Raw genomic sequence first — 57,671 nt, forward strand, 5'->3', positions numbered from 1 at the left:
ATTATATATTAAAAGCTAATGAATTAGCAGCAAGTGTTAATATAGAGGAATAGTATTTAATTGTAAGATTTTTATAAATTTTAAAAATTATTAAAATACTTTAAAAATAAAATTTAGTTATAGCAGAGCTGTGGGGCAAGCTCTGCTAAATAGTAAATTTTATAAGAAAAAATTAGGGGGATAATAAAGTGAATTTTGATTTTAGTTTTGTACCACCATATATACCTTATTCTTTAGAAGGTGTTAAGTATACGTTATTAATTTCTTTAATTACGGTACTTTTTGGAGCATTATTTGGTTCCTTATTGTTTTTTATGAAAAGTTCAAATTTTCATATTTGGAAGGTGAAGCCTTTAAAAATAATTGCTGTAATTTATATTGAAATTATTAGAGGAACACCAATGTTATTACAAATATTAATTATGTATGCTGGTTCTAAAATGTTTTTTGGGATAGATTTAAGTCCATTTACATCAGCTGTAATAGCAATTGCATTAAACTCAGCAGCATATGTATCTGAAATAGTAAGAGCAGGTATAGAAGCAGTTGATAAGGGACAAATGGAAGCTGCAAGAAGTTTAGGAATGAAAAAGGGTACAGCAATGAGATTAATTGTAATACCACAAGCGATTAAAAATATATTACCTGCAATAGGTAATGAATTTGTTGCTATAATTAAAGAGTCATCAATGGCTTCAATAATTGGTGTTAATGAATTGATGTTTGCATCAAAGGTTGTAGTAGGTTCGACTTATAGAGGATTAGAGCCTTATATAGTGGCTGCAGGATTTTATTTTATTATTACATTTACGTTAGGTAGAATTATATCTCTTATAGAAAGGAGAATGAAAAAAAGTGATTCGCGTTAGTAATCTTCATAAAAGCTTTGGAAAAAATAATGTTTTAAAAGGAATAGACGAGCATATAGAAAAAGGTGAGGTTGTAGTTGTTATAGGGCCATCGGGTTCTGGTAAGAGTACTTTTTTAAGATGTTTAAATTTATTAGAAAGTCCTACATCAGGCAAAATAGTATTTGAAGGTAATGATATTACTGACAAGGGAACAGATATAAATAAAATTAGAGAAAAGATGGGAATGGTTTTTCAGCAGTTTAATCTTTTTCCACATAAAACTGTATTACAAAACTTAACAATAGCTCCTATTAAAGTTAAGGGGCTTAGCAAGCAAGAAGCATAAAAAAAGGCAATGGAACTTTTAAATAGGGTTGGTTTAGCTGATAAAGCCGAGGCATATCCTTCATCACTTTCAGGTGGTCAAAAACAAAGGATTGCAATAGCAAGGGCATTAGCTATGGAACCAGATGTTATGTTATTTGATGAACCAACTTCTGCATTAGACCCAGAAATGGTTGGAGAAGTTTTAAGTGTTATGAATGATCTTGCAAAGGAAGGAATGACGATGGTAGTTGTTACTCATGAAATGGGCTTTGCAAGAGAAGTTGGAGATAGAATTTTATTTATGGATAATGGAGGTATTGTGGAAGAAGGAAGTCCTGAAGAAATATTTACAAATCCTAAAAATCCAAGAACAATAGATTTCTTATCAAAGGTTTTATAGAATTTATAGTATTTTTTATTGATTTAAACGACTCTAATATCGGTACAATTAAATTAACTAGTGATATTACTGTCGCTAATAAGGGTACAAATGTTAACGGCATTAATCGTCCACAACCACTAGTTAACTCTGGAAAGATGAACTTAACTGGTTCTAATATTTCTGGAGGATTAGATATTGATGGTCAAGGTCACGCTATTAATTTTGGAGCTAATTATCTGAGCTTTGATACTAATAATCAAAAGAATAGTAATCCTTGGGACATTGCTTTCAAGAATTTAACTATTAATGCTGATGGCTATGATAATTCATGGTCTACTCTTGGTGGTGCGTTTAGCCCAATTTATATGGGTGGAGACGACATAAGGACTGATCTTTTAACTAACAACAAAGTTACATTTGAAAACGTAACTGCCGATGTTAAAAATGGTGCCTTCTACAACACTACAATGGCGCAACAAACCACTGATAACCCATACACTACGGTAACCTTTAAGGGTAATAACAACATTACTTGTGAGGCCGTAAACGTTAAGGGAAATCAGCTTTATAACTATTCAAGTGCTGTATCAGCATCACACATTATTTTTGCCCAAGGTACTAATACCGTCATTAACGTAAGCAGTGCGAAAACCAACAACGATCAAAACTCTGGTGGCAACATTTTGCGGGCCAAAGTTGAAGATGAAACAAATGATACTGCTCCAGCAATTGATATTCAACAAGGTGCAACCGTAACCTTAAATGGTCAATCTAAAGATGTTAAAGGGATGCTTGTCAACAGCGCTATTACTGGTACTGTTCAAGTAGATGGTAACTTAATTGCTAACATGGCTGATGGTCACTCAATGGCTATTTGGGCTGGTAACTTAAACATTGGTAAAACTGGCGTTGTTAATATTAATACTAAACAAAGTAATGATGGTAGTGGTGCCAATGGTGTAACTAATTATGATGGTTATCACTTTGCTCCTATTTCATTAGGTGTTGGTTTTGCTGCTAATATTACTAATGCTGATTCCAATGTTTTAGATAATCAAGGTAAGTTAACAATTGTTCGTACTGGTGATAATAATCAATCTACTACACCATTAATCTCATTTGGTTCAGGTAGTGGTTTAGGTGCTAAGTGGGATTTGAATGTTCATGAAGGTGCTACGCTTGACTTACAAGATAGTGCTCAACAATCTCAATCGGCTACGAAAGGGTTCTTCACTAATACCCCTAAATATGGATTGGTAACTATGTGGGGCGGTGGAACTGGTACAAATAATAGTTATAACCATGTTACTATTACCAATCCTAAGTATGTAAACTTCCAACGTACAGGAAACCAAACAGGTACTTTACTTCGTCTTGAAAATCAAAATAATAATGTAACTGTTTCTAGTGCGGGTGGTAAATTGCCATTTGCTCAATGGGACGAAGGAAATAAAGGAACAGGTGCATCTGATTACTGGTATCTCAAAAATATTCAAACTCAGAACAACTGGGGTGATAACGCTATTTCTGGCTTTACTCAAGCTGGGAACGCTCGAGGACAAAATAAGAATGGTGAGATTAAGTTTTTACACTCAAACGGTCAAGTAAATCTTGCTCAAAACCAAGCTGGACTTAATAGTTATCAATTTATTGATGGAACGGTTACTCAAGGACAACCAGCTGACGGTGTAAAATATGAAACTCCATACTTAAACCGGCTCTTGAATAACTTCAACTGGTGGACTCCACAAAGAGTTTCGATGGGTACTTCTTTGGCAGAAGTTGCAAAGCCAACTGATTCTGATCAATATCAACCAGTAGTTAAGACCATTGATGGTAATACTAAGCAAACTTTAAATGATTTAACTGCTAAGGATGGTATTTCTGGTTTACGTACTAGTGATGGTACTGTAACTAATGATCTTTCACCTATTAAATCTGTAACTTGGTACGATGCAGCTACTGATGCAACTCAATGGAGTGAATTGATGAGTGGCCAAGAAGCACCAACTAACCCAACTGGTAATCTTAAGACTACTGATACTTCAGCTTGGGCTAAAGTAACTTATACAGATGGCAGCGTTGACTTTGCTAATATTCCATTGAATATTACTGCACCAATGGCAGATACTTATACTCCATCATATAATCCAGTAAATGTTGAACAAGGTAAGACTGCTACTGATGATCCAACCTTCACTGGTACTGATGGCAAGAGCGCTACAGTTCCAGATGGCACCAAGTTTACAACTGATGAAGGTACTCCAGACTGGGCTACTATTGATCCATCAACTGGTACTGTAACTGTAGCACCAGGTACTGATGTAACTCCAGGTGCTTACAATGTTCCAGTAACTGTAACTTACCCAGATAAGAGCAACGACAACACTACTGTTCCAGTTGTTGTAACTAAGACTGGTCAAACAGTAATTTGGGGCGATAACGGTGCTGTAGTTGTTAGCGTTGATTCTTCAAAGCTTAACGCTCACGAAACTACTGACAATTCACAAGTTCTTAACCCTGCAAATGCTGTAACTAGTGTTCAAGGTTACAAGCTTGTTGATGGTAAATTAGTAACTACCCCAACTGACATTACAGTTGATCCTTCAAATGTATCTTGGACTACTACTCCAAATACTAATGTAGACACTGCTACTGCTAAAGGTAAGCTAATTCAAAACAACACTATTAAGGTAGATCTTACTAATAATACTGCTGCACAAGATCTTCTTGGTTCTAAGAATGGCACTGTAACTACTAAGCCATTTGACATTATTGCAAATGGTGCAGGTGCTAAGAATGTAGCTACTCCAGTTAAGGTAGATCTTGGTTCTGACTTAACTAGCGAACAATTTAGTCAATTAGTAGATAACAACATCCCAACCGATGAAATTGCTTCTACTACTTGGGCAACTAAGCCTGATGCAAAGGGTCAAGGCGGCGTAATCAAGATTACCTTTACTGATAAAGATGCTAATGGTAACCCAACTTACTTGAACGTTGATGTTCCTGCAAGTTCACTTGATATTGTGACTGATGCTGATACACACACTCCACAAGGTCAAGATGTTTCAACTAAAGTAGGCGAAACTCCAGAAGCTCCAGAAGGTATTAAGAATAAGACTGACTTGCCAGATGGTACTAAGTACACTTGGGAAACTACTCCAGATACAACTACTCCAGGTAAGAAGCCAGCTGTAGTCGTAGTAACTTACCCAGATGGTTCAAAGGATAATGTTCCAGTTAATGTGATCGTTGACGCTAAGCCAGAAGTTAAACCAATCACTACTACTGTTGGTGGCGATCCAGCTGCTAGTGAAGGTATTGCCAACTTGAACAATGGCGGTACTACTCCAGTTGATGGCTACCCATCAGGTGCAACTTGGGTAACTAAGCCTGATACTACTAAACCAGGTGCAACTACTGGTACTGCAACTGTAACTTATCCAGATGGTACTAAAGAAACTGTAACTATCCCTGTAGCTGTAAACGGACAAGGCGATATTACAGTTATCGATGATAAGGGTCATGTATTCAGCCTTCACGCTAATGATGTTGTAACTCATAAGACTTCTGATAAGAATATTATTGGCGCCCCAGTAATTGAAAGCTTTAAGTTAAGCTATTACCAAGGTGGTCAAAACTACAGCAAGCCATATATTTACACTTTGAACGACGATAAGACTGCTTATGTTCTTACTCAAACTGGTGATAATCCAGCCGGTGTAACTGTCAATGCTCAACAAAGCATTAATGTTAGTGACATTAAGATTAGTTGGACTGCTGATGGTACTCCTTTGTTCAATAATGCATTGGGCGAAATCAAGGGTAATGGTCAACCATCAAGTTTAGCAACCGAAGCTAATGGTGGTACTAAGACAATCGAATACACTAACTGGCTTAATAATCAATTCGGTTATCCTAAGTATTCAGCTGTTGTTGACACTTCAAACGTAGATTGGCCAATTTATGGAAATGGTCCAGTATCAACTTACCCATTCCCATCAGTTTACATTTATGGTGCAGAAGCTAACGGAACTATTCCAAGTGTTAACTCCGATACTACTGACTTGAAGGCTGCTTTAGGAGATGCTGCAAAACTCTTGAATACTAGCGATTTAACTGCAGCACATAACTCAACTATTTCTACAGTTGAATGGCAAACTTTACCAAGTCTTGAAACTGCTAATGCTAAAGCTCCAGCAGAAGTTCGTATTCACTTTACAGACGGAAGCTATCTTGATGTTCCAGTTGCAGTTAACGTAATCAAGGTTGATCAAGGTGTAGATAACAAGGATAATCACGATATTTACCGTGATATTACTCGGACAATTAATGTTGAAGGACAAGCTAGTCCAGTTGTTCAACACGTAATTTACAGCCGTGCTAAGATTACTAACTTAGCTAAACCAGAAGGCCAACAAGTAACTTATACTGACTGGGTAGCTGCTAAGAACAGTGATGGCCAAGAAGTAACTAACTTCCCACGCTTTGAAGTAACTAAACCTGGTTACACTGCTACTGCAACTGGTGCCACTATTGAAACCACTGACGGCAAGCAATATGTTCCAGCTTCAGATAAAATTACTCCAGAATCACAAAATGAAGTTGTTAATGTAAGCTACACTGCTAGCGAACATACTTTGGTAATCACTTATGTTGATTCTCAAACTGGTCAACAAGTTGGTAATGCTTACGATGTACCTGGTAAGACTGGTGAACAAGTAAACGTTGATGTAGAAGGTCACGTTCCAACTAACTGGAAATTAGTTCCAGGTCAAGAAATTGTAAGTTCATACACATTTGGTTCAAATGATCCACAACCTGTAACTTACAAGGTTGAACACGGAACCCAGAATGTTCCAGTAGATAAGAACAATCACGATACTTACCGTGAAGTAACTCAAACTATTTACGAAATTCCAGCAGGTAAGACTGAAGCTGATAAGATTACTGTTAGAACTGTTACTGTTCCATTCCAACGTACTGGAGTTAAAGACTTAGTAACTAATAAGACTGCTTGGAATGCATGGGAAGGGCCAAAGGGATCTAAGGTAGTAAATAATGTAACTACTTATGAAATTGGATCTTACTCAGTACCTCAAGTTAAGGGCTACGACAGTTACGTAAATGGTACTAAGTCCACTGAAGTAGCACCGGTAACAGTAAATCCAGATTCTACTAACATTACTGATACCATTACTTATGTAAAACAAGGCTCAACTCCACTTCCATATGATCCAGCAAGAGATGATATGTCAGTAACTCGTACTATTAACTACGACGTACCAGCAGGTCATGAAGCAATTGCGTCAGTACCACAAACCATTGAATATACACGTGATGTTAACGGCGTTGCAGGATACACAGATCCATTAACTGGTAAGCCTACTTGGAATCCATGGCATGTTAAGAGCGGCAAAGCAGAATTTCCTTCTGCAGCTGTACAACAAATCTCAGGTTACGATTCATATGTTGACGGTGTAAAGGCAACTGAAGTTCCACCAGCTCAAGTAGTTGAAAAAGACGGTACTCCACAAAATGGCGCAACTGTTACTGTAACTTACAAGAAGTCTGGTTCAGAAACTCCAACTGAAGAAAACTTCAAGCAAAGCATTGTTTACCAAGATAAAAATGGCAATACAATTGGTACAGCTAAAGATGTAATCACAGGAACATTTACTTCTCAAACTTCAGCGACTGTAACTGCTAATGAATTGAAGACTAAGATTGATGCTAATGTTCCAACTAACTGGAAGATTGCTACTAGCTACACTTACCCAGCAGCTGAAACTATTAAGACTAAGACTCCTGCTAATATCGTAGTTCTTGTTGAACACGAAACTAAGAACATCACTCCAACTGATCCAGGCGTTGATCCAAAGGATCCTAAGTACAAGGATATGTTCACTACTGTAAGTCGTGACATTTACCAAACTAAACCAGGTGAAGCTGAAACTAAGATTGATACTCAATACGTTGACTTCGGACGTAACGGTATTGAAGACTTGGTAACTGGTGAAGTAACTGGTACTGGCGACTGGCAAGTTGGTAAGATTGAAAACAACAAGTTCGTTGAAGGTGGCAAGGCAGAATTTGCTTCTGAAAATGCTCCACAAATTAAGGGTTACGACTCATATGTTAACGGTGCTAAGGCAACTGAAGTTCCAGCAGTATCAGCTCTTAAAGATGGTCAACCAGCAAATGGTGCAGCTGTTCATATTACTTATGTAAAACAAGGCTCAACTCCAGTACCATACAAACCTGGTAAAGATGGCGTAAACGATGACATGAATAAGTACGTAACTCGTACTATCGTTGTTCACGAACCAGGTCAACATCCAGAAAATCACTACCAAACTGTTCACTTCACTAATGAAGATAATGATGGTAATAGTGGCTACATAGATCCTGTAACTGGCGAGACTACTTATAACACTGTATGGCATGTAGCAGGTGACTTGAACGCAACAACTGGTAGTTGGGCAGAATTTACTGCACCAACAGTTAAGGGTTACACTGCAAGTCCAGCTAAGGTTGATGCTAAGAATGACATTACTGCAGAAACTAAGAATGTCACTGTTGATATTACTTACGCTCCAGTAGCTCCAGAAGGCCAAGATGTCAACACAAAGACTGGCGTTGTACCAGATCCAGCAGAAGGCATCAAGAACAAGGGCAACTTACCAGATGGCACTAAGTACACTTGGAAAGACACACCAGATGTAACTACCCCAGGTGACAAGCCAGCTGTAGTTATCGTAACTTATCCAGATGGTTCAAAAGACGAAGTACCAGTAACAGTACACGTAACTAACCCAGTAACTCCAACTCCAGGTAACCCAACAGATGCAGATACTTACAACCCACAAGGTAAAGATGTTCACACAACTGTTGGTCATGTGCCAGATCCATCACAAGGTATTGCTAACAAAGGTGATTTACCTTCAGGCACTACTTACACTTGGGAAAAGACTCCAGATGTATCTAAACCAGGAACTGTCCCAGCAGTAATTGTTGTTCACTACCCAGATGGCTCAAGTGAAACTGTTCCAGTTAATGTTGTTGTTACTAACCCAATTCCAGAAGGCCAAGACATTCACACTAAGCCAGGTCAAACTCCAGATCCATCAGAAGGTATCAAGAATAAGGATGACATGCCAGATGGTACTAAGTACACTTGGAAAGATCAACCAGATGTAACTACCCCAGGCTCTCACCCAGCAGTAATTATTGTTACCTTCCCTAATGGAGAAACTGTTGAAGTACCAGTAACTGTGATTGTTGATGGCAACGATGATTCCGGCGACAACAACACTGGCGACCACAACGGCAACACTGGAAATAATAATACTGGCAATGGCGGTCAAAGTGAAGTTTCTGGCAATCGTCAAGAAACTAACTTCGCTAAGTCAGAAACTGGTAAGAAGAATGTTTCTGCTAATGACAAGAAGACTCTTCCACAAACTGGTGCTGATCAAAACGCTGCCGGTATCCTCGGTTTAGCAATCGCTGCTGTAGGTAGCTTGCTTGGATTAGGTGCTGGTAAGAAGCGTAGGGACAAGTAATAGATATTTTTGATAACATTTACATTTTTCCAAATTCCAACAAATAATGAAAAAGCAGAAGGGCTGAATTGCTCTCCTGCTTTTTTATGAGCTTGGTTTTATGAAACTATAAAAATAATGCTATAGTAGATGTATACTCACCAAATTTAAGAAAGTGTCAAATAGATGTTAGCTAAAAATAATTTCAAGAAAGAATCTCATACAATCAGGAAAATCTCTTTCACAGCAGCGGGTGCAGTAATTGGTTTATTATTCATGGGGATGAATGATAACTCGCAAGTAAAAGCCGATACATTGCCTGCTAATAATGAAGAAAGTAAGCAAGATAGTAACCAAGACTCTCAAAATAACCAGCAAACTTTAGATGTGAAGCAGCCTGATCAGACTTCAGATTCATCAAATAATGCTGATAAGACGAACTTAGAAGCTAAAGATGGTACTGACCAAAATTCAGCTACATCTGCTGTGAGCGCCGATAATAACCAGCCAGCTGATGATAGTGATGATAGCAGTTCAATTGATCAAAGCAGTGATAACACAGATGATTTGGTTTATCCCGTGGCTAAGACAGTTGAAATTAAGCAAAATGGCACCTTACCAAGCGCAAGGAGCGTTATTGAAAATGCTGATCAAATGCCCCATAACACCACTTATCAGTGGGTTAAGACGCCTAATTTGGCACAAACCGGTGCTCAAAGCGGACAAGTTCGCGTAACTTTCTTTGATGACAGTTACTTAGATATTGATGTCCCATTTTATGTTGGCGTTCATGCTCAAAGCGCTAATCAGCTTACTCAGACTAGTCAATATCACAGTGGCAATCCTTCAAATGAAACTGCGGCCGACACGAGCTTAGTTGATAGAAATGATGGGCGCGATCAATTGCCGCAAACTGGCGCAAGTGATAATTCTCTGTCATTTGTTGGTGTAGCGGTCGTTAGTGCGGGAATGCTAATTGGCTTAGCGGGAAGAGTTAAACGTAAAAAATAATTAATAAACTGTATTTAACAAGATAAAGAGCGATTGTAGTATGCAAAAATTTGCTACAGTCGCTCTTTTTGTATAATGATAATTGCTGATAAAAGCTGTGGTTGAGCAAAAATATGCTGGTTTGTATATTAACAATCAGGAGGTATCGTGGTAAGATGATTACTGAACTGAGGATAAATATCTCTATATAGCTTATAATAGCGGGCCCGTGATAAAAAATGGGCCCAAAAGTCAACCTTATAAAGGGAGTTCTGAAAAACAGGCTCCCTTTATTTGTATTCTCAAGTTTTTTTCGATGTAAACGTTTGAGAACCTATCATCTTCGCGGTTTTTCTGATAAAATACTAAAAAATAAAATTTTGAGGAGAGACGAGTTTGAAGAATTCTAAACCTAAAAAATTATCTACTAAACAATACTTAGTAGTTGCTTCAATGATTTTTGCCTTGTTCTTTGGGGCAGGAAACTTAATTTTTCCACTTCATTTAGGTCAGCTAGCTGGAAGTAATTGGCCAGCAGCTGCGACTGGATTTTTAGTGACAGGGGTTGTTTTGCCACTTTTGTCATTATTAGCAGTTGCTATTACTCGAAGTGATGGAGTTTATCAGGTTGGATTACCAGTAGGCAGCGCCTTTGCGATCGTCTTTATGACGCTCATTCACTTAACAATTGGGCCTTTATTTGGAACGCCAAGAACGGCCACCGTTTCTTACACAGTCGGTGTAGCGCCACTTCTTCCTAAACATTTACAAGGTATTGGGCTGACGATTTTTACTATCATCTTTTTTGCAATTGTATTTGCAATTTCTTACAACCAAAGTGATATCTTGTCTTCATTAGGTAAGATTTTGAACCCGATTTTCTTAGTTCTTTTATTTGTGGTCTTTGTAATTGCTTTTGCACGTCCTTTAGGAAATCCTTCAGCAGCGCACGTAACACAAGAATATGTCCATGGTGCTTTGATTAACGGCTTCTTAGAAGGTTATAACACGATGGACGCCTTAGCAGGACTTGCCTTTGGTGTTACGGTGGTTACCGCAATTAAGGCGATGGTCAATAATGATGAAAGTCAGACTGCTAAAGTTACTGCTAAGTCAGGGATGATTGCGGTAGCGGCAATTGGTGTGATTTATTGTTTATTAATCGTGATTGGTGCGATGTCACTAGGTCACTTTAAGATTTCTGCCGATGGTGGGGTTGCTTTCTCACAGATTGTTACTTACTATGCCGGAATTTTGGGTCAGGCTTTGTTAGCTGTTTTAATAGTTTTAACGTGTTTGACTACTGCAGTAGGACTAGTTGCCGCATTTGCACAAGATTTCCACGCACATTTTCCAAAGCTAAGCTACAGAGCATGGCTTGCTATTTCATGTTTAGCTTCCCTTGCAACTGCTAACTTAGGATTAGAACAAATTATTAAATGGTCCTTGCCAGTATTGATGTTCTTATATCCACTAGCAATGGTGCTAATTGTTTTATCGGTATTTTCACCATTATTTAAGAGCGATCATGTAGTTTATAAGATCACGATGGTTTTGACTTTGATTCCAGCAATCTTTGACTTACTGATTAATTTACCTCAGCCAATTGCTTCAACAAGTTTTGTGGTCGGTTTAGCTAAATGGCGCCTAGCTTACTTACCATTAGCTAATGTCGGTTTATCTTGGCTTGTACCAGCATTATTTGGAGTATTTTTAGGTGTGATCTTACACCTTTGGCGCCGTAAGACAGAAAGAATTTAATAAGCTAAATTAGCACTCATTCGTGGGTGCTTTTTTATTTTGAGAGAATAGGTGAAAAAATATCAGTTAAATAACATCAATCACTCTTTAAAATAAAATTACAAGTGTTATTATTATAATTGAAAGAGATAAGGAAGACCTAATTAATCGATAAGCATTAAAAAATAAAGATATAGATTCTAGAAAGTGTGTCAAAAATGTCAGAACATAAGCAACATTTTTCAATTAGAAAATTAAGTATCGGAGCAGCCTCAGTTTTAATCGGGATGTCCTTTATGACTACGAATTCAAACAAAGTTCATGCTGATGTAAATAATGATAACAAGCAGTCTGATAAAAATGATGCAGCTTCTTTAAAACAAGTTCAAACCCAAAAGCAAGTTGAACAGACGCAACTCAAAGTTAAAACACCAGCTCCTCAATCTAAAGTAGCTGGTGTAAAACCAAATGAAATTGGTGGTAGCGTTGCTAGATATATCAATGTCGTCTTGCCTGATGATCTAAGCGATGAAGAGCGTGCTAGTGTAGTTAGCGAACTTGAAAATAGTGGCTATCAAAAAGTTGCACCTAATGCATCAAATTTATACAGCAACAATACTTGGGAACTAGCTCAAAAGCCAACATTTTCTAATCACAAGTCTTTTTGGCAAGATGGAAAAGAAGTTGTGATAGATCCTGGTGAAAATATGCACTATGATATTGTTGCTATTCCCCAAATTAATGGCTATCGTTCTATCAGTTCGATGGACGCAAGTGTTACAACTTCTATTTCAGGCAAGGATGTAACCTATGCTCGGGCAATTAGTATTCCTCACTTGTACTATATCCATTATCAAAAAAATAAAAAGAAAACCGGCATTCCGTTAACAATGGATTTGCCAAAATATGACCTTAATAAGCTGAAGAAAAGCGAAACCGGTATTCCATTAACAATGGATTTGCCAAAATATGATCTTAATAAGCTGAAGAAAAGTGAAACCGGCATTCCATTAACAATGGATTTGCCAAAGTTTGATTTAACACAGATTCAAAATCACATACCTGATGTTCCAGACACACCAGTACCACAACCTGACTCTACACCGAATACTAATAATGATATTCCATCCCCACAACCATTGAATCAAAATACTCCAACTGATCCGGAAATTGAAACTGTAGCACCTCATGCAAATGAAACACCTGATTCTAATGAATGGGTTGAAACTACGCCTGCACCAAAAGTTAAAGCTTCAACCTTAATTGCAAGTAGCAGTCATAAAAAAGCAGCCGCTAAAACAGTTGCTCCTAAAGCTCAAACTCCAGATGAATTACCACAAACTGGTTCTAAACAAGCAGCAGCTATCATCGCTTTAGCAGGTGTCGGCTTAACTGGCTTAGCTTCATTTGCAGTCATTGGAGGAAGTAAGAAAAAGTTTAATAAATAACGTAAAACCTCTTTAATTACAGTACTAATCGTACTATAATACATAGATGAATATAGAGTTACAAGGTGCACTATCCTTGCGGTTCGGGCTTGTTAGTGCTTATGCAAGTCGGGGTCGCAAGGGGAGATTGTTTGACTATCTTTCTAGAATAGTTGACTTTCTAGGTGCTTAATCGATAAAGGCATGGTTCATATTATTTATGGATCGTGTCTTTTTTTGTAGGAGATTTTACAGATGACTTTAACTAATAAAGTTCCAGAAAAAGATGTTCATGATCTTTTTAGTCGTGTAGCACCAAATTACGATAAAATGAATGATTTGATTAGCCTAGGTACCCAACGTTTGTGGCGCAAAAAACTATTTAAAAAATTGCAGGTTAAGCCCGGTGATTTTTGTCTTGATCTATGTTGCGGCACTGGTGATTTAACAATCGCTTTGGCAAAACAGGTAGGTCCGTCTGGAAATGTGGTTGGGCTTGATTTTAACGAAGATATGTTAAGACTGGCTTATGATAAGGTTTTGACTGCTGGTGCTGAAAAAGAAATCCAGTTGCGCCAAGCGGATGCAATGAACTTGCCTTATGAAGACAGCAGTTTTGATATTGTGACAATTGGTTTTGGACTACGTAATGTTCCTGATGCAAATCAAGTTCTGCGTGAGGTTTATCGTGTTTTAAAGCCTGGCGGAAAATTTGCGGTTCTTGAGACCTCCCAGCCAACGAATCCTATCGTTAAAGTGGGCTGGAAAGCTTATTTTAAGCTCTTTCCGAAGTTTGCTAAGTTACTACACTCAAATGTAAGTGACTATCAATATTTGTCTCAGACGACAGGAAAATTTGTTTCTGCAACTAAGCTAAAAGAGATGTTTGAAAAAGCCGGCTATCAAGATGTTACAGTAACAAAATTAAATCTTGGGGCAGGTGCAATTCATATTGGAGTTAAAAACAAATATAATAGAAAGCAATAAGTTCATTAAGTAAAGGAGTATTTTATGAAAACTGGTACAAAAATTATTACTTTAGATAATGGCTATCACTTATGGACCAATACTCAAGGTCATGGTGACATCCATTTATTGGCTCTTCATGGCGGCCCTGGTGGCAATCATGAATATTGGGAAGATACTGCAGAACAGCTCAAAAAACAAGGTCTAGACGTTCAAGTAACCATGTACGACCAATTAGGCTCTCTTTATTCGGACCAACCAGATTATTCTGATCCTGAAATTGCGAAGAAGTATTTGACTTATGAATATTTCTTAGATGAAGTTGATGAAGTTCGCGAAAAATTAGGTTTGGATAACTTTTATTTGATTGGCCAAAGCTGGGGCGGCTTGCTTGTTCAAGAATACGCTGTTAAGTATGGTCAACACTTGAAAGGTGCTATTATTTCTTCAATGGTTGACGAAATCGATGAATACGTAGATTCTGTTAACCGCCGCCGTCAAGAAGTTTTGCCTCAAACTGAAATTGACTTTATGCATGAATGCGAAAAAAATAATGACTATGACAACCAACGCTACCAAGATGACGTTCAGATTTTGAACATTAACTTTGTGGACCGTCGTCAGCCATCTAAGCTTTACCACTTAAAAGATATTGGTGGTAGCGCAGTTTACAATGCTTTCCAAGGTGACAACGAATTTGTGATCACTGGTAAGTTAAAGGACTGGCACTTCAGAGATCAACTTAAGAACATTAAAGTTCCAACTTTGCTTACATTTGGTGAAAATGAGACTATGCCAATTTCTACTGCTAAGATTATGCAAAAAGAAATTCCAAATTCACGTCTTGTAACCACTCCAGATGGCGGCCACCACCACATGGTTGATAATCCTGATGTTTACTACAAGCACTTAGCTGACTTTATTCGTGAAGTTGAAGATGGCAGCTTCAAGGGTGAATAATTCTAATTTTGTAAAATTGTGAGCTGTGATATAATTTAAGTATAAAAAAAGGAACCACGAGGGCTCCTGCAACGCCGCCTTAAGAGCGGTGGGTAAAATTACAAAATAGCTAGAACGCCACTCTCTAACTTCTCCCAAAGTTATAAAAAAGAGCGGTGTTTTTTTATTTTCGGTTGATGTAGGTTAGTAGAGCTAACACAAACATGCCGAACAAAAAAGATCCTACCTCATATCAAGTAGGATCTTTTTGCGTCTTTAAGTGAATACAAATAATATAATTTCCGTTTAATTAATAAATTGTTACCTTAGAATTATTAGTATTTTCGTCATTGAAGCTATAGCTCTTCAATTCGAAATCATTTTCAAAGTTGCAGTAGTAAGTCTTAGTCTTAGCTGAGTAACAAGCGGTGTAAACTGTGTATTCATCAGCGCCATCTTTGTTAACTACGCTACCTTTTACCATTGCAACAGACTTTAAGATATTGAAGAATTTTGCTACATTAGCTGTTTCGCCTTTAGCAGTTGGATAGTTAGCATTTAAGTAGGCTGCTTTTACAAAACGGTCAGCTGGGATGCTGTCACCTGGTAAACCTAAGCTACCAGTACCTACACCCCAAGGAGCTATTTCTTGACCATTCCAGCTTTGCTTAGTTGCGTCATGTGGGGTTAGACCTGTGTAGTTGCCTAAGTTAGTTAATTGCCAGTTAAAGTCAGGACTGTTAGTTAAAACACCTAACTTATCTTCAAAGATCTTCATCCCATATTGCTTAGAAACTTCTAAGACAATTGCTTCATCCTTATCGCTGATGATCCAGTGAAGTGGAGCGACAGGATAAGCAGGAATAGCTGCTTCACTAACTAAGTTGACATCTTTGAGAGCTTTTTTAACTTGTGCAACAGTTGAAAAGTTTTCAGTTACCCAAAGCATCAGCTCATAAGAAGCAAGGTTTGTTTTTCCTTCAACAGGACCATCGCTAAATTTAGCATAGTGAGGGAAGTTTAATCCAGCAATACCTAGGCCGTCTTCGTTATAGCAATCAAAGTATGATGGATAATTATTGATCATGATTCCCATTCCGATGACAGCTTTGGTAGTTTTTGCGTCATCCATAAATTTATATGGTAATGAATAATTACGTGGAACAACCATTACTTTTTCGCCATAATCTTCACCAACATCTAGGTTACGGCCGAAATAAAGATTATTTTCATCATCTGTAAATCTTAAACTTGTACACATTGTTAATTCTCCTTTGCATTTGTTACAGCTTTAGCAGCTTGCTCAGCAATATATTTCTTTTGATATTTCTTAATAGCCACAACAGCAATTACTAATAAGACAAATCCAATAATTACAAAGGCCATCATGAACCACCAAGCAGTTGTAAAGCTGGCTTTACCCTTGATGATACCGAATAATGGAGCACCGATTGCGTAGCCGATGGCGTAAGCTAAGCCAACATAACCTAACATAACACCTTGATCTTTAGCACCAAACAAATCTTTTGCCATAAATGCAGGGCCTGACATGTAGCTAAATACGGCTAATCCACAAAAGATAGCATAGGCAATACCAATTGCTTTACTTTGACTTGCTCCATAAGGCTGAAAGCTAATAAGGATCATCATGCCAATTGATAAAACGTACATACAACCAGCATAAGCCATCGATTTAGCAGTACCAAATTTATCAAATAAGATACCACCAGATACGTTACCAACTAAGCATCCGACACCATACATGGATCCAATTAAACCAACATCAGTTAAAGATAATTTAGTATCAAGAAAGGCCGCATAGTCTTCGTTTAAAGAAGCAAGTCCTAAACCAATAATCAGGAAACCTAAACTAAAGATCCAGAACCATTTCATCTTGAGTACTTGAGTACTTGACCAACCTTGGAATTCATGAGCTTTTTTAGCACTAGCTTCTGCTTTGCTTTCCTCAATTTCTTGTTGAGTAGCAACAATTTCACCTTTCTTAGGGGTTCTAATGAAGCAGGCAATAATAATACCGGTGATGACCAAAGCAGCAGCAAAGTAGAAAAATGGAGCCATTGAAAGCAAGTGCCCTGTCTTTGTGTTACCAGTCATAAAGTGTTTTAAAATACCTTGAGTTAATGGTTGTAAGAAAATATTACCGATTGAACCACCACAAAAGGCGATTCCTAATGCAGCACCACGGCCTTTGTATGGGAACCAGTGGTTAATGACCCAAGGAACACCTTGACCTGAATAAAATGTCGAACCAATCATACAAATGATGGCAGCTGTATAAAATCCAGGTAATTTTGTACTAATTCCAAAGATCACGTAGGCAATTGCAGAAAGTGCAATACCAATTAAATACATGATTCTAAAGTTTACTTTTTCTAAAGCTTTACCAATAAATGGTGAAGCAACTGAAGCTGCGATCGCACCAAAAGTAAAGATTAAGGTGTAAGAAGCTAAAGTGAAATGGAAAGTATTAACTAATGGGTGAATAAATAAAGGTTGAATGTTTTGAGCAATACCATAAGGAATGGCTTGGGTTAACATACAAAGAAATACCATAAAATACTTATAGCCTTTGCTAACGGGTTTTCGGTTAGCCAAATTATTAGCCATTTTATTTATCCTTCTTTCATAACAAAAATTGGGTAACAGACTTATTTATCAAGCACAATGCCTGGTTTGTTAGCAACTATTTGTTTTTGCATCTTCTTAATTCTGACAGCTGCAATAATTAATAAAATGAAACCAATAGTTACAAAGGTGATGGTGAAACACCAAGCAATTGTGAAACTTGTTGCGCCTTTAATAACACCAAATAATGGAGCACCGATGGCAAAACCGATGGCGTAAGCTAAACTAATGTAACCTAAATTAACACCTTGTGCTTTTGCACCAAATAAACTCTTTGCCATAAATGCAGGACCTGACATGTAGCTAAATACTGATAATCCACTAGTAACTGCCCAGCCCATACCAGCAATGAGGTTTGCATTTGCGCCATATGGATGAAGGCTAATGAAGATCATCATAATAATTGAGAGCACTAACATAATTCCAGCATAAGCCATCGATTTAGCAGTTCCGAATTTGTCAAATAGGTATCCACCTGAAATATTGCCGATTATTCCGGCTATTCCGAAGACAGAACCAATTAATCCGACTTGAGTTAGGGATAATTTAGTATCTAAAAAGGCTGCATAGTCTTCATTAAGTGAAGCTAAGCCGAGACCAATGATTAGGAAACCGATACTAAAAATCCAGAACCACTTCATCTTTAGAACTTGTTGACCACTCCATCCCTGGAATTCATGAGCCTGCTTTTTAGCAGCTTCATGCTTGTTTTCTTCGACTTCTTTTTTAGAAGCAAGTATTTCATCTTTCTTAGGAACTCTAATAAAGCAAGCAATGATTAAGCCGATAACTAATAAAGCAACCGCAAAAATAAAGAATGGAGCCATTGAAGTTAAGTGACCAGTCTTAGTATTCCCAGTCATAAAGTGCTTTAAAATACTTTGAGTTAGTGGTTGTAAGAAAATATCACCAATTGAACCACCACAAAAGGCTAATCCTAAAGCAACTCCACGTCCCTTAAATGGGAACCAGTGGTTAATGACCCAAGGAACACCTTGGCCTGAATAAAACGTTGAGCCTACCATACAGATAATCCCGGCTAAATAAAAGCCTGGCAGTGCTGTACTAATTCCGAAAATTACATAGGCTCCTGCTGACAAGACAATACCTATGATGTAGAGAATTCTAAAGTTAACTTTTTGTAGAGCTTTTCCTACAAATGGAGAAACAATAGAACCAACTACTGCACCGAAGGTAAAAATTAATGTATACGAAGCTAGCGTAAAGTGAAAAGTATTAACGATAGGGTGTACAAATAATGGCTGAATTAATTGAGCAATTCCGTAAGGGATTGCCTGTGTAAGCATACACAAGAAAACCATAAAGTATTTGTAGCCCTTGCTAACAACTTTCGGCTTGCTATCTTTTGATAAAGCATCCGACATTTTCTCTCCCTCTTCCTGAGTTTGGCTATAGTAATTAATATATTATTATAGATAACTCCCAATCAATCTCATTATTGAATAAAAGAGTATACAAAGCAAAGATATTGAACTTTTTTAAAGAACTTATTCGGTAGATATCAAAAAAGGCTTATTTCATCCAAATTTAGGTGAAATAAGCCTTTTAAATTGAAAAGTTCCTATTTTTATTCTAGATTTTCGCCATTTGAAGCAATAACTTTTTTATACCAATTGAAGGAGTCTTTTTTGTAACGCTTCATTGATCCTTGACCATAATCATCTTCGTCAACGTAAATAAAGCCGTACCGTTTTTTCATTTCACCAGTGGACGCACTGACTAAGTCGATACATCCCCACGGTAGATATCCCATTAAGTCGACGCCATCATCGTGGACTGCTTTTTTCATTTCGACTATGTGGCTTCTTAAATATTCGATTCGGTAGTCATCATGGACTTTTTTATCATCAGTCAATTTATCATAAGCACCTAAACCATTTTCGACGATAAATAATGGCTTGTGCCAGCGAGTAGTCATCCAATCTAAAGCATACCGCAGTCCAACTGGATCGATTGCCCATCCCCAGTCATTAGCTTTGACATAAGGGTTTTTGACTAAATCACTAAATTCGCGATAGTCCCAGTGGTCAGTGTATTTAGCAGTAAATGACATATAGTAAGAAAAAGCAACGTAGTCGACAGTGCCATGTTTGAGAATTTCTAAGTCATTATCGCTGATATCTAAATCCCATTTCTTATTTTCAAAATATGCCTTAAGCCAGTTAGGATATGCACCATTAACATGGACATCTCCAAAATACAAACGAGCATCCATCGCTTTTTTAGCAAATAAAACATCCTCTGGTCTAGAGCTTGCAGGATAAATCGGACAAAAAGCTAGCATGCAGCCGATTTGCATTGAAGGATCGATGGCATGACCAATTTGGACAGCTTGAGCACTAGCAACTAACTCATAGTGGGCAGCTTGATACATCATTTTTTGCTTATTATCACCAGGTTTAAATTTAACACCGGAGTTTTCATAAACTGAGATATCACTTTCGTAATTAGTCTGGTTATTGATCTCGTTAAAGGTCATCCAGTATTTGACTTTATTGTGATATCGTTCAAAGCAAACATGCGCAAAGCGAGCAAAGAAATCAATTAACTTACGATTAGACCAGCCACCATAATTTGTGACCAAGTTATATGGCATTTCAAAGTGTGATAAGGTGACAACGGGCTTGATACCGTATTTTAAGCATTCGTCAAACATCTTATCGTAGAATGCTAATCCTGCTTCATTAGGTTTATTTTCATCACCATTAGGAAAAATACGGCTCCAAGCAATTGATGTTCGGAAAGCTTTAAAGCCCATTTGAGCCATGAGTGCAATATCTTCTTTGTAATGATGATAAAAATCAATTGCTTTATGGTTAGGGTAGTATTCTCCCTCTTCAATTGTCTCAGTTAATTTTCGTGGATGCTCATGGCTGCCTAGAGTCATAAAATCAGCAATTGAAAGTCCTTTGCCATCTTCGTTATATCCGCCTTCAAGTTGGTGGGCAGCAACTGCACCACCCCAAAGAAAATTATCTTTTAAAGTGCTTTTAGTCATCTTCAAAACCCCTTTTCATATTTTGCTAGTTTTGATTATAGAAAAAGTTATTGAAGCAAAATATAGAAAAAGACCTTTTAGGTATAAATTGGTGAATTAGAACTTTGTTTCAGATATGGAACAAGGTGTTCTAATTTTCTGATTGGTTGCGTAAAACTCGAATAATCCCTTCAATAATGTACATTGCTGGAATTTGCGAAGATAGGTCGTAATAGCGATGCAGGCGATATTCTTTTTCATGATAAGTTAAAGCAAAGCGACTCATCCGAGCAATTGTACTAGTAGGAGAGCCCGTAATCGAAATAATTGTCGTATCTTCGTCATTTACAAAACTATTCAATAGTTCAATTAATTCAGTAGTTTCACCGGAAACAGAAAAACAGATTAGGGCATTATTAGTAGTATTTCTTAATCTTTCATGTAATGGATAAAAAGGGTCGGTAACTAAGCTAGTGTTGTAGCCAAGCGAAGCTAACTGACGTGCGGTATAGCCAGCAATAAAAGATGACGATCCCATCCCTAAGAAGATAATATTGTCACATTGAAAAAGTTGATCAGCGACAATTTTGATTTGGTTTTTAATATCAGGTGAAAAGTTTTCTTTAGTGATGAATTCAAATTCATCTAATTCATCGCTACCACGGTATTTATTATTAATAAAAGCCTTGAATTCAGGAAAACTATTAAAGCCCATCTTGTGGACGAAACGCATCACTGAAGAATTAGATACATGTGTATTTTTAGCGATATCGCGAACGCGCATGTAAATAACTTTTTCAGTATTTTCAGTAATGTAGCGATAAAGCGTCATATCAACGCTTGAAAGTGATGATAAATCTTTGAATCCAAAAAAAGCCATAAATTTTCTCCCATATGCTGTGATATACAGAGCATAACATAACAGAACGCTATGTTCCATGTATCGAACATAGCGCTTATTTTGTGTTTCATACCCAAAGACTTGAAAAATATTGTTTTAATATTAGCGCTTTCATAGAATCATAAGTGTAATGATTAACAAGTTATTTTTAAGAGGGGGAAAATAACTCATGAAGGATTTTGTTAATAAGCACATTTTGCCTCTAGTTATGAAATTCGTTAATACGAAGGCAATTCGTGCATTAAGAGATGGGATGCTTTTGTCTTTACCATTTATCATGGTAGGTTCAATCTTCTTACTTCTTGCATCATTCCCAGTTCCAGAAGTTGCAAAATGGATGGATCAAACGGGATTAACTCATTTTTGGAATCAGGCTTACAATGCTTCATTTGGTATTGTTGCTGTGTTTGCGGTAGTCGGAATTGCCTATACTTGGGCAAAAAACGATCACGTTGATCCACTACCAGCCGGGATGACCGCGTTTGTTGGTTTCTTAATTATCATGAATCCAACTACTCCAGTTATGGACGGCACTAAAACAGTTATTTCGGCTGCTAAAGCGCCAACTTTGTTAACTGGTTTTATTGATCGTACTTGGCTTGGTGGCCAAGGGATGATTGCCGCAATCATTATTGGTATGATTACTGGTTGGATCTATTCATGGTTTGTTAAAAATAAGATTACCATTAAACTACCTGACCAAGTTCCACCAGCTGTTGCAGGCTCATTTGTAGCCTTGATCCCAGCTGCTGTAATTACGGCCTTATGGCTTGCAGTTTATGCATTGTTTGATAAAGCTGCTGGCACTACGATGACAGAGTGGATTTACCACACTATTCAAACTCCACTACAAGGTTTGACAGATTCATTTGGCGGTATCTTAATGATGACACTCTTAGTTCCATTCTTCTGGTTCTTTGGTGTGCATGGCTCAACTTTAGTTGGTGGTATTGTTGGACCAATTTTAGGTGCAAATGCTTTACAAAATGCGGCTATCTTTAAGAAATATGGCTATGTAGATGCTGCTCACGGCGGTCACATTGTTATTCAAGGTTTATTTGATCAATTTTCTACTGTAACTGGTGCAGGGATGACAATTGGCTTAGTAGTCTTTATGACATTCTTTGCTAAATCTCAACAAATGAAGGGGATTGGTAAGTTAGCCTTAATTCCAGGGATCTTTAACATCAACGAACCTGTGCTCTTTGGTGTACCACTTGTCTTGAACCCATTACTTGCTTTACCATTTTTCTTGATGCCACCACTATCTGCTGGCTCAACTTATTTATTGATTAAAGCTGGCATTTTACCTTACTTAAACGGTGTCCAGGTTCCATGGACTACGCCACCTGTTGTATCAGGATTTTTAATTGGCGGATGGAAAGTGGCTCTCTGGCAAGCAATTATTTTAATTCTTAGTTTCTTTATTTACTTACCATTTGCTCGTAAGTATGACAATATGCTTTATAAGCAAGAACAAGCTAAAGAACCAGCTAAATAATAAACAAAATTTAGATAAAAAAGAAAATGCCTAGCAAATTGCTAAGCATTTTTTCGTAGTTAATATTTAAATGGATTTAGTCGACTAAAACGCCAACTTGCTTAATTTTACTTAAAACAGAATCGCCGTGAGGTGACTTGTCATAAAGTGGCTTAGTTAAGTCATTGCCAGCTTCAAAGCCGTGGTGTTCACCATTTTTCCAGTGAGAGTTATTAGTAACATCATAAACCTTGCCATTAACTGCAATATAGGCAGGGCTGCCGTCTTTGCCGTTGTATTTTTTAAGCTCTGCAAGTGTAAATTCCTTCATTGTACAATTTCCTTTCTTAGAAAATCTTTTATTACACTTTTTACTATACTACTTAATGCATTAGTTAAATAATCTAATGCTTGTGAAGTGTTGAATTTCTAAATAATAAGAGAGTTCCACTGCAAAGCAAAATTAAAACATATAAAGTAAAAGGCACAAATCCCCAGAAGTTTTTATTCCAGTAAATGAACAATAAGTGCCAGTGACTAATTGTGATGACAGCTAAAATAAAGCTAATTAAAAAATCCAAAAAGGCAATTACCGTATTAATAATTCTGATTTCGCGCACGTTATGATCCTTAGCAAAATAATTGCTGATGGTATAAGCCAAAAGTGATAGGGCGAAAAAGAAAATAAATACGTAAAAAAGCCAATCATTAATATAATGAACTAATTGAATATCGCCACTTGTCATCATAGTTGCGCCTTCATTCTTTGAAAAAATCTACTTGGACTTTGGTGGGATATAACCAGCAATGTCATCATAACTAAAGTTGTAGTCTAGTTTTTTGCCATAAGCCTTTTCATAGGCCCTCTTTTTTTGTAAATAATCGATATCGCGCATTCTGCGTGCATTTTCATCAACTGATAAGCGCTTATTTGGATAAATAGTTGGCAAGACATGCAAAATTTTGCGAGTAGTATGAAAATCAGGATGTCCTGGTTCTAAGCCATTTTTATCTTGCAACTCGACAAAGCATGATACTATTGGCACGTTCATTTTGGCTGCGTAATAGTAGGCACCTTTTTGAAGCGGACGTGGTTTGCGATAGTTAAACCACATTTCTTGTTCTGGATAAATTAAGATCCAGCGATTTTTCTTAGAGAAAACATCAGCTAAATGCTTAGGAAATTCACGGCCTAAGTAACGGACACTTTGCGTAATTGGGATACTATCAACATTGTGCATTAAAAAGCCAATCCAGCTTGGCAAGCATAAGTTGGTATCTTCAATGACAAAATATAAACGCTTATGAGCCTTCATTGCTAAACGCTTAATTGGTAAGCTATCGAATTGGTTATAGTGGTTTGAAGTTACAATGGCGTTAGCAATGGGTTTTACACTTTTGGCACTGCCTATTTTTTGATTAGCAGTCAAAATAAAAGCAGCTCCGCCAAAAAATGCCCGAGTAGCTAGGTTAGTAACTTTATGCGAAAGCTTTTTACTTTCATCCCAGAAATCATTGACTAGCTTAATGCGCTGTTCATGGGTTAAAACGGGATCGTCGACTTCAGCTTTCGCATTAAACTGGCGTGCTTGTACGTTTTTCTTAATATTAGCTACAACTTGTCTTCTGTGAGCTCCAATTATCATGATATGATGTTTCCCCTCTTGTTTTAATTGACTAATATTGATGCAGCTTAGATTTTAACTGATTCAGCCTTTTTAACTTTAGCCCAAGTATTTGGTTCTTCAACGATCTTGTCCACTTTAGCAGCCATTTTTGCTAAATCATCACGTGCACGCTGACGATCCGCATCAGTGAAGCTGTTAAGCTGTTGCTTTAGTTCATCATAAAACTTGGTTTCTTTAGCAACATCCCAGAAATAATGACCATATTGAACATCTGCAAAGTGCCATGGCTTAAAGAATAAATTATAGTGAACAATCTTTGGATTTTTAATTTCGGGGATACTTTCATTTGGCATCGCATCCCATTCTTTATCTAAGTGATAAATCTTATCTTCACAAATTTCATTCATGTAGGCTTGATCAGGATCCACATTGTCAAAGTGGTATTTATCCATCAAGTAGTAGAACTTATCAACAAACTTCTTATCTCTGAAAGCTTTCATGTTGAATAAAATTACCCCATTATTGATGTATTTTTCAGGAGGTAAGATTCCTTGACATTCTTTGATATATTTTTGAAGTAGTGGCATATAGCGAATTGATAAGTCAGGACAACTTGCAAACATGTTGTCACCAATTTCAATGTCATACATTTCACTAATATCTGTGCATAAGATCGTATCTGCATCTAAATAGACAGCCTTATCGTATTGTGGAAAAAGCTCTGGAATAAATAAGCGGTAAAAAATTGACATTGTGAAAAATTGCCCGCGTAAATAATTTTCTTCACCATTGTGGATAGGTTGCACCATACTATCATCAATATGAAAGATCTTCACATGAACATTATCTGTTGATAAGCTTTCGAGATCTTTTTTGTGCTCATCACTAATTTCTTGTACAAGTAAAGTAACTGTATAGTCTTTTTTAGGATCAGCATGATTAATTAAAGATTTAATTGATACAGCCGCATAAGGGGTGTAGTTGTCACTAATAGTATAAAAAACAGGAACTGTCATTTTTAATTTTCCTCCAAGTAATATTTATCTTAACTAAGATTATGCCTGATTTTGAGGTATTCGTTAAGTATATCGTCATATTCATGTAAATGTAAAACGCTATGAACGCGCTCAACATCCCAAGGTTTAACAGTTAGGGTATGAAAATATGGTGTAAACCTAAAGCTGGTTGTGAAATGCTGGATAACTGTATCGCTTTGCAGGCGATATTGTTCATTGTATTTACGTGGAGCAATTTTTTTCTTAGTTGCTAATTTATTAATTGCCGATTGATCTGGTAAAAACATTTTCTTAACCTGCATTAAGGATCTTACACGAGAAAAAAGCTGTGTATGTCGAATTTGGGGCATATTTAAAAGCAAAACACCCGAATTAAGATAGTCAAAAATTCGTTTAGACTTAATATTATGAAAGAAAAAACGCCCCCAATAGTCTAATACACCTACTAATTCAGTGTTAGTTAAGTCTTGATGATAAAATTTGCTGAGGTTTTTGCGAACAATAACATCATCATCAAGATACAAAACTCGATCAGGAATTTGCGGCAGTTGATCAGCAAATAATCGCAGCATTGCATAAGGTGTAAAGCGGGTTTTCATGTTTTGCGCGGGAGTTTGCTTAGTGAAAAGATCAGTACAATCAATTAATGTAAGAGTATTGTCTGGATTGCTTTTCTTTAATAAAGACTCAATATAGTCGCTTGCCTTTTTGCTGAAAGGCTTAAAACCAGCTAGATGCATTGTCAAAATATATAAATGCAATTCTTCAGAAGTGTTCTTTAATAAAGATAGAGTGGCAATTAAAACTCCATCTTGGGCATGAGAGTCACCACAAAATAATATATTCATTTTTTACAACCTTTTATTTTTGCTTATACTCATAGTATGAATAATTACTTAATTTTGCTCGGGTTTGCATAGTTTTTAAAATTTGATCGTGTAGCTTTTTTTGTTGGTCTTTTTTTGTTAATTGACTATCAGCCAAAAATGGACCATCAAGATATACAATCATTCGCGGTCTTTTAAAGAATTTTGACTTTTGATAAGTTGTTGTCATTACGAAAACTGGGGCCTTTAAACTGACAGGAAAGTTCATACTAGTCTGATCAAAGGGGCGAATTTGGGTGTAATAAGGCCACACATGGGCTTCCGGATAAATTACAATATGCTTATTATGTTTGACTAAAGTTTGGATTGCTTGGATTAGCTTTATTGATTGCTTAAGATTTTTGCCTACAGGTAGCCCACCATAGGGCAGTAAATATTTTCCAATAAAGGGCAAACTCCAATTAGCTTGATTGGCTAAAGCATAGTAGTCTTGAGAACCAAACAAAGTTAGTGGCATAAAAGCATCATTGACTGGTTGAGTATGATTTGCGTATACAAAGTAGGCCTGATTTTTGTAATTCTTTATCTTATCTCTACCTATTACTCTGACATGTTTTATTAAATAAGTAAAAAGATAAGCAAAACCAGTTGCCAGATAGCGGATAGTTTTGCATTTAGGACCAGTTTTGATAATTTGATAGTTTTCAGGTAAAGAAAAATTTTGATTCTTAGTTTGAACTACATCATCGGTTAGTTGATGATAATAGAAAGTTTTTTTAGTTTTCGTAGGTGTAGTCATAATAATTAATTATAAATGATTTATAAGTACAAAAAAAGCACTACAGCAATCACTGTAGTGCTTAAGTAGTGGGTGGTCAGGGGATCGAACCCTGGACCCACGGATTAAGAGTCCGTTGCTCTGCCAGCTGAGCTAACCACCCGTTGCGTCATCAACAAATAGTATTATGCCAGTTGAAAAACAAAAATGCAAGTCTTTTTTAAAAAAAGTTTTTGTTTTTTTCAAAAGTTCGAAAAATCTACAAAAAAAAGTATAATATAGATATTAATATGAGGAGGCATGATCTATGCCAAAGAAAATTTTGGTCGTTGATGATGAAAAACCAATTTCGGATATCATCAAATTTAATTTGACTAAAGAGGGTTTTGATGTCGACACTGCTTATGATGGTGAAGAAGCAGTTAAAAAAGTCGAAGAATACGACCCGGATTTAATGATTCTGGACTTAATGCTGCCTAAAAAAGATGGTCTAGAAGTGGCACGTGAAGTTAGACAAACTCACGATATGCCAATAATCATGGTAACCGCTAAAGATACTGAAATCGATAAAGTTTTAGGGCTAGAAATGGGTGCTGACGATTATGTTACTAAGCCATTTTCTAATCGTGAATTAGTTGCGCGGGTTAAGGCAAACTTGCGTAGACGTGATTTGAGCCAAAAAGCAAGCGAAGATGATGAAACTAAAAATATCACGATTGGTAACTTGGTCATCATGCCCGAAGCTTATATGGTTGAAAAAAATGGTGAAAAGATTGAACTTACTCATCGTGAGTTTGAATTGCTTCACTATTTGGCTCAACATATGGGTCAAGTTATGACGCGCGAGCACTTACTTCAGACAGTGTGGGGTTATGATTATTTTGGGGACGTTAGAACAGTTGATGTAACTGTAAGGCGTTTGCGCGAAAAGATTGAAGATACTCCCTCTTCACCAAGCATTTTAGTAACAAGACGTGGCGTAGGCTACTATGTCAAAGATCCATCTGATGAATAATTTTGTTAGCCACTGTAAAAGTGGCTTTCTTTATGCGTGAAAAATGAAAAAGATAAAAAAAGTTTTTACTTCAATTAATTTTAAAATTGCGATGATTTTCATGTTGCTGCTGCTTGCAACAATTGAAATTGTTGGGGCTTATTTTACGCGTCAGCTTGAACAAACATCGATTGAATCATTTGAAACATCAATTCAAATACCAAATACAATTAGCAATCAAATTTCGGCTCAGTTAAGCCGTAATAATATTCAAAAAGCTAATCAGCAGCTTAATCGAATTGTTTCTAACTATAATAATAATGATGTAATTAGCTCAATTTCTGTCATTGATAATAAGGGCGTTATTCGAGCTGTTTCTAATTTAAATGACCAAAATAGGGTTGGTCAAAGAGCAACTAACGCGGATGTTAAAGATGTTTTATCTTCAGGTAAGCAAGTGTCTAAAGTTATTACTGATGATGGAAACTATATGCTCCAAATCACACCACTTACAGCAAGTAACGGCACTAACACGACAATTGGGGCTATTTCAGTGCGTGCTAGCATGCAGGGGGTTTTTAACAACATTAGAAATGTTTCTTTAGTATTTTTAACAGCTTCATTAGTAGCGGCTTTTTTAGGAGCAATTGTAGCTTTGATTATTTCGCGTGCAATTACGCGTCCTATTGAAGAGATGCGTAAGCAGGCTTTACGTGTATCTGATGGAGATTATTCCGGTCATGTAAAAGTTTATGCCGATGACGAATTGGGGCAATTGGCACGTGCTTTCAATACCTTGTCTGTACGAATTGAAAGAGCCCAGGAAGTTTCAGATAGTGAACGACGGCGACTAGATAACGTTTTAACCCATATGACGGATGGGGTTATTGCAACCGACCGGCATGGCAATATTACAATTATCAATGAAACCGCCCTTGATTTTTTAGGCAAGACTGAAAAAGAAGTTATTGGTGAACCAATTACAAAATTGCTGGGCTTAAAGGATGTTACGATTCAAGACTTGATGAGCAGTCAGCAAGAATTAATGGTGACCGTTAATGAAAATACGCCCGATGAGATGATTTTGCATGCTAACTTTTCACTGATTCAAAGAGTGACAGGCTTTGTGTCCGGTTTGGTTTGCGTTTTGCATGATATTACCGAACAACAAAAAAATGAGCGTGAACAGCAGCAATTCGTATCGAATGTTTCTCACGAATTGCGCACACCGCTCACAAGCTTACGTGCTTATGTCGAAGCTTTAAATGATGGCGCTTGGCAAGATCCTAATGTAGCGCCGCAATTTTTAGGCGTTATTCAAGATGAAACTCAGCGGATGATCAGGATGATTAATGACCTACTTAGCTTATCGCGCATGGATCGCGGGGTAGCTAAGATGGACCTTGAGTGGGTTAACTTTAATGATTTTGTCAGTCATGTTTTGAATCGTTTTGATATGATGATAAAAACTGATGAAAAAGATAAAAAGAAGAGCAAGAAATACAGCATTAAAAGAGAATTCAGCAGTCAAGATTTGTGGGTTGAAATTGATACTGACAAAATGATGCAGGTTATCGATAATATTATGAACAATGCAATTAAGTATTCTCCTGATGGTGGTGTAATTACAGTAAGATTATTGCAAGCAAATAAGCATATTATCTTAAGTATCTCTGACCAAGGTTTAGGTATTCCAAGAAAAGATCTAACTAAGATTTTTGATCGTTTTTATCGTGTAGATAAAGCGCGCTCACGTAAGCAAGGTGGAACTGGGCTTGGACTGGCAATTTCTAAAGAAATTGTTGAAGCTCACCATGGTCGTATTTGGGCTGATAGTGCTGAAGGAGAAGGTTCAACATTTTATATTTCAATTCCTTATGAACCAATGACTGAGGAAGGAGACAGTTGGGATGAAGTCTAGAGAAAAAATTGGACGCTTAATTTTACGTTTGAGCTTGATCTTCATGGTCTTACTTTCCATCGTCTTATCAGCACTTATTTGGGGGTCAGACTCACGTTTTTCTAGAATTGAGCAAACGTCTAGTCGAACAGCCAATAAAGATATCGGCCAAAAGTCACTGCGAGATATTTATGTGCCAACACAAGTTTTTTATTATCGCAATAACAAAATGTACCAAGTCTATGACGGAAAAAACAACTTACCTCTTGAATTTACTAAGATTACTGAATCTTTAACTCAAAATCAGGTAAATTTAGTCAGCACCAAAGCACAAAACTACCGCCAAATGTTAAACAAGCGTGAATACATGCAGCTGACTTACCCTGATCAAGTCACGATGCCCTTATTTTTAACCAAGTTATCAAAAGCTGATAGTCGAGAATTTAACCGTTTCTTTGTCCCAATTAAGGATTCACATTATCTATATTTAGGTAATGATATTAATAACCATCTTTACAGAATTAATACTAAGAACTTGTCTTTTAAACGACTGTATCGGCATGTTAAAAATGCTAATACTAAGATTGAGGTCTCTTTAAGTAAACTCAAAGATGGCTATAGTGTAATTTATGAAAATTCACCACAGATGCAGACCTATAGCTATTTGACTTATCAAGAATCCGATTCTTACTTTGTTTATCGCTTGCTTGGGTCTGGCTCACCTGCTCAAAGAAATACAGGCAATACCGTGATTTATTCCAATGGTAGCTATCAAAGACTGATTGCTGCTAAAAAGACGCACAACTACGAATTTGTTGATTACCAACAAAATAAGGTGCCTAAATTAATGACGACTCGTTTGATGGAGAGCTTATATTATGTTCGAAAGATTGGCTTATCTGAGCCTGATTTACGCTTTTTTGACGCAGATAAGGATGTCTTTGTTTACCAAAACTTCGTAGAAGAATATCCAATCTTTTTGCCTGGACGCTATAATGCTCGTGCTCAAGTAAGATTTGCCTCAAATGGGATGACTATTAACTTCAATAGCTTAGATTTGCAAATCCCAGTTCCAACCACTGGCAGTAAAAAGACGCTAGAGCCGACCAATAAAGCTATTGAAAAATTAGAGCAAGCAGGTTATAAAAAGTCTGAAATTGAGAAAATCGTAATTGGTTACACCATTCAAAAGCCAAAAGATAATAAGGATAATTTAGTTGATTTAGAGCCAACTTATTATGTCAAAATCAATAATGAGTGGCAGTCAATTAACGATTGGCTTAATATGGATGTCAAAATTGACCCACAAGGAAATCTTAAGGAGGGACTAGTAGATGGACTTTAAACGCATTGAATGGATCTTCTTAGTAGTATTTATAGGAATTAATATTTTCCTTGGTATCGAAATTTTCCAAACGCCGACTTTGTTAAGTAATAGCCATACCACTACTCCGACAGATTTAACCTCTGAGATGGCTAACGATAATATTTCCTTGCCTAAATTGAGTGACCAACAAGGAGATGGTTATTATTTAGCGGCTAAAGTCAACAATGATTGGACCAATAAAGCTAATAAGCAAATTAGTGTCGATGCTGATGTTTCGACTTCTGATGGGATGTTGACGGTGATTTTAGATCATCCAGTAACCATCAGCCATAAAGCAGATAAGATGATGAAAGACATTGAAAAATTCAAAGATAATCCTAAAAATGTCTATCATGGCTCTGATTACAGTTTTGTACCAGAACTTTCCAGCACTGGCGAATATAGTTTTGCTCAAAAAAATAGCTATGGCGAAATTTTTTCAACTGCAGCTCGGCTTCATATTACGGTTAAAGACCATCAGATCGTTTCTTATACTCAGCGCTATGTTGGTAATGCTACTCCAGTGCGTGAAAGGCAGACGACAATTAGTGAAAAGGCCGCTGTTGGTTCTTTATATACCTATAGTGAATTGCCGAATGATTCAAAAGTAGTTTGGGTTCATTTTGCATATAGTAAGCTAATTGAGGTGCGCGGCAGTCGAATTTTCTTACCAACATGGGTAGTAGCTATTCAAAATAACAATACTAAGACAGTGACAATTAAAAGAGTAAATGCCTTTAATGGTAACATTTTGCAAAATAACACTATTTCTGAAGATAAAGAAGATAATAAGTCAAATGATTAAGGAGAAGATTTTGTGCGCGTTTCAGTATTAGCTAGTGGCTCAACCGGAAATACAACTTTAATTGAAACTAATGACCATAAAATTTTGATGGATGCCGGTGTTTCAGGCAAAAAGACCAAAGATCTTTTAGCGCAAGTTGGCGTTGATATCACTGATATTGATATGGTTTTTTTAAGTCACGATCATACTGACCATTCAGGAGGTCTCGGAGTACTTATGCGTAGGTATCCGCAAATTAATGCCTTTGCGAATTCTGGAACTTGGCAATATCTTATTGATACAAATAAAATTGGTAAGTTGCCAGTTGAACAGATTAATACTTTTGAATCAGGAAAAACTAGAACTTTTGGGGACTTAGAAGTGACTAGCTTTGCCACAAGCCATGATGCCGCCGAGCCACAATATTATGTTTTTACTAGTGGTGGCAAAAGATTTGCTTGTTTGACTGATACGGGCTATGTTTCAAATATAGTTAAAGATGAAATTCAAGATGCTGATGGCTATTTGATGGAGTTTAACTACGATAATATGATGCTTAGAAATGGTCCATATTCTTGGTCTTTAAAACAGCGCATCATGTCTGATGTAGGGCATTTGTCTAATGCTCAAGCAGGGCAAGTCTTGCTTGATGTAGTTTCTTCAAAAACTAAGCACATTTTTTTAGCTCACCGCAGTCAACATAACAATACTGAGCTTTTGGCACATGAAACAGCTTATGAAATGTTAGAAGATGGCGACGCTAATCTACCTGCAGATGTCAAAATTATGGATACTCAAGCAAGTCGGCCGACGGCTTTGTTAGAAATTTAATTTTTACCATAGATTTGTTCACAATTTATTCAAATTTACTATTTATCCTTAGATTGTATATAGAAGGAGAAATTGCATTATGAATCCAGATAATAAAAACAATCAAGTAAACTCTAAAAAAAATACTCTAGTTAAAACTGGGATTGTCAGTGTAGTAGCAGGGCTACTTGGCGGAGGAATCGCTTATGCTGGTTTATCACAAGTCAACAATAACGATTCAAATAATGCTCCACAAACTGCTGTGGTGCAGCCTACTAAGTCATCCAAGTCCAGTAGTAATAACTCTCAGATGACAAATGCATTTAATGATGTTAAAGCTTCAGTTGTATCTGTAATCAACTTAAAACGTCAATCTGCACGCTCAAGTAGTTCTGATGAAGATTTGTTTAATAGCTTGTTTGGAGATTCAAACTCATCATCTTCTTCAAGTTCAAATAGTAAAAAGGCTAACTTGGAAACATATAGTGAAGGCTCGGGCGTAATTTACATGAAGTCAAATGGTAAGGGCTATATTGTTACTAACAATCACGTAGTATCTGGTAGTGACGCAATTCAAGTGGTTTTAAGCAATGGCAAAAAAGTATCTGCCAAAAAAGTTGGTAGCGATGCAGAAACTGACTTAGCCGTTTTAACAATAGATTCTAAATACGTAACTCAAACCGCACAATTTGGTTCATCTAAGAATTTACAACCAGGTCAGCAAGTTATTGCCGTAGGATCACCTTTGGGAAGTGAATATGCTACTAGTGTTACTCAAGGAATTATTTCTGCTAAAAACAGAACGATCAGTGTCCCTGACGAAAATGGAAATGCGACAACCCAAGCTACTGTTATCCAAACAGATGCCGCAATTAATCCAGGAAACTCTGGTGGACCATTAGTAAATATGCAAGGCCAAGTTATTGGGATTAACTCAATGAAGCTTTCTCAATCAACTGATGGAACTGCAGTTGAAGGGATGGGCTTTGCAATTCCTAGTGACGAAGTTGTTTCGATTATTAACCAATTAGTCAAAAATGGTAAGATTGACCGTCCGCAATTAGGCATTAGAGTCGTTTCTGTTAACGAGTTAACTGAATATGGTAGACGAAAGCTCAACTTGCCTTCAAGCGTTAAAAGCGGCGTTTATGTCGCTTCTGTAAGCAGTAATGGTAGTGCAGCTAAAGGTGGGATGAAAGCGCGCGATATCATTACTAAAATTGATGGTAAAGAAATTAATGACGTAGTATCTTTGCACACAACTTTATACAGCCACAAGATTGGTCAAACTATCCAAGTTCAAGTTTTGCGTAACGGTAAGACCCAAAATCTGAACATCACATTGAAAAAATAAAATAGATAATGTTATCGATTGATCGTAAATAAGCCATGAATTAGTAGCTTGAAAGCGCTAATCATGGCTTTTTACATATAAAAAAGTTGTGAAACTGAAAATAGTTCGGAATATAGGCTTGTCAAGAAAACCACAGATATCCACGGCTTGTGGGTAACTGTGGAAAACTCTGTGGATTGTGCATAAACTCCTGATTTTGGTTTGGGATAAAATGTGGAAAACTTGTGGATTGTGTGTAAACCAATTTTATTAAAAAGTATGTTAAAACATCCGTTCAACGCATTAGACTGGGATTTGTAACCAAAAGTTTGTAAAAAGACCAAAATATTTGACAAATGTGGAATAAGTTTTTTGAAAAAATTTTTTCACTCAAGCAAACTACAATTTATAGTAACGAACAGATCTTTGCCCCAAAATATTGATTAACTTAATCCACAGTTTGGGGATAAGTCTTGTGGACGAGATGTCAATTTGAGGATAAAATGTTAGAGATAGTAAAGGAGTTTTTATGAATATCAAGATTGTTTGTGTTGGAAAGCTTAAAGAAAAATATTTTAAAGATGGAATTGCTGAATACATGAAGCGCATGGATCGGTATGCCAAAATGAAGATTATTGAAGTTCCAGACGAAAAAGCCCCCGAAAAGCTTAGTCCTGCTGAAATGGAGCAGGTTAAGCAAGTCGAAGGCGAGCGAATACTAAGTAAAATTAAAGATAAAGAGTACGTTTTTGTAACTGCAATTAAGGGCAAGCAGCGTACCAGTGAAGAATTTGCAAAAGAAATCCAAGATCTAGCAACATATGGGCACTCTGATATTACGTTTGTAATTGGTGGAAGTTTAGGTACCAGTTCCGCAGTTAATAAGCGTGCTGATGATCTGATTTCTTTTGGTAAATTTACTATGCCACATCAATTGATGCGACTAGTGCTGAGCGAACAGATTTATCGTGCATTTATGATTAATAATGGAAGTCCGTATCATAAATAAAGTTCCCCAACTGAATATCAAATATATAAAAAGAATAAGATTGGTTGAAAGCTAATAAGCAGCAGGATAAAGAGTAACCAGTCTTTTTTTGTTAAAGCAATTGGATCAATAATGCTTCTAGCTTGAGTTTCGCGAAATCCATGAGCCTGCATGGCATCATTTAAGCCGTCAGCCCAAGAAATGGCGGATAAGATGGCCTTAAAATATAGGCGTGGAGAGTAAAACGATAGGTTCATTGCGCGCATCTGACCAGCGGCATGAATTCTTTTAACTTCTTGACCAATCTTAGGTAAGACATTAAAAGCTGCTAGTGTTCCATAAGCAAATTTAGTTGGTAGGTGCATATTTTGCTCAAGACTACGACTTAATTGCGTTGCTGTAGTTGTTTTAGTTAAGCAAGCTCCCAAAAATACGAAGGTATAAAGCCTGCTAAACAGTGTCCAAGCGTAGATTAAGTCGTGGGCAGGTGAATAGTAGTAAATTGCAATAAAAATAGCTATCGCTGCAATTAAGGGGACAAAAATTAGACCCAACAGCTCTTTTAATGAAACCCGGTGGATGAATAAATAAATTAAAGATATAAAAATCAAAATTAAGTTTGCGAGCAAGTTTGCCTTAAGCGAAACTTCAAGTGAAATAATCAAAACTAGAAATAGTTTTAAGCTTGGATTCATAAAGGCCTCCTAATGGCTGACGTATGTTAATTTTTTATCTCTTAGATGCAAATGATAGTCACAAAGTTCGCTAATATTGTTAAATTGGTGACTGATGACAATTAAGCTTTTGGTTTGACTTAAATAATATTTTTTCAAAAATGAAATCACCTCTTGGCTGCTAGCTAAATCTAAGCCAGCAAAGGGCTCATCTAAAAGTAAAACATCGGGGTTGGCAAGGACCATCAGCAAGACTTGGAATTTCTTTTTTTGCCCACCAGAAAGTGAATATACTACTTGATCGCGCCGGTTTAACCCCCAGCTTTTTAAAATATGTTGGATTTTTTCTTCATTGAGTAAACTGTTAGCATTATGTTTTAGCGAAAAGTCAATTTCTTCCCCGACTGTCACCATTAAGAATTGATCGTCAGAATTTTGAAAGACTTGGCTAACGTTGCGTAAATATTTTTTGGCCTTTAATTTTTTGACTTCTTTATTTTGATAGCTTAACGAACCATTATAAGCTAATAATTTAGTTAGTACTTTAAATAATGAACTTTTACCTGCTCCATTTTCGCCTGTTAATAAAACACTGGAATTTTGGGGGAGGTAGAAGTTGCTTTTAGCAACTAAAGTTTTTTCCTGAACATAGGATAGATTCCTGCTTGCAAATACGAGATTTTCTTTAGCGGGTATTTTGAAAGCTAATTCCATTTTAGATTTAGGACTAAAGAGAGTTCGAGTTTCAGTTTCATCAGCTAAGGCCAAAGTTTTATTTTTGAAAAGGTAGACTTGATCGCACATGTCTTGATAACCATCTAAGTTGTGATCGACGGCGATGATAGTGCAGCCGTAATTTTTAAAAGTAAGCAGCTGTTTTTGTAGAAACTCACGATTACGTTGATCGCAGCTAGCAAAAGCTTCGTCTAATAAAAGTAAATCAGGTTTCATTGCTAAAGCGACGGCAAAAGCGATTCTTTGTTTTTCTCCACCTGATAAGTTGACAATCTTTTTGTGCAAAAGATCCGAAATGTTAGTAACTGTTGCGACCTCTTTGATAGTTTTTAAAGCGCGGGCGCGGCTGATTTGTAAGTTTTCTAAAGTGAAGACTAGTTCTTGGTAAGCAGTTGCCATTGTAAATTGGCGGTCTGAATTCTGAAAAACCATTGACCATTTACAAGGAACATTTTCTATTTGACCGCCGATAATTTTACCTTGCAAATTCAAGCCAGCAATAAGTCTTAAAAGCGTTGATTTGCCGCAACCTGTCGGTCCCGTGATTAGTGAAAAACCACCCCGAGGGATGGTTAAGTTAATATCATTTAAAATGGGTTTGTTTTTATCATAGCCAAAACTTAAATGGCTAATCTTGAGTGGTTTGTAGGTTGATGACATGAGATCTTTCTAATAAATTTACGATTAACTTTACTAAGACGCAGCTGAAGAGCAGCATTGAAATCCAGCGTACTACAAAATACAAAATCATATTGAAGATTGAAAATTGATTGTAACCATTTTTAAAAAAGTCATATAAGTAGGTAACAATCGTAGTTGTTGTAGCTGATAAAAATAGGGTGAACCAACCGTAATGTTTGTATCCGGTTAAAGTAAAACCTAATTCGTTACCGAGGCCTTGAATAAAACCAGATAAGAAGTTGGCGGCTCCCCATTGTGCCATGGCGAAGGTTTCAACACAAGAGCCTAAAAATTCACCTAAAAATGCGGCTGCTGGCAAACGAACTATAAATCCAGCTAGCGGGCCTGCCATACACCAAATCCCCATCGTAATATCATTTGCGAGTGGTCCATAGCCAATTGGTGTTAATATTAAAGTCAAAAAGTTATAAATATTATCACTAGCGACATAAATAAACCCAAAGATAATAGCAATCAAGGTGATCAAAATAATATCCTTAACGTGTAGTGTTCTTTTCATTTTTTCCCTTTTCTAGGGGTAAAAAAAATACCCCAAAAGGGGTAACTAATAATAGTCTAAAAATAAAGCATTTTCCCTTCGCTGATGTTAGTCAGATCAGGTTCAATGGGTATATTCTCAGCCTGATGGCACCCCAAAATTCTTGTTTACGCTTTCAATAATATACTAAAAGTGTAAATCTCACAAGTATAACTAAATCCATCTTGTCAATAAGGTATAATAAATATAAAGGAAAGCACAAGGAGAGTCTAAATGGCCACTTTTTCTTTAAATAGTTATATTTTTGATTTATTAAGAAATAAACGCGATCAAAGTAATGAGGTTAGGATTGAACCTAAAGATAATAATTTTAGCTTGTATAGTCTTTATGTTGAACGTCAGCACCCGGATTCGGTTTCGTATCGCACTGATACTCCTACGCTTTTGATGTGTATCAATGGGGAAGCAAAGGTATTTACTAAAGAGCTGACAGTTAAATTAGAACCTGGAAATATTATTTTCGTAAATTCGGAAGTAAACTATGCAATTCAAATTGATAACTCAGATGCATTACTCATTAAATTTAAAATGAGGCCACGTTATAACTGGCAAAGTGAGCTAGTAAGCTTGCGTTTAGCTCATAGCCAAGAAAAAAAGTTAGTAGCTCTGTTTTTAAATCAGCTTAAGCAAAATGGATATTTCTGTTTTAAAAATACTTCAGTGATGTGGCCAAGCCAGATCTTAAAAGAACTTATTCAAGAATATGTGAATGGTAGTTTGTTTATGGGACCAATGGCTAAAAGCTATGTGAGTTTGATAATTTTTTCATCATTACGTATGCAGCACTTTGTGATGCCGCAAGAACAAGAGGCTCAAGAGTTTAAAGATCGTTTATTAGATGAATATATCAATGCACATTATAATGAGATTTCCTTAGAAAAGGCTGCTAAGTACTTTGGTTTTAATAAGAATTACTTCTCAAGTATGATTAAAGAAAAGACTGGAAAAAGCTTCGTAGACCATGTTGATGAAAGACGCATGAGAGAAGCCAAGCGTTTATTAGCTCAGCCCGATGTTTCATTATATGAAATTATCACGCGGGTCGGTTATTCGAGTAAGTCTTTCTTTTATAAAAAGTTCAATCGCTATTATGGAATGACGCCAGCAGCAATGCGCAAAAAGCTTTTCCAAGAAGCAAAAATGAATTTGAAATAGGATTAAAAAGATGCAACGCTTTTATGAACCCCGAAATTTGGACAAGAATTTCGAGGTTTTTTATGTCTAAAAGATAGGGATGCAGTTTTTTGCGCAAAAAAATGAAGATGTCATGTCAGACATCTTCTCAACAACATATTTAATTTTTTCTCTCAAATGTTTTTCTTTTTATCGGATCATCCAAATCCGGTGCTTAATTTTTGTGCTTATTAATTGTGCTTAATTATCTTCTTAATCGATAAAGACATGTGTTAAATTATTACTTACTTGAATTATCTAATGTTTGCGTTAACGTTGAATACTCGCTTGTTTGCTACGTAGCGACTTGCAACACCCATGAAGTGAACCGATACTCTTTGGTGGTTGTTCTTCATATCTGAGAAGCTTAAACCAAACATCTTAGTAGGAGCATCGTAACCTTTAAGGCTTCTCAAACCAAGTAAGTCACCTGCATGTTCCCATTCAGTGTAACGGCCAGCTAAACCATATTGAGCAGCAGTTCCGTAGTAGCCACCGAATAACATTTGCTTAACGTTGAAGTAAACTTGTTCTTTCAATGCGTACATTGTGCGGTAAGTGCCATGGAATTGGGAAGTAATTGGAAGACCAGCTTCATCTTCGTAAACTTGACCAGCGTTCTTTAAGCCGCTGGCAACTGCTGCACGGGTGATACCTGCAACGTAGTGGTTTGGATCCCAAACACTCTTGTTATTGTCGTGGTATTCTTTAGCAACTCTGTCGGCAAAAGCCATAGCTGACTTGTTAAGAACCCAAGGTTGTTTGCCCATTTGAGCTCTAGCTGAGTTAATCAAGCTTAAAGCGTAACGGTTGATTTCAAGTTTTTGAGCCCAAGTCATGTTAGTAGTATTAACCATTTCTTGCTTGTCGCTAGCTTTGTTATCGTAGAAGGTATTTTGTTTCATACCGTTCATAGAAGCTTGAATTAAAGCTTGCTTATCTTTAGCAGAAATACGATTGTTGTTAACGTTTAAAATTCTTTGCTTGGTGTAACCAGCAGGAAGTTTAATAGTTGTTTGCTCAATAGTAGCAGCTTGAACAGTGCTAGTTTCAATTGGGCTGATTGGGCTATTAACATTGTTAACAGCGGCAATACCGCCGATTGTTAATAGGGAAGCAATTGAAACTTCGGATAATAATTTAACGTTTTTCATAATAATCTTCTCGACTTTCTAAATTACCTAAGTAAGTAACATGTTTTTCTCTTTTAAATCTCTCAACAACTGTATAATAACAGGTATTTGAGGCTTGTCTAGCTGTGTATATATTTAAATAACATTGATAGTTATTTAATGATGACAAGTGTTATTCTTGTCTAAGCGGGTAGAACTCATTAGGTAATAGACGTTATTTATAAAACAGGTGATTAAATAATCGAAAAATAATTTTTGAAAAAACGCAAATATATAAAATAGTGTATAAATGACTACTGTTATGCCAAACACAAAGATTTATTATAATAAAAAATAATGTTATTGATAAAAATATACTTATTTAACTATAAAAGAATGTTTATGGAATCTTAGGTATAAAGTCGCAATCGATAATTGTATAGAAAATATGTTATTTAAATTACAAATTATGTTATTTTTAAAATACCTAAATGACAATAATATATAAGGACGGTGTGCATAAAATAAATACAAAATATAAAGACTCTATAATTTTGTTATTTATTTAATTAAAAAAAGATGGAACTCTTTGAAATTAGAGTTCCATCTTTTTGTCTTATCTAGTATTCGTCTAAAAACTAAATAGTAGTTAATGCGTTGTTTCCGCCCTTGTAGGCAAATTCGCGTGAAATTGAACTAGCGCTTACCCAAGCAATAGGACCTAAATCGTAGCCATTGTAGATACCTTCACGTTGACCACTACCACCTTTGAAGAAGTGTTTGTTCATGTAAAGTGGGTCGTGTACTAAGAAAGTATTGTTAGCTGGATTATAACCAAAGATTACCTTACAGTGGTTTCTTGCCCATTGTTGGCCAGCAACACCTTTACCGTTACCGTTGTATGATGACCATCCGTAGTAAAGAACAGGGTGACCAGCTTCAATTAACTTCGCAATGTTTCCTAAAGAAACACCAGAAATATCTCTAATCTTGCTGTCGCCTAGAGCATGAGCATAGTTAGTCAAAGCTTTTGAGTTGATAACAGCAGTAAAGCCGGCGCCGTTATAAGGATTACCATCTTGACCACCTTGAGCTTTATTGCGTGGTAAGTGATCTTGCATGTATCTTAATTTTGCTTCTTCGCTTGAGCCTGGAACATTCTTCCATGTGCCGTCATATTTCATAAGCATTGATAAAGCAGCTGAAGCACAACCCCATGGAGCAAATACTGGGTTGTATTGAGTAGTGTAGTATTCACGAGAAGAAGCGTTGTTCTTTAATACGCGTTCTTTACCATTAGCAACACCTTCGATTACCCAGTGGGCATCAACCCATTGATTACCACCTAAGTTGTAGTAAAGGTTGTTGTTAACAGTCTTTTTGCCAAATGTTGACCATGCAGTTCCGTTAGCTAGATGACGACCTGCGTAGCGCATTGCATTATTTCTTTCGTTGTAAAGAGCAATGCCGTAGTGTGGAGTATAGCCAACAACTACAAATGAACCCTTAGGAAGGGCAGTCATTCCATTAGTGGAAGCAGTTGGTTTGTTTACTGGAGTGTTAGCTTGTGGAGTTGCAACAACTTTTTTGTTGTTAGCAGCATTAACTAAGTACTTACCGTCAACCCATTGGTTACCACCAAGATTGTAAAGGCGCATGTTCTTTTCAGTTAAGTCAGTATATGAAAATACCTTCCATTGAGAACCACTTTGTAATCTACGTGGTGCAATCCAGCTTAATGAATTGTCGTCATTAAGCTTCCATAAGTTAACACCGTAGCCTTTAATGTAATTAATTTTACCAGTGAACTGGTCAGCAACTACTTTTCTAGTATTAGCTGGTTTAGCTGGTTGTTGGGGTGTCTGATTAGTTGCTGGAGTTTGGTTAGCTGCATTTTGATTTTGGTTTTGATTAGCAGCTTGATCCTTGTTTTCACTGTTGTTAGCAGTTTCAGCAGCTGGTTGAGCGGCTTTGTTTTGCTCAGTGGTAGTGGTTTGGCTAGTTGCAGCGGCATTTGTAGTATCAGTAGTGTCAGCTTTAACGACATTAGAATTTACAGCAAATAATCCGGCAGCAAAAAGCGTAGATAATAAGATTGCAGATCTATGTTTCATGTCTTTTCCTCCGAAAATTGATTCCAATAAGAGATTCTAGCATAATTTTAATAACGTGTAACTAGTAAATTTTCTCTCTGTAATGTTTGAATAGAGAATTTGTTTTTATTATTATCTGAGAAAATACCATTAATCTGCGAAAATTTTTGTTTCAAAATGAAATAACATATATAAATTGCATACTTATAACTGTTATAAAAAAACACTTTATTAAAAAGCACAAAATAGTAAAATAAGAAGAATGAAAATAAAAAAGTGAGGTAAGTATTAATGAAAAAATGTCCGAATTGTGGATCGCTAATGGATGCTAGTGTTAATTTTTGTACTAGCTGTGGAGCAGATTTGAGACAAATTCCAGTTGAAAATTCTCAACAAAATCCTGCCCAAAATCCTCAGCCAGTGCAGCCAACTAGTCCAGCTCAACAAGCTGCTCCAGTTCAACATGAAAATCCAACCAATGTTCCAAATCCTAACTTGCAACAAACACCACAACCAGCACCAAGTCGTACCCAAACGACTGCTCCTGCGCAACCATCTGGTTTTGCTCTTTACTGGGACTGGTTAGTTGCTTCTTGGAAGACTCCAACTGCTGCTTTAAGCAAGGAAAAATGGTATGGAGCTGTTAATATTTTAGCTGAAATTTTGCTCGTAGCTATTGCTTGCTGGGAAATGATGCAAAAAGGTGTCAGTTCTGTAACGTCTGGAATTGGTTCACTTATTCCGCAAGTATCTAGTTATGCTAGCCAGCAAGTGCAAAATGTGGGTGTTCAATTATTCTTTGCACTTTTGATTGCCTCATTAGTGATGATTCTTGGTGCTTGGGCAACACATGCATTTTTATTTGCGGATCATAGCAGCTTTATCGATCAAATAAATGACATTGGTCAAGCAAGTAACTATAACTTGATTATGGCTGTAGTTGTGTTTGTTTTAGCCTTTATTGGTGGCGCTAATGGTTTTATTGGATTTTTAATGTTAGCTATGAACATTGTTTTCTTAGCCAGTGTCATTGCAAGCGCAATGGGTAATAAAACAGCTAAGCGCGATCGTTTATTTGGTGCTTTGATTTTACTCGTAATTATCTTAGCAGCAGTTTTGATTTTTGCTGGTATTGGAGCTAACGCTGTTAAGTCAGTTGGTATTTAATTTAACTATGCGTACAAAAATAAGCAGGTGATTCACCTGCTTATTTTTATTACATTTTTTCTAAACGTTTAATGCGCTCACTTGTAGGTGGGTGGGTATCAAATAAACTTGAAAAACCTTGCCCATTTTTAAATGGATTTTCAATGTACATCCCTGCACTTGAGCGATCGGCTTGCTTCATTGGACCACTGTCTGAAATTTTTTCTAAAGCTGAAATTAGTCCTTGAGGATTCCGTGTTAATTCAACACTTCCAGCGTCAGCTAAATACTCACGATTCCGCGATAATGCCATTTGCGCTAAACTTGCTGCGATCGGACCTAAGATTAAGACAAAGACAATAGCGACTAATTTAAAGACTATTTCGATAATATTAGAATTATTGTCGCGATCATCATCACGAGAACTAGATGGACCAAAACACCAGATGTAGCGTGAAGCAAAGCTGGCAATAAATGAAATGACACCAACTAAGACGACACCGATCGTGGACACTAAAATATCATAGTTTCTTACGTGTGATAATTCGTGTCCGAGCACGCCTTCAAGCTCTTCACGATTTAGCTTTTCACGTAATCCTTTAGTCACTGCAACACTGCTATGTTTAGGATCGCGTCCTGTAGCAAATGCATTAGGACTAGGATCATTAATAATATAAACGCGCGGCATCGGAACTTGGGCAACCAGCGCCATATCTTCAACAATATGCCAAAGCTCAGGATCGTCTTGCTCTTTGATTTCTTGAGCATGGTTTAAATCCATTACAAGATTTGCGGGATTTTGTAAAACAATAAATAGATAAATCAAACTCCCAATTACTGCCCAAATTATTCCGACAATTGGCTCGTCACCAATCATATAACCTAGCCCTGCACCAACCAGAGCCAGGATAAGAACAAAAAGAATTAATAAAAAGGCAGTTTTACGCTTATTTTGTGCGATTTGCTGGTAGAGCATTAGAACTTAACTTGTGGAACCGCCTTTTCTTCAGTTGGTGTCTCAAGGTAGTTCATCTTGGTAAAGCCATGAAGCTTTGCAACTAGGTTAGATGGGAAGGTTGCAAGTTTTTGATCAAAAAATGCAACAGTTGAATTGTAAAGCTGACGTGAGTAAGCAATTTTGTTTTCAGTATTAGTTAACTCTTCTTGAAGCTTTAAGAAGTTTTGATTTGCCTTTAAGTCTGGATAATTTTCAGATAAGGCAAAGATACTCTTCAAAGAATCGGTAATTTGATTAGAAACCTTCATTTGTTCGGCGTGGTCACCAGCAGGAATATTAACTAGCTGATTACGTAATTGAACAACTTTTTCAAAGGTGCCGCTTTCGTGTTTTGCGTAACCTTTAACAGTTTCAACGAGGTTAGGAATTAAGTCATTACGACGTTTTAATTGAACATCAATTTGACTCCATGCTTCTTCAGCGTGGATTTTTGCTTTCTGTAAGCCGTTATAAATCGCAATGTAAATTGCAACAAGTAGAACTAAAATGATGATAATAACCCATGTAAGTCCCATAATTGTTCCTCTTTCTAAAATAAAAATCTTTTCAATATTTTAACAAATTAATGAATGATCGTATATAAAAAAGAGATGCGCAGACACCTCTTTTAATAATTCTTAAAGTACAAAATCTAAGACCAGCCAGCCTAAGATCGTTAAGACAACTAAGCCGATAAATTGCAGTCCAGTAAACACCCAGAAAAACTTTTTCTTAGAAACGGTTCCATTTTCTGAAAAACTCTTAAAGACTAACATGTTGGCCATTGATCCAACGATTGAGCCAAAACCACCAATGTTTGAACCCAAGAAAAGTGCTTCGGCGTAATTAGTGAACTTACCAATTAAAATTGTAGATGGAACATTGGAGATGAATTGACTGGAAATAATCGAAGTCAAAAATACTGAATGTTCTGAGAACATTGTCTGCTTAATAATCCACACAATAAATGGAATTTGCTGAATATCACTAATAAAAATGAAAAAGCATGTAAAAGTGAGCAGCAATGCATAATCTAAATGTAGCAAGATAGTTGGATTAATGAACAATGCTAAGGCAATTGCTACAATTGCCGGTACGTAAGCTGGTACCACATTGAAAACACCAAAGAAAAAGAAGATAGCCGCAGCAATTGTTAATGCTGTTGGGCGCCAGCTGATTTTGATATCTTCTAAAGGTACTTCTGGTAGCTTAGTATCTTTCACAAAAAATATTAAAACAACTAATATAATTGCACTGACTATTAATAACGGTAAGGACCAAGAAAAGAACTTTCCTGGGGTTACGTTATAAGTATTAACAATAAAAATATTGTGCGGGTTACCCCAGGGGGTAAAGGCAGCACCAATATTTGCTCCCATACCAATTAAAGTTACTGGTAAGATCTCAGGTAAGTGATTTCTTCTAGCAATTGTTAGGTATAACGGAATCAAAGTTAATACAGTAATATCATTAGTCAAAAACATTGCCGAAATTACAGACAAAGCTGTAAAAATTGCCGTTAAACGACGTGTACTTCTTGCACTTGTTGTGAGCTTATATGCTAGAACGTCCAGTATATGCAAGTAGGCAAAGATTTGAATAATCGTCAGCATTGCTAAGATGGAGAATAAGGTGTGAAAGTTAATATCACCAATCCGAGGCCTAGCAAAAAATAGACTGATAATCGTTAAAATGACCGTAACCTGAAGGATTCGGTCTTTAGCGATATTCTTGATGACGGTCATTAAGGTCCCCTCTTAAAAATAATTCAACATTTATATTTTGAACTCTTTTTCCTTAGATCGCAATGGTTTTTCATGACGCAAGTCACTTTTTTGTGATTTTATGTAAGCAAAATACTAAGAAAACAGTCCAAAAGTTGCTATACTTTAGTTAGTAACTTACATGGGAGGTTAAATTATGATTGATGAAAAGAATTTAAAAATTAATATTAAACCTGAAGCTCAAGACGTTATTAAGTCTAAAGTCCAACCTAATAGCGTAGTTTTACTAGCTTTAAATGACGGATCAAATGGTTATTCAAAATTAGGTGGCACTTGCACTATTGGCGCTGATTTTCAATTAGTTATCTTGGAGCAAAAAGATCCAGCTTTTAATTTAAAAATTGAAAATAATATGGGCTTAGATTTATATACTTCAAAAGATGAATTGCAATTTTTGGACAATGGTTTGGTTTTAAACGCTAGAAACAGTGTCTTATCTTTATCAAGTGATGAGGGAATTATTGATGGATCCGTTTCAATTGATAAGTTTGAAGGGAAGAAACTTTCAAAAGAAGAAATGGAAAAATTAGGTGGAAAGATCTGTTAGACTAAGAAATCCTCTTCAAAGTCTTGAATTGGCGTAGTTTTTCGTGCTATGATAATAAAAGATTTTCGAAAATTTTAAATTGAGAGGAAGAATAGATCTATGCGTAAAGGTGAAAACTATAACACTGGTGTTACTCCTAACTTAAGACCTAAGAACAAGAGAAACTCAAAAGCTCGTGTTAAGAGAGCAGCAGAAGTTGTTGCATTCTTAAACCAAGCAGCAAAAGATGAAAACAAGTAATTAAATTTACTTAACGAAGATGCCGTTAGGCATCTTTTTTTTGTTGGAAAAATATATTTGCAAGTAGGGCTAGGATTTGCTATGATAGTAAAAATTTTAGACAATTTTATAAGTTTTTAGATTTAGGAGGAGCAAGTTTTTATGGGTTTAAATGCATATATTCAAGGTTTTAATAGTTTAGAGTCAATTGATCGCGCACCAGGTTATTTTAAGTATCAACATCATTCAGTAGCTGATCACTCTTTTAGAACTGCGGAACTTGCTCAAATGATGGGTGACATTGAGGAAGTAGTTGGTAAGCAAAAAATCAACTGGAAGGCTCTTTATGAAAAAAGCTTGAATCACGATTATACTGAAAGATTTATCGGCGATATTAAAACACCAGTTAAGTATGCAACACCTCAGTTAAGAAAAATGATTGGGGATGTTGAAGAGACAATGACTGCTAAGTTCATCAAAGAAGAAATCCCTAAAGAATTCCAAGAAATTTACACTAAACGTTTGTCTGAAGGAAAAGATGATACTTTAGAAGGTAAGATTTTGTCTATTTGTGATAAGCTTGATCTGCTTTATGAAGCATATGGCGAAATTGAATTGGGCAATCCTAATCCAGTTTTCATGCAAATGTTTAAAGAAAGTCTTGAAACGATTAAAAAGTTTGATGATTTAGTATGTGTTCAATACTTTATCAAGAAGATTTTGCCAGATTTATTTAAGGGCGATTTTGCAGGTAAGGATAAGATGCAAAGAATCGCATTTAGTATTTTGTTAATGGGAGAAGATAAATAATTGAAGTTTGAATGTGCTTCATGCGGATTGCGCATTGATAGTTTGCATTTTAAGCAAAAAGGGCTAATGAACCCAAAACTAACTAGTATTTGTGATATTTGTATTCAGCACCAGCTTGATCCGAAAAATTTTGAAAATAAAGTTATTCAAGATATTTCCCAGGTAATGCTTTATGGCTTTTCTGGTAAAAAAACCGACTCTAGACAATTAAAAAAGGCAGAATACCTAGTTGATCGCACGCAAAAAAAGCAATACGAGGCTTTGATTCAAGATTTTGATAGTAATGAAGTAGCACAAGCGCAGATTGACAGGAGAGACTTTAATCAGGCAATTATCGATAGTGAAGATGGCAAAATTAATTATGTACCCAAGCTCGGAGTCGACTTTGCGGTTAATATGGAAAATTTAGGCTTGAAAGCTGATTTTTCTTTAAATGAAGTTGATTATATTGATCGTGAAAGGATTCGCGCTAGGTATAATTATCGCTGCCAGTATTGTGGTAGACGCGGCAGTAGTGTTGATCACAAGGATCCGGTGTCTTTATCACACAATAATAATTTTGATAATTTGATATTGTCTTGTTCCGAATGTAATACTATTAAATCTAACATGCCTTATGAATTATTTATCAAGCTAAATGATCGAATTTCTGGTATTAATAAAAAACTTGTTAAATATGAAAATACTCTAGCCAATTTAAAAGAAGAGTTTGCACAAGCTAAACGATATTTAGCCGGGCAAGTTCATTTGCGTGGGGTGGTTAGTGACCCTGAATTAAATGCAATTCGTAAGCAAAATAAAAAGCTTCAAGATGCAATTGATAGTTTACAAAGTGATTATGATGCTTTGCGTAATACTAGAAAAAGCTATTTCGAAGCCGGATGGAAGTTAGAAACAGAACAAGAAAATCCAGATATTATCTAATTTAGAAGCTACTTATGATTGAAAATCAAATCATAGGTAGCTTTTTATTTGTCTTGTTTTTAATTTGCAATAATTACGATTATTAGAAATAAAATGGTAGGTAATTCAGAATTTTTCTAAAAAATAGCAGCCTCTCTAATCTAAGAAAGGCTGCTATTTGCTTTAGAAACATATTTAGCTTTAATCATTACTATTTAGTTTACGATAGCCAAAGTAAAATTGGATGCAGGCCAATACAACGTTAACCCAATTAAGGCAAATAAACCAGTCAGCTAAAGCTCCTGGATTGTGGCTAACGCCGTAGTATACCCAAAAGCCAATGATGATTGCGCAGACATTGATCCAAGCAAATGTCTTTTGGTAGCCTTGTTTATTAAGAACAAACCACATCCAAATAACGTTAATAATAAACCAAATCAACAGTATCCAAAATACAAAGGTGAACATAATTGTAACTCCTTTCCTTCAAGTAACATGTATCATCTCTTCAATAAACAGTATGAATCCGTGACCGATCTAATTCAATTAATTGCACTTTTAGAGATAGTAAAAAGGATTCCAACTGATACAATCCCACCAAAGTGGACGATTGAAATACATAAAGTATTCAATTATTCACGAAGATGGGATGTATCACGCAGGAATCCTTTCTTTAAAATTGTTCACGTCTAAAGTTACGTAAGAACTTTTGCGTTTTTTCTTCTTGAGGATGGTTAAAGATTTGATCTGGCGTTCCTTGTTCAGCAATCACACCATCGCTCATAAATAATACTTTATCAGAAATGTCACGAGCAAAGCCCATTTCATGAGTAACGATTGCCATTGTTAAACCAGTTTTAGCTAAGTTACTCATAGTATTTAAAACTTCACCAACCATTTCAGGATCAAGAGCACTTGTTGGTTCATCAAAAAGTAAGACTTCCGGGTCCATCGAAATAGCTCGGGCAATAGCAACACGTTGCTGCTGACCACCAGATAGTTGACTGGGTTTGGCGTCAATAAATGAATCCATCCCAACCTTTTTTAAGTTCTTAATTGCAGTTTCTTTGGCTTCACTCTTGGAGCGACCTAGAACCATTTCTTGTCCGATCATGCAATTTTGAAGAACATTTTTATTATTAAAAAGGTTGAATTGTTGAAATACCATCCCGACTTTTGAACGATAAGTATTTAGGTCGAACTTAGGATCTAAGATGTTATTTCCGTGAAAAAGGATTTTTCCACCTGTTGGCTCTTCTAGTAAGTTGATACATCTAAGCATAGTAGATTTACCACCACCGGAAGGTCCAATAATTGTCATGATTTCGCCTTGGTTAATGTTAAAGGAAATATCACGCAAAACTTTGTGGTCACCATAATTTTTTTGTAAATGTTCTACTTGTAAGATATGTTGTTCGTTATTATTGTTCATGTTCAAATCCGGTCTCCTTTGGATCTTGTACTTGAAGTTGGTTAGCCATTAAGTTGTAATTCTTAGGACCTTCCAGTTTTCTTTCAATGAAGTTGAAGATTCGAGTAATTGAGAAAGTAAGAATCAAGTAAATCATTGAAATAATGAAGTAGGTTTGGAAGAATTCGAATGTTTGACTGGCAACAGTTGTACCAACAAAGAATAATTCTGATACTGAAATAATACTTAATACGGAAGTATCCTTGATGTTAACGATAAATTCGTTAGTAATTGATGGTAAACAGTTCTTGATAGCTTGTGGCAAAATGATGTGCCACATTTGTTGAGAGTGGGTCATACCCAAAGCACTTGCAGCTTCAAATTGTCCTTTTGCAGTTGCATTAATACCACCACGGATAACCTCGGCTAAGTAAGCACCTGTGTTAATTGAGACAATTACTAAAGCAGCTACAGTTCTATTTAAGTTTAAGTGCCATAATTGAGCGATTCCATAGTAGATAACAGCTGCTTGAACCATCATAGGAGTACCACGGAAAACTTCAATATAAACCGCTAATATCCAATCAACAATCTTTAAGCCCCACTTCTTACCAGTTGACTTAGGGGTAGGGATAGTACGAACAATTCCTACTAATAAACCAATAAAGAATCCGGCAGCAGTACCAACTAAGGCTAATAGTAAAGTCATTCCGACCCCACCTAAGATCATGCCACCATATTGACGCATAATTGCCATAAACCAGTTTTCCTTCTTAGTTGAAGTAGAAGAAGAACTGCCGGCTTTAGGTTGTTCTTTAATAGCAGTAGCCATTAATTGGTTACGCTTTTGAGTAGAAATTCCTGCTAAAACATCGTTAACGCTATTTAAAAGCTTAGTATTGCCTTTCTTAACACCGATACTAGTGATTGAATCGTCTGCTGGAACAGTAAAGCCAGACATCTTGTTTAAGTTAACTGCAACGATATTTGGATTTACTCTGTGGTAACTTTCATATTCAATATCTTCAGCTACATAACCATCAATTGTACCGGATGATAGACTTTGACGCATTGCTGAAAAGTCACGCATTGCAGGTTCGCGCTTAGCACCTTTGAGTTGCTTAATTAAATCATAGTGCAAAGTACCTTGTTGAGCAGTTAGCTTAGCACCTTTGAAATCTTGTAAGTTCTTAGCAGTTGCATATTTGCTAGCTTTATTAACAATAACTACAAAAGTACTTTTACGATATGGATTAGAAAAGTTAATTGCCTTTCTTCTTTCAGCAGTAGGAGACATACCGGCAATAATCAAATCAATCTTGCCAGAAGTTAATGCAGGCAGTAACCCATCCCATTGCGTTTTTTCAACTACGACGCGACGGTGAAGTTTTTTACCAATGATTTTGGCAATTTGGACGTCGTATCCATTAGCAAATTGCTTAGAACCATCAATTGGAACAGCACCATTTGCATCAGTTGTTTGTGTCCAGTTGTAAGGAGGGTAGTTAGCCTCCATACCAATTTTTAAGACCGGCTCTTTAGAAGCAGCCTGAGCTTGGTTTGAGGTAAAATGCAAACCAATAAATAAACTTAGAATTATAGCCATTAGGGCAGTTAGCCATGTTGTTTTTGACTTCACTTTGAAATATACCTCCAAAAAATAATTTCAAATAAAGCCAATACAATAAAAGCGTAAATAAAAACCTCGTTGTTAACCAAAACAACGAGGGTAAATCATCAGTACTTAAACCAAATCATATAGCGCTCCCTGGGGACTACCAGGACAGTCCGCAAGATTTTGTCTTGCGGCCCAACAAGCTTAACTCACGAAAGTCTCGCTTATTTCGGCGAAAGCCCTAAAAATAATGATCATAGTCTTCGTGAACTCACATTATTTTCGTGACTGTCGCAACCTCTATTGCATTGGGGATTTATTTAACTGATGAAAAGATTAAACGATATCTAATTTTTTGTCAATACAAAACCGTGATTTTCTTTGATATCTTTTTTCTTAATGTCAGAAACATAAGGATTTCCGCTAACAATAAAGCGTAATTCTTTCTTGGCCCACTTGGGATCTGCTTGACTCACACCTACTCTTGGTAAAGCGATGATTTTTTCAATTTTCTTTTTATGATTTAAATCAATATCAAAAGGTGAGTCTTGTAAGGGATGAAGATCCCACTTGCGGCTAGTAATGCCAAACGCCTGCATCATTTTGCCGGGACCGTTAGTTAGTAAGGTGCCATTTTTGCCGTGGCGATTTTTAATCATAGTTTCAATCCCCGTTTCAGGCTCAATTGCTCGAATTAAAACTCCCTCAGGCTCATTTTCCTGCTGCGTTGCGACATCGAAAAAGAAATATTGACGCTGTGAATAAATATATAAAGTGCCGCCAGCACGGTATAAGCCTTCATTTGCTTGTGAGCGACGACCGTTAAAAGAATGAGCTGCACGATCTTTTACGCCGACATAAGCTTCTGTTTCAACAATGGTTCCACTTAGAATTTCTTTTCCAATGTCAAAACTTAGCCTGCGTCCTAATAAGTCTTGAGCGATAGCAGCTGTTGAGCGATTTGTAAAAAATGGATTTGCCTTCATTATTTTTTTCACTTCTTAGTTATAGCGTTAAACTAATTCTAGAATAGAAAATAAAAAAGGAAAAGTGATTACTATGCCTGAAATAGAAGTTGTTAGAATTTATGATCATAATCAGCCTGATGGTTATCGCATTTTGGTAGACCGTCTTTGGCCCAGAGGAATGAGTAAAGTACGTGCTCATTTGGACAAGTGGGATAAAGAAATTGGACCAAGCACTGATTTGCGCAAGTGGTTTAATCATGAAGATGATAAGTATCCGACCTTTAAAGAAAAATACTTTAAAGAGCTTGATAAAAATTCTTATACAAAGGAATTTATCACTGATGTCAAAAATCATTTAACAAATGAAAATGTTTTATTTTTATATGGTGCTAAGAACAAAAAATGCAACCAAGCGGTTGCATTAAAAGAATATGTTTTAAATCATTTGAATTAAGGCATTCTTTTGCCATGGCGAGCTTGTCGCAGATAGTGAAAAAGAATTGTAAGAGCCACTGTTGAAAAGACAATTGCTGCAAAAACAGTATCGGGAAGCTTGAAATTGAGCGGCGGAAGCGAAATTAAGAGCTTTAAAGCGATAATCGCAATTAAAACATAAGCCATTGTTTGTAGTTCAGGAATAATTTCCATTAGCTTAATAATTACTTCGGCAACGCCTCGCATACATAGAATCCCAATCATTCCACCAATCAAAACAACGACAGGATTATTTGACATAGCTAAGGCAGCTAAAACTGAATCAATCGAAAAGACAATATCCATTGATTCAATCGAGATAACAGTTCTCCAAAATAAGGACAAGCGATGCTTGCCTTTTTTTAATACTTTTTCTTTTTCATTAGCTTCTTTTTTCTTTTCTTCAGCTGCAACTTTTTCTGGGTGCCGGACATCATAGAAGTACTTATAAACTAAGTAAAATAGATATAAGCCACCTAATAATTTAACTTCCCAGAAATTAATTAAATAAGTACCAATTCCAATAACAATAAACCGAAAAAGGTATGCTCCCCATAAACCGTAAACTAATGATTTTCTTTGTTCTTCTTTATCGGGTAAAACTTGAGTTTGAGCAGCCAAAACTACTGCGTTATCAACAGATAATAAGCACTCCATCAAAATTAGCGTTAAGATCATCATCCAATCTTTGCCACTAGTTAAAACGTGTGCCCAATTTCCACCATCGAAAAAAGGTTGGTAGAGTCTAAGAATTTGCATTCAGATATCCCTTCTCTAAGTTAATTAGACGGAGTTTTTCTTTCGCACCCATGCGATAGCCGCCTACTTGCTTATCATTAAGGATAACACGATGACTAGGAATAAAAATTAAATTTGGATTAAGAGCTACTGCATGAGCAACTGCACGAACAGAAGTTGACCCATTGATAGCGGCTGCTAAATCTCCATAAGTTACAGTTGAGCCATAGGGAATTTTTTGAATCATCTGAATGACTTTATTTTGAAATGGAGTTCCAAAAGTACCATAGTCGATTGGCAACGTAAATTTTTTTCTCGTTCCAGCAAAGTATTCTTTGAGCTGGCGGATATATGGTGCCACTCTTTTTGGATCATGGACCATCATTTGATTAGGATAAAAAGTATAAATAGAAGAATATTTGGTGTCATCTTTTAGGCCAACGAATGCAAGGCCAGTATTGCTGACTGCAAGTTGGTAAGTCCAGGGCTTGATTTCAACATTGTCATAGTAATAGATATTTGAATTAGAGAACGGCATTAAATCGCACCCTTTCTAAAAGTTATTCCATGAATAGTATACTATAAAAATAACATTATAGTATACCAAAAGTGACAAAGTGTCAGTAAATACCCATTAAAAAATAACATTACATCAAATTTTTAGCTTTGAAAAGGTGGCTAAAGCATCATCAATAATTGAATTTACCCCATCATTATTAACTATTCGTGTATTATTTAGAACCCATATTTTTGTATCAGGCTGACGATAAGATAACAATTGGGCAAAAGGATATACCACAAAACTAGTACCACAGATAACAATCATATCGCTTGAGCTAACTGCGTTGACAGAATCTATAAGTTTTTTCTGATCTATTGCTTCTCCATAAAGTACGATTCCAGGTCTAATGATGCCGTTATCTTTTTCATGAAGATAAGATTTTTTATATTCTTCATAACTAATCTTTTCGTGACACTTTGTACAATAAATGTCATATAGATTACCGTGAAATTCGATAACGTGTTTATTACCAGCTTTTTTATCAAGACCATCAACGTTTTGTGTAATTAATTGACCCTTTTGATTGCAACTGGCTGCAATTTTTTCATGGATCAAATTTGGCTTAGCATTTGGAAAATACATGTTTTTCATCACAAAATCATGAAATTTTTCGGGATGATGGTATAAAGTATCTTCACTAAGTAACACTTCAGGACTTTCGCTTACGCCATTATAGATGCCAGTTTTTGAACGATAGTCCGGAATATTTGAGTGTGTTGAAACACCTGCACCTGTTAAATAGGTGATGTGCTTAGCGTTATCCAAGTCTTTTTGCAATTGAATGATTTTTTCATCATTTGTTTCAGTCATCTTTAGCCTCCGCTTTGGATTTTTTTAATAATTTGCTACAATTGTTAACTAACTTTCGTAATTCATTATAAGGCTAAGTCTAAAATTCTTCTGTTATAATGTATTCAAGTATATAAGCTAGGTGAAAAAAGATGACACTATTTTACATTGTGATTTGTATTTATCTTGTTGGATATTTATTTTATAGCTGGTATTGGCAGGCGATGATAGATTATCGTGCCCGTTTCAGGATTTCTTCGGTAATCTGGGCCTTAATTTTCTTATCCTTAGGATTCTCCTTGGATTACTTTAACGATCCTAATTTAGTAATGAATGTTTTTATCGCAGCCTTTTTGGTAATTAGCATTGTTGACGGCTTTTCTGGTTTAACCAAGAAAAGATTAGTTATTAGTGGCTACTTCAAGCGCACGATTAAATATAGCGATGTTGCTCATATTACTTTGATTCAAGTTCCAACAACTAATAAGCCAACTGTGATGGCAATTTTTCAAACTAATCGCAGACAAGCGTATTATTTACGTTTTTCTAGACAGATTAGTGATGTGATTATGACATTGAGAAAATATGTCGGCTCCAATGTCGGAATTGAAGTTAGACAAATAATGTAAAAAAAACAGATCCCGCCGGATCTGTTTTTTTGCTATAGAATGGGTGATAATAATCTCGAAAATGCTTGTTTAAATCTAAGCCAGCGTGACCACTGACTAGTTTGAGCAATAGTTAATTCACTACATTTTTTTAAATCGTTTTCGAAAATCTCCTTTAATTGTTTGGTGATATTAGAGTCATAAAAGATCGCATCAGCTTCAAAATTCAGCTCATATGAACGATAATCTTGATTCATTGATCCAACAGCACTAAAGCGGTCGTCAACCATGACAGTTTTAGCGTGTAAAAAGCCATCATTATAGGTATAAATTTTAATTCCTTCATGAAGTAAGTAGTTGGCATACCATTGAGTAGCTCGATAAATAAAGGGATGATCGGGCATACACGGAATCATAATTCTTACATCAACGCCTGAATGAGCGGCTGTGACCCAAGTGGCAATCATTGGATCATCAGGCACTAAATAAGGAGTTTGAATCCATAAAGATTTGCGCGCGAGCATCATCAGACGCATCATACCGTTACGCAAATAAGGAGTTTCTTGATCGGGACCGTCACTGACGATTTGCGTTGCGACGTCATTGGCACTTAAGTTTGTTTCAGTAATTTTTGGGAAAAGACGTGTTGAAAAGACAATTGCTTGTTTTTTATTACGGATTGAAGCATTCCAGTCCATAACAAAGCGCTCTTGCAAACATAGAGAAGCTGACCCCACAATACGCAAGTGTGTATCACGCCAGTAGCCAAATTTTTTACTTTTACTAATGTATTGATCACCGACGTTAAAACCGCCTGTCCAAGATATTCGACCATCTATAACGACGACTTTGCGGTGAAGGTGGTAATTCATCCTGTACTTTGTAACCATATTTTGAGCGGTAATAAATGCGATTACTTCGCCACCTTGATTAATTAGAGGTTGAAACCAAGCTTTAGTTGCACCGGGAGATCCCCAAGGATCATAGATTAAGCGTACTTTAATACCTTGTTTTGCTTTTTTAACCAATAAATCTAAAAATTTATTACCTAAGTCATCATTCATAAAGGAATAATATTCAATATTGATGGTTTCTTGAGCTTTTTCAATATCTTCAAAAAGATAAGTAAACTTTTTTTCACCATCAGTAAAAAAAGTTACTTTATTGTTTTTGGACAATGGAGCATCGTTTTTCCAGTTGAAATAGTCAATTAAAATATCTGCTTGTTTAGAAGTGTCCGATGTCCCGGCCTGCATCGCAACTTTCGGGATCATTTTATTAACATTGTCTAAGCCAATGTGTTTTTGGTTGTTAATAGCGAAAAGATTTTCTTGCGAAAGTCCACGACTAACAAAACCGTATAAGATGAATCCTAAAACAGGAAAGATGATTAAAATGATAAGCCATGCCCAAGAAGCTGCTACAGACCGCTTTCTGTGAAAGACTACGTAGAAG

50 protein-coding genes, 1 tRNA gene, 2 pseudogenes and 2 riboswitches (1 of these 55 running past the window's edge) are annotated in these 57,671 nt (G+C 36.3%); of the genes and pseudogenes, 24 read left to right on the forward strand and 29 right to left on the reverse strand.

Annotated features, from left to right (window positions below):
- The first annotated feature begins 188 nt into the window (after positions 1-188).
- From Q0Y70_RS01805 to Q0Y70_RS01840, 8 genes and pseudogenes are all read left to right on the forward strand, one after another.
- On the forward strand, positions 189-869 hold the full coding sequence (locus tag Q0Y70_RS01805) for an amino acid ABC transporter permease (protein WP_297815805.1): 681 nt from the start codon (positions 189-191) through the stop codon (positions 867-869).
- A pseudogene (locus Q0Y70_RS01810) lies at positions 856-1,578 on the forward strand (amino acid ABC transporter ATP-binding protein). The gene Q0Y70_RS01805 and the pseudogene Q0Y70_RS01810 overlap by 14 nt, the downstream one beginning before the upstream one ends.
- 17 nt (positions 1,579-1,595) lie before the next feature.
- On the forward strand, positions 1,596-9,128 hold the full coding sequence (locus tag Q0Y70_RS01815; protein ID WP_367270332.1) for a Rib/alpha-like domain-containing protein: 7,533 nt from the start codon (positions 1,596-1,598) through the stop codon (positions 9,126-9,128).
- A gap of 165 nt (positions 9,129-9,293) precedes the next feature.
- Positions 9,294-10,118 carry a Rib/alpha-like domain-containing protein gene (locus tag Q0Y70_RS01820; RefSeq protein WP_297815811.1) on the forward strand — a complete coding sequence of 275 codons (825 nt, stop codon included), beginning with the start codon at positions 9,294-9,296 and terminating at the stop codon, positions 10,116-10,118.
- A 375-nt stretch (positions 10,119-10,493) separates the two neighbouring features.
- Complete coding sequence (gene brnQ / locus Q0Y70_RS01825; protein WP_297815813.1) at positions 10,494-11,858, forward strand: branched-chain amino acid transport system II carrier protein; 1,365 nt, start codon at positions 10,494-10,496, stop codon at positions 11,856-11,858.
- A gap of 197 nt (positions 11,859-12,055) precedes the next feature.
- On the forward strand, positions 12,056-13,285 hold the full coding sequence (locus tag Q0Y70_RS01830; RefSeq protein WP_297815815.1) for a YSIRK-type signal peptide-containing protein: 1,230 nt from the start codon (positions 12,056-12,058) through the stop codon (positions 13,283-13,285).
- Positions 13,286-13,519: 234 nt separating this feature from the next.
- Positions 13,520-14,251 (forward strand): bifunctional demethylmenaquinone methyltransferase/2-methoxy-6-polyprenyl-1,4-benzoquinol methylase UbiE, encoded by a 732-nt coding sequence (ubiE, locus tag Q0Y70_RS01835; RefSeq protein WP_297815817.1) that lies wholly within the window; start codon positions 13,520-13,522, stop codon positions 14,249-14,251.
- Positions 14,252-14,275: 24 nt separating this feature from the next.
- A complete protein-coding gene (locus Q0Y70_RS01840) occupies positions 14,276-15,190 on the forward strand; it encodes a prolyl aminopeptidase (protein WP_297815820.1) in 915 nt (304 codons plus the stop codon).
- A 163-nt stretch (positions 15,191-15,353) separates the two neighbouring features.
- Here Q0Y70_RS01840 and Q0Y70_RS09900 read toward each other — a convergent pair.
- The 6 genes and pseudogenes from Q0Y70_RS09900 to Q0Y70_RS01865 all read right to left on the reverse strand — a co-directional run.
- A pseudogene (locus tag Q0Y70_RS09900) lies at positions 15,354-15,407 on the reverse strand (putative holin-like toxin); the annotation flags it as partial.
- Between the two features lie 72 nt (positions 15,408-15,479).
- On the reverse strand, positions 15,480-16,430 hold the full coding sequence (gene bsh / locus Q0Y70_RS01845) for a choloylglycine hydrolase (RefSeq protein WP_297815823.1): 951 nt from the start codon (positions 16,428-16,430) through the stop codon (positions 15,480-15,482).
- 2 nt (positions 16,431-16,432) lie between these two features.
- Positions 16,433-17,797, reverse strand: a complete 1,365-nt coding sequence (locus Q0Y70_RS01850; protein ID WP_297815826.1) for a conjugated bile salt MFS transporter — start codon at positions 17,795-17,797, stop codon at positions 16,433-16,435.
- A 41-nt stretch (positions 17,798-17,838) separates the two neighbouring features.
- Positions 17,839-19,200, reverse strand: a complete 1,362-nt coding sequence (locus Q0Y70_RS01855) for a conjugated bile salt MFS transporter (protein WP_297815829.1) — start codon at positions 19,198-19,200, stop codon at positions 17,839-17,841.
- A 203-nt stretch (positions 19,201-19,403) separates the two neighbouring features.
- The gene (locus Q0Y70_RS01860; protein WP_297815832.1) at positions 19,404-20,834 is read right to left on the reverse strand and encodes a 6-phospho-beta-glucosidase; all 1,431 of its coding nucleotides are present in this window, start codon (positions 20,832-20,834) and stop codon (positions 19,404-19,406) included.
- Between the two features lie 130 nt (positions 20,835-20,964).
- On the reverse strand, positions 20,965-21,693 hold the full coding sequence (locus Q0Y70_RS01865) for a MurR/RpiR family transcriptional regulator (protein ID WP_297815834.1): 729 nt from the start codon (positions 21,691-21,693) through the stop codon (positions 20,965-20,967).
- 190 nt (positions 21,694-21,883) lie between these two features.
- On the opposite strand from Q0Y70_RS01865, the gene Q0Y70_RS01870 reads away from it, so the two are divergent.
- On the forward strand, positions 21,884-23,215 hold the full coding sequence (locus Q0Y70_RS01870) for a PTS sugar transporter subunit IIC (protein ID WP_297815836.1): 1,332 nt from the start codon (positions 21,884-21,886) through the stop codon (positions 23,213-23,215).
- 76 nt (positions 23,216-23,291) lie between these two features.
- Here the strand turns inward: Q0Y70_RS01870 and Q0Y70_RS01875 are convergent, their stop codons facing one another.
- The 7 genes from Q0Y70_RS01875 to Q0Y70_RS01905 all read right to left on the reverse strand — a co-directional run bounded on the left by Q0Y70_RS01875 (position 23,292) and on the right by Q0Y70_RS01905 (position 27,606).
- The gene (locus tag Q0Y70_RS01875) at positions 23,292-23,525 is read right to left on the reverse strand and encodes a cytochrome b5 domain-containing protein (RefSeq protein WP_297815838.1); all 234 of its coding nucleotides are present in this window, start codon (positions 23,523-23,525) and stop codon (positions 23,292-23,294) included.
- 73 nt (positions 23,526-23,598) lie between these two features.
- Complete coding sequence (locus tag Q0Y70_RS01880; RefSeq protein ID WP_297815840.1) at positions 23,599-23,943, reverse strand: hypothetical protein; 345 nt, start codon at positions 23,941-23,943, stop codon at positions 23,599-23,601.
- Between the two features lie 27 nt (positions 23,944-23,970).
- Positions 23,971-24,840: a 1-acyl-sn-glycerol-3-phosphate acyltransferase gene (locus Q0Y70_RS01885; protein WP_297815843.1), complete on the reverse strand. Its 870-nt coding sequence runs from the start codon at positions 24,838-24,840 to the stop codon at positions 23,971-23,973.
- A 47-nt stretch (positions 24,841-24,887) separates the two neighbouring features.
- Complete coding sequence (locus tag Q0Y70_RS01890) at positions 24,888-25,838, reverse strand: glycosyltransferase family 8 protein (RefSeq protein WP_297815846.1); 951 nt, start codon at positions 25,836-25,838, stop codon at positions 24,888-24,890.
- Between the two features lie 29 nt (positions 25,839-25,867).
- Positions 25,868-26,686: a glycosyltransferase gene (locus Q0Y70_RS01895; protein WP_297815849.1), complete on the reverse strand. Its 819-nt coding sequence runs from the start codon at positions 26,684-26,686 to the stop codon at positions 25,868-25,870.
- A 13-nt stretch (positions 26,687-26,699) separates the two neighbouring features.
- Positions 26,700-27,464: a 1-acyl-sn-glycerol-3-phosphate acyltransferase gene (locus Q0Y70_RS01900; RefSeq protein WP_297815852.1), complete on the reverse strand. Its 765-nt coding sequence runs from the start codon at positions 27,462-27,464 to the stop codon at positions 26,700-26,702.
- 69 nt (positions 27,465-27,533) lie between these two features.
- Positions 27,534-27,606 (reverse strand) — tRNA-Lys (locus Q0Y70_RS01905).
- A 144-nt stretch (positions 27,607-27,750) separates the two neighbouring features.
- Between Q0Y70_RS01905 and yycF the strand changes: the two genes are divergently transcribed.
- From yycF to rlmH, 7 genes are all read left to right on the forward strand, one after another.
- Positions 27,751-28,458 carry a response regulator YycF gene (yycF, locus tag Q0Y70_RS01910; RefSeq protein ID WP_297815855.1) on the forward strand — a complete coding sequence of 236 codons (708 nt, stop codon included), beginning with the start codon at positions 27,751-27,753 and terminating at the stop codon, positions 28,456-28,458.
- Between the two features lie 43 nt (positions 28,459-28,501).
- Positions 28,502-30,358 (forward strand): cell wall metabolism sensor histidine kinase WalK, encoded by a 1,857-nt coding sequence (gene walK, locus Q0Y70_RS01915; protein WP_297815857.1) that lies wholly within the window; start codon positions 28,502-28,504, stop codon positions 30,356-30,358.
- Positions 30,348-31,682 (forward strand): YycH family regulatory protein, encoded by a 1,335-nt coding sequence (locus tag Q0Y70_RS01920; protein WP_297815860.1) that lies wholly within the window; start codon positions 30,348-30,350, stop codon positions 31,680-31,682. Before walK ends, Q0Y70_RS01920 begins: the two co-directional genes overlap by 11 nt.
- Positions 31,672-32,508 (forward strand): two-component system regulatory protein YycI, encoded by an 837-nt coding sequence (locus Q0Y70_RS01925; RefSeq protein ID WP_297815862.1) that lies wholly within the window; start codon positions 31,672-31,674, stop codon positions 32,506-32,508. The genes Q0Y70_RS01920 and Q0Y70_RS01925 overlap by 11 nt, the downstream gene beginning before the upstream one ends.
- A gap of 12 nt (positions 32,509-32,520) precedes the next feature.
- Positions 32,521-33,318, forward strand: a complete 798-nt coding sequence (locus tag Q0Y70_RS01930; RefSeq protein WP_297815864.1) for an MBL fold metallo-hydrolase — start codon at positions 32,521-32,523, stop codon at positions 33,316-33,318.
- Between the two features lie 79 nt (positions 33,319-33,397).
- Positions 33,398-34,651 carry a S1C family serine protease gene (locus Q0Y70_RS01935; protein ID WP_297815866.1) on the forward strand — a complete coding sequence of 418 codons (1,254 nt, stop codon included), beginning with the start codon at positions 33,398-33,400 and terminating at the stop codon, positions 34,649-34,651.
- Positions 34,652-35,159: 508 nt separating this feature from the next.
- Positions 35,160-35,639, forward strand: a complete 480-nt coding sequence (gene rlmH, locus Q0Y70_RS01940) for a 23S rRNA (pseudouridine(1915)-N(3))-methyltransferase RlmH (RefSeq protein ID WP_297815869.1) — start codon at positions 35,160-35,162, stop codon at positions 35,637-35,639.
- A 17-nt stretch (positions 35,640-35,656) separates the two neighbouring features.
- Here rlmH and Q0Y70_RS01945 read toward each other — a convergent pair whose 3' ends face one another.
- Genes Q0Y70_RS01945 through Q0Y70_RS01955 form a run of 3 tightly spaced genes read right to left on the reverse strand, consistent with a single transcriptional unit; the run spans position 35,657 to position 38,228 of the window.
- A complete protein-coding gene (locus tag Q0Y70_RS01945) occupies positions 35,657-36,313 on the reverse strand; it encodes an energy-coupling factor transporter transmembrane protein EcfT (RefSeq protein WP_297815872.1) in 657 nt (218 codons plus the stop codon).
- Between the two features lie 9 nt (positions 36,314-36,322).
- Complete coding sequence (locus Q0Y70_RS01950; protein WP_297815875.1) at positions 36,323-37,687, reverse strand: ABC transporter ATP-binding protein; 1,365 nt, start codon at positions 37,685-37,687, stop codon at positions 36,323-36,325.
- On the reverse strand, positions 37,656-38,228 hold the full coding sequence (locus Q0Y70_RS01955) for an ECF transporter S component (RefSeq protein ID WP_297815878.1): 573 nt from the start codon (positions 38,226-38,228) through the stop codon (positions 37,656-37,658). The genes Q0Y70_RS01950 and Q0Y70_RS01955 overlap by 32 nt, the downstream gene beginning before the upstream one ends.
- Positions 38,229-38,284: 56 nt before the next feature.
- Positions 38,285-38,374, reverse strand: a riboswitch (TPP riboswitch).
- Between the two features lie 106 nt (positions 38,375-38,480).
- On the opposite strand from Q0Y70_RS01955, the gene Q0Y70_RS01960 reads away from it, so the two are divergent.
- Complete coding sequence (locus Q0Y70_RS01960) at positions 38,481-39,422, forward strand: AraC family transcriptional regulator (protein ID WP_297815881.1); 942 nt, start codon at positions 38,481-38,483, stop codon at positions 39,420-39,422.
- Between the two features lie 272 nt (positions 39,423-39,694).
- On the opposite strand, the gene Q0Y70_RS01965 is transcribed toward Q0Y70_RS01960, so the two are convergent.
- Both Q0Y70_RS01965 and Q0Y70_RS01970 read right to left on the reverse strand, forming a co-directional pair.
- Entirely contained in the window at positions 39,695-40,597 is a 903-nt protein-coding gene (locus Q0Y70_RS01965; RefSeq protein WP_297815947.1) for an SEC10/PgrA surface exclusion domain-containing protein, read from the reverse strand.
- Between the two features lie 593 nt (positions 40,598-41,190).
- The gene (locus tag Q0Y70_RS01970; RefSeq protein WP_297815884.1) at positions 41,191-42,666 is read right to left on the reverse strand and encodes a C39 family peptidase; all 1,476 of its coding nucleotides are present in this window, start codon (positions 42,664-42,666) and stop codon (positions 41,191-41,193) included.
- A 270-nt stretch (positions 42,667-42,936) separates the two neighbouring features.
- Here Q0Y70_RS01970 and Q0Y70_RS01975 point away from each other — a divergent pair, with 270 nt between their 5' ends.
- Positions 42,937-43,812: a DUF6574 domain-containing protein gene (locus Q0Y70_RS01975; protein ID WP_297815886.1), complete on the forward strand. Its 876-nt coding sequence runs from the start codon at positions 42,937-42,939 to the stop codon at positions 43,810-43,812.
- A 49-nt stretch (positions 43,813-43,861) separates the two neighbouring features.
- Here the strand turns inward: Q0Y70_RS01975 and htpX are convergent, their stop codons facing one another.
- The 3 genes from htpX to Q0Y70_RS01990 form a co-directional block, all read right to left on the reverse strand.
- Positions 43,862-44,767 carry a zinc metalloprotease HtpX gene (gene htpX, locus Q0Y70_RS01980; RefSeq protein WP_297815887.1) on the reverse strand — a complete coding sequence of 302 codons (906 nt, stop codon included), beginning with the start codon at positions 44,765-44,767 and terminating at the stop codon, positions 43,862-43,864.
- Positions 44,767-45,324, reverse strand: coding sequence for a LemA family protein (locus Q0Y70_RS01985; protein ID WP_297815888.1), 558 nt, complete (start codon positions 45,322-45,324; stop codon positions 44,767-44,769). The genes htpX and Q0Y70_RS01985 overlap by 1 nt, the downstream gene beginning before the upstream one ends.
- Positions 45,325-45,426: 102 nt before the next feature.
- On the reverse strand, positions 45,427-46,533 hold the full coding sequence (locus Q0Y70_RS01990; RefSeq protein WP_297815890.1) for an SLC13 family permease: 1,107 nt from the start codon (positions 46,531-46,533) through the stop codon (positions 45,427-45,429).
- Positions 46,534-46,708: 175 nt separating this feature from the next.
- On the opposite strand from Q0Y70_RS01990, the gene Q0Y70_RS01995 reads away from it, so the two are divergent.
- From Q0Y70_RS01995 to Q0Y70_RS02010, 4 genes are all read left to right on the forward strand, one after another.
- Positions 46,709-47,119, forward strand: a complete 411-nt coding sequence (locus tag Q0Y70_RS01995; RefSeq protein ID WP_297815892.1) for an iron-sulfur cluster biosynthesis family protein — start codon at positions 46,709-46,711, stop codon at positions 47,117-47,119.
- Positions 47,120-47,218: 99 nt separating this feature from the next.
- Complete coding sequence (locus tag Q0Y70_RS02000) at positions 47,219-47,359, forward strand: hypothetical protein (protein WP_008470201.1); 141 nt, start codon at positions 47,219-47,221, stop codon at positions 47,357-47,359.
- A gap of 141 nt (positions 47,360-47,500) precedes the next feature.
- Entirely contained in the window at positions 47,501-48,148 is a 648-nt protein-coding gene (locus Q0Y70_RS02005; RefSeq protein WP_008470200.1) for a YfbR-like 5'-deoxynucleotidase, read from the forward strand.
- On the forward strand, positions 48,149-49,072 hold the full coding sequence (locus Q0Y70_RS02010) for an HNH endonuclease (RefSeq protein ID WP_297815899.1): 924 nt from the start codon (positions 48,149-48,151) through the stop codon (positions 49,070-49,072).
- Positions 49,073-49,252: 180 nt separating this feature from the next.
- On the opposite strand, the gene Q0Y70_RS02015 is transcribed toward Q0Y70_RS02010, so the two are convergent.
- The 4 genes from Q0Y70_RS02015 to Q0Y70_RS02030 form a co-directional block, all read right to left on the reverse strand.
- Positions 49,253-49,519, reverse strand: a complete 267-nt coding sequence (locus tag Q0Y70_RS02015) for a hypothetical protein (RefSeq protein ID WP_297815902.1) — start codon at positions 49,517-49,519, stop codon at positions 49,253-49,255.
- Positions 49,520-49,724: 205 nt separating this feature from the next.
- Positions 49,725-50,483, reverse strand: coding sequence for an amino acid ABC transporter ATP-binding protein (locus tag Q0Y70_RS02020; protein ID WP_297815904.1), 759 nt, complete (start codon positions 50,481-50,483; stop codon positions 49,725-49,727).
- On the reverse strand, positions 50,473-52,101 hold the full coding sequence (locus tag Q0Y70_RS02025) for an ABC transporter substrate-binding protein/permease (RefSeq protein WP_297815907.1): 1,629 nt from the start codon (positions 52,099-52,101) through the stop codon (positions 50,473-50,475). The genes Q0Y70_RS02020 and Q0Y70_RS02025 overlap by 11 nt, the downstream gene beginning before the upstream one ends.
- 112 nt (positions 52,102-52,213) lie before the next feature.
- Positions 52,214-52,388, reverse strand: a riboswitch (Lysine riboswitch).
- Between the two features lie 36 nt (positions 52,389-52,424).
- Positions 52,425-53,063, reverse strand: a complete 639-nt coding sequence (locus Q0Y70_RS02030; RefSeq protein WP_297815911.1) for a DNA-3-methyladenine glycosylase — start codon at positions 53,061-53,063, stop codon at positions 52,425-52,427.
- 73 nt (positions 53,064-53,136) lie between these two features.
- On the opposite strand from Q0Y70_RS02030, the gene Q0Y70_RS02035 reads away from it, so the two are divergent.
- Complete coding sequence (locus tag Q0Y70_RS02035; RefSeq protein WP_297815914.1) at positions 53,137-53,499, forward strand: DUF488 domain-containing protein; 363 nt, start codon at positions 53,137-53,139, stop codon at positions 53,497-53,499.
- Here Q0Y70_RS02035 and Q0Y70_RS02040 read toward each other — a convergent pair.
- The 3 genes from Q0Y70_RS02040 to Q0Y70_RS02050 all read right to left on the reverse strand — a co-directional run bounded on the left by Q0Y70_RS02040 (position 53,496) and on the right by Q0Y70_RS02050 (position 55,629).
- Complete coding sequence (locus tag Q0Y70_RS02040) at positions 53,496-54,278, reverse strand: TerC family protein (protein ID WP_297815917.1); 783 nt, start codon at positions 54,276-54,278, stop codon at positions 53,496-53,498. The two genes, Q0Y70_RS02035 and Q0Y70_RS02040, sit on opposite strands and share 4 nt — an antisense overlap.
- On the reverse strand, positions 54,265-54,795 hold the full coding sequence (locus Q0Y70_RS02045) for a methylated-DNA--[protein]-cysteine S-methyltransferase (RefSeq protein ID WP_297815920.1): 531 nt from the start codon (positions 54,793-54,795) through the stop codon (positions 54,265-54,267). Before Q0Y70_RS02045 ends, Q0Y70_RS02040 begins: the two co-directional genes overlap by 14 nt.
- 114 nt (positions 54,796-54,909) lie before the next feature.
- Positions 54,910-55,629, reverse strand: coding sequence for an NAD-dependent protein deacylase (locus tag Q0Y70_RS02050; protein WP_297815923.1), 720 nt, complete (start codon positions 55,627-55,629; stop codon positions 54,910-54,912).
- 131 nt (positions 55,630-55,760) lie between these two features.
- Between Q0Y70_RS02050 and Q0Y70_RS02055 the strand changes: the two genes are divergently transcribed.
- Positions 55,761-56,237, forward strand: coding sequence for a hypothetical protein (locus tag Q0Y70_RS02055; protein ID WP_297815926.1), 477 nt, complete (start codon positions 55,761-55,763; stop codon positions 56,235-56,237).
- A gap of 32 nt (positions 56,238-56,269) precedes the next feature.
- Here the strand turns inward: Q0Y70_RS02055 and cls are convergent, their stop codons facing one another.
- Positions 56,270-57,671: the 3' portion of a cardiolipin synthase gene (cls, locus tag Q0Y70_RS02060; RefSeq protein ID WP_297815928.1), read on the reverse strand. It continues 56 nt past the right edge of the window; 1,402 of the gene's 1,458 nt are visible here — the last part of the coding sequence; its start codon lies off the right edge, out of view; its stop codon occupies positions 56,270-56,272.

Origin of the sequence: uncultured Lactobacillus sp., from assembly GCF_947367085.1 — a bacterium.
Taxonomy (GTDB): domain Bacteria; phylum Bacillota; class Bacilli; order Lactobacillales; family Lactobacillaceae; genus Lactobacillus.

Coding starts and splice junctions, on each gene's coding strand:
- Q0Y70_RS01820 (WP_297815811.1), top strand. CDS start 9,294: ATGTTAGCTAAAAATAATTTCAAGAAAGAATCTCATACAATCAGGAAA.
- Q0Y70_RS01830 (WP_297815815.1), top strand. CDS start 12,056: ATGTCAGAACATAAGCAACATTTTTCAATTAGAAAATTAAGTATCGGA.
- ubiE (WP_297815817.1), top strand. CDS start 13,520: ATGACTTTAACTAATAAAGTTCCAGAAAAAGATGTTCATGATCTTTTT.
- Q0Y70_RS01840 (WP_297815820.1), top strand. CDS start 14,276: ATGAAAACTGGTACAAAAATTATTACTTTAGATAATGGCTATCACTTA.
- bsh (WP_297815823.1), bottom strand. CDS start 16,430: ATGTGTACAAGTTTAAGATTTACAGATGATGAAAATAATCTTTATTTC.
- Q0Y70_RS01850 (WP_297815826.1), bottom strand. CDS start 17,797: ATGGCTAATAATTTGGCTAACCGAAAACCCGTTAGCAAAGGCTATAAG.
- Q0Y70_RS01855 (WP_297815829.1), bottom strand. CDS start 19,200: ATGTCGGATGCTTTATCAAAAGATAGCAAGCCGAAAGTTGTTAGCAAG.
- Q0Y70_RS01860 (WP_297815832.1), bottom strand. CDS start 20,834: ATGACTAAAAGCACTTTAAAAGATAATTTTCTTTGGGGTGGTGCAGTT.
- Q0Y70_RS01865 (WP_297815834.1), bottom strand. CDS start 21,693: ATGGCTTTTTTTGGATTCAAAGATTTATCATCACTTTCAAGCGTTGAT.
- Q0Y70_RS01870 (WP_297815836.1), top strand. CDS start 21,884: ATGAAGGATTTTGTTAATAAGCACATTTTGCCTCTAGTTATGAAATTC.
- Q0Y70_RS01875 (WP_297815838.1), bottom strand. CDS start 23,525: ATGAAGGAATTTACACTTGCAGAGCTTAAAAAATACAACGGCAAAGAC.
- Q0Y70_RS01880 (WP_297815840.1), bottom strand. CDS start 23,943: ATGATGACAAGTGGCGATATTCAATTAGTTCATTATATTAATGATTGG.
- Q0Y70_RS01885 (WP_297815843.1), bottom strand. CDS start 24,840: ATGATAATTGGAGCTCACAGAAGACAAGTTGTAGCTAATATTAAGAAA.
- Q0Y70_RS01890 (WP_297815846.1), bottom strand. CDS start 25,838: ATGACAGTTCCTGTTTTTTATACTATTAGTGACAACTACACCCCTTAT.
- Q0Y70_RS01895 (WP_297815849.1), bottom strand. CDS start 26,686: ATGAATATATTATTTTGTGGTGACTCTCATGCCCAAGATGGAGTTTTA.
- Q0Y70_RS01900 (WP_297815852.1), bottom strand. CDS start 27,464: ATGACTACACCTACGAAAACTAAAAAAACTTTCTATTATCATCAACTA.
- yycF (WP_297815855.1), top strand. CDS start 27,751: ATGCCAAAGAAAATTTTGGTCGTTGATGATGAAAAACCAATTTCGGAT.
- walK (WP_297815857.1), top strand. CDS start 28,502: ATGAAAAAGATAAAAAAAGTTTTTACTTCAATTAATTTTAAAATTGCG.
- Q0Y70_RS01920 (WP_297815860.1), top strand. CDS start 30,348: ATGAAGTCTAGAGAAAAAATTGGACGCTTAATTTTACGTTTGAGCTTG.
- Q0Y70_RS01925 (WP_297815862.1), top strand. CDS start 31,672: ATGGACTTTAAACGCATTGAATGGATCTTCTTAGTAGTATTTATAGGA.
- Q0Y70_RS01935 (WP_297815866.1), top strand. CDS start 33,398: ATGAATCCAGATAATAAAAACAATCAAGTAAACTCTAAAAAAAATACT.
- rlmH (WP_297815869.1), top strand. CDS start 35,160: ATGAATATCAAGATTGTTTGTGTTGGAAAGCTTAAAGAAAAATATTTT.
- Q0Y70_RS01945 (WP_297815872.1), bottom strand. CDS start 36,313: ATGAATCCAAGCTTAAAACTATTTCTAGTTTTGATTATTTCACTTGAA.
- Q0Y70_RS01950 (WP_297815875.1), bottom strand. CDS start 37,687: ATGTCATCAACCTACAAACCACTCAAGATTAGCCATTTAAGTTTTGGC.
- Q0Y70_RS01955 (WP_297815878.1), bottom strand. CDS start 38,228: ATGAAAAGAACACTACACGTTAAGGATATTATTTTGATCACCTTGATT.
- Q0Y70_RS01960 (WP_297815881.1), top strand. CDS start 38,481: ATGGCCACTTTTTCTTTAAATAGTTATATTTTTGATTTATTAAGAAAT.
- Q0Y70_RS01970 (WP_297815884.1), bottom strand. CDS start 42,666: ATGAAACATAGATCTGCAATCTTATTATCTACGCTTTTTGCTGCCGGA.
- Q0Y70_RS01975 (WP_297815886.1), top strand. CDS start 42,937: ATGAAAAAATGTCCGAATTGTGGATCGCTAATGGATGCTAGTGTTAAT.
- htpX (WP_297815887.1), bottom strand. CDS start 44,767: ATGCTCTACCAGCAAATCGCACAAAATAAGCGTAAAACTGCCTTTTTA.
- Q0Y70_RS01985 (WP_297815888.1), bottom strand. CDS start 45,324: ATGGGACTTACATGGGTTATTATCATCATTTTAGTTCTACTTGTTGCA.
- Q0Y70_RS01990 (WP_297815890.1), bottom strand. CDS start 46,533: ATGACCGTCATCAAGAATATCGCTAAAGACCGAATCCTTCAGGTTACG.
- Q0Y70_RS01995 (WP_297815892.1), top strand. CDS start 46,709: ATGATTGATGAAAAGAATTTAAAAATTAATATTAAACCTGAAGCTCAA.
- Q0Y70_RS02000 (WP_008470201.1), top strand. CDS start 47,219: ATGCGTAAAGGTGAAAACTATAACACTGGTGTTACTCCTAACTTAAGA.
- Q0Y70_RS02005 (WP_008470200.1), top strand. CDS start 47,501: ATGGGTTTAAATGCATATATTCAAGGTTTTAATAGTTTAGAGTCAATT.
- Q0Y70_RS02015 (WP_297815902.1), bottom strand. CDS start 49,519: ATGTTCACCTTTGTATTTTGGATACTGTTGATTTGGTTTATTATTAAC.
- Q0Y70_RS02020 (WP_297815904.1), bottom strand. CDS start 50,483: ATGAACAATAATAACGAACAACATATCTTACAAGTAGAACATTTACAA.
- Q0Y70_RS02030 (WP_297815911.1), bottom strand. CDS start 53,063: ATGAAGGCAAATCCATTTTTTACAAATCGCTCAACAGCTGCTATCGCT.
- Q0Y70_RS02035 (WP_297815914.1), top strand. CDS start 53,137: ATGCCTGAAATAGAAGTTGTTAGAATTTATGATCATAATCAGCCTGAT.
- Q0Y70_RS02040 (WP_297815917.1), bottom strand. CDS start 54,278: ATGCAAATTCTTAGACTCTACCAACCTTTTTTCGATGGTGGAAATTGG.
- Q0Y70_RS02045 (WP_297815920.1), bottom strand. CDS start 54,795: ATGCCGTTCTCTAATTCAAATATCTATTACTATGACAATGTTGAAATC.
- Q0Y70_RS02050 (WP_297815923.1), bottom strand. CDS start 55,629: ATGACTGAAACAAATGATGAAAAAATCATTCAATTGCAAAAAGACTTG.
- Q0Y70_RS02055 (WP_297815926.1), top strand. CDS start 55,761: ATGACACTATTTTACATTGTGATTTGTATTTATCTTGTTGGATATTTA.